Below are 55,343 nucleotides of genomic sequence, written 5' to 3'. Positions count from 1 at the left end.
ATCGACCAGGTCCAGGCCCTGCAGTCCAACGCCGACGCGCTGGCCGTGCAGGCCGTCACCGGTGACCTCAACGACATCCACGACTACACGATCGCCGCGAGCGAGGCGTCGGTGGCGATGGAGCTCACCGCCGCGCTGCGCAACAAGGCCGTCGAGGCGTTCACCGAGATCATGCGGATGCAGGCCTGATGCCGGCCCCGCTCAGCGGCCTGCTCGGCCGCGCGCAGAAGACCGTCGGTCAGTTCTCGCTGGCCCAGCGCACCCTCGCCGTGATCGGGGTCGCGATGCTCGTGCTAGGGGCCGTCGCGCTGTCGGCGTGGCTCACCAAGCCGAGCATGACCCCGCTGTTCGCGAACCTCTCCGCGACCGACGCGTCCGCGATCGTCGACGAGCTCGACTCGCAGGGGGTCAGCTACGAGCTGGCCGACGGCGGCTCGACGATCCTGGTGCCCGCGAGCCAGGTCTACCAGCTGCGCCTCCAGGTGGCCGCGTCCGGCCTGCCGACCTCGTCCGACGGCGGCGGCTACTCGCTGCTCGACAGCATGGGCATGACGTCCTCGGAGTTCCAGCAGCAGGTCACGTACCAGCGTGCGCTCGAGGGCGAGCTCGCCAAGACCATCGCCTCGCTCGACGCCGTGCAGACCGCGACCGTGCACCTCGCGCTGCCCGAGGACAGCGTGTTCGTCTCGCAGACCGCCGACCCGACCGCGTCGGTGTTCGTGCAGACCGCGCCGGGTTCGACGCTGAGCGCCGACCAGGTGCAGTCGATCGTGCACCTGGTCTCCGCCGGCATCGAGGGTATGCAGCCGAGCGACGTCGCGGTGATCGACGCCGCGGGGCACGTGCTGTCCGCCGTGGGTGGGGACGCGACCTCGGCCCTCGCGGGCAGCCAGGTCGCCGACTACGAGGGCCGGGTCACCAGCAACGTCCAGGCGATGCTCGACACCGTGCTCGGCCCGGGCAACGCCGTGGTCAGCGTGACCGCCGAGCTCGACTTCGACCAGACCGCACGGACCACCGAGACGTACTCGGCCTCCGACCCGACGCTGCCGCCGATCAACTCCGCGACCTCCGTCGAGGACTACACCGGTTCCGGCCAGACGGTCGGCGGCGTGCTCGGCGTGGACGGGACCGTGACCGACACCGGGACCGGTGACGGCACGGGCACGTACCACAAGGAGACCGCGACGGTGAACAACCCGATCAACAAGGTCACCGAGGAACTGACCACGGCGCCCGGCACGGTGCGTCGCCAGTCCGTCTCGGTGATCGTCTCGGACGCGCTGGACGGCGTGGACCTCACCCAGCTCGAGAGCTCGATCGCGGCGGCCGCCGGCGCGGACGTCACCCGCGGCGACGTGGTGTCGGTCAGCCAGATGCCGTTCGACACCACGGTCGCCACGCAGGCCCAGGAGGCGATCGCCGCCGCCGAGGAGCAGGCCAAGGCCGAGCAGACCACGTCGCTGATCAAGACCGGTGCGATCGGCATCGTCGTGCTGATCTCGGTGATCATGCTCGTGGTGCTCGGCATCCGCCGCGGCCGCAAGGACGACCGCGAGACGATTGACCTCGGCTCGCTCGAGCTGCTCGAGGCCGCCAAGGCCGAGGCGCTCGAGGCGGCCGAGCAGGCCCGCGCCCTGCCCGCCCCGGTGCCGGTGCCGGAGTCGCACCGTGACGAGGTCCTCGCGATGGCCGCCGAGCAGCCCGCCGAGGTGGCCGAGGTGCTGCGCGGCTGGCTCACCGCCGGGAGGGCCTGATGTCCGCGTTGATGACCGGCTCGCAGAAGGCCGCCCTGCTGCTCATCCAGCTCGGCAAGGACCAGGCCGCACGCGTCATGTCGCTCATGGAGGAGAGCGAGATCGAGGAGCTCACCGCCGAGATCGCACGGCTCGAGCGGATCGACGCGAAGACGGCCGGTGACGTCATCGACGAGTTCTACAACGTGTCGATGGGCCCGCGCGGGCTCGTGGGCCGCGGCGGCCTCGGCTTCGCCCAGCAGCTGCTCGAGGCCTCGATGGGCCGGGAGCGCGCCGCGGGCATGCTCGAGCGCCTCGCCACGTCGCTCCAGGGCCAGCCGTTCGAGTTCATGATGCACGCCGACGCGCGCCAGATCGTCGGCCTGCTCAGCGGCGAGCACCCGCAGACCATCGCGCTGGTCATGGCGCACCTGCGCCCCGACCAGGCGTCGCAGATCATGACCGGCCTGCCGCCCGACGTGCAGGCCGAGGTCGCGCACCGGATCGCGCTGATGGACCGGGCCTCGCCGGACGTGGTCGCCGTGGTCGCCGAGAACCTGCAGCGCAAGGCCTCCGCGGTGCTCACCCCCACCGAGACCGCTGCCGTCGGTGGCGTGCAGCCCCTCGTCGAGATCATCAACCGCGCCGACCCGACCACCGAGAAGGCGATCCTCGAGGGCCTCGAGCAGCGCGACAAGGACCTCGCGGACGAGGTCCGCAGCCGGATGTTCGTGTTCTCCGACGTCACCCTGCTCGAGGACCGGGCCATCCAGCTCGTGCTCCGCGGCGTCGAGATGTCCTCGCTGGCCACTGCGCTCAAGGGAGCGTCCGACGAGGTCCGCGACAAGATCCTGTCCAACCTGTCCGAGCGGGCCAGGGACAACCTGGTCGAGGAGATGGACCTGCTCGGCCCGGTCCGGATGTCCGTCGTCGAGGAGGCCCGCGCGGCCGTCGTCCAGGCGATCCGGCAGCTCGAGGAGACCGGCCAGATCGTGATCCGGCGCGAGGGCGAGGACGAGTATGTCGCCTGAGACCACCGAGGCCACCCCCTTCCGGCTCGCCCAGCTCGCGCCGCGGATCTCCCGCGAGGAGGACCGCGCGGCGGGCTACGCCGAGGGGTGGGCCGCCGGTGCGCGGGCCGCCGCCGAGCAGGCCGCGCAGCAGCGCGCTGCGCTCGCGGCACAGCACCAGGCCGGCGAGGCCCGCCGGGACGCTGCGCTCGCCGCTGCGGTGCAGCGACTGGAGCGGGCCGCCGCGGCTGCGGACGCCCGCACCGCACCTGCCGTGGCGGAGGTCCGCGCGGTGCTGACCACCGCCGCGCTCGAGCTGGCCCGCGCCGTCCTGGGCGCCGAGCTCTCCGACGCGGAGACGGGTGCGCGCGCTGCCCTCACGCGCGCCCTGTCCGCCCCGGCCGAGCTCGGCGTGCACACCGTGCGCCTCGCGCCGGCCGACCACGCGCTGCTGTCCGCCGCCGGTGTCGCGCCGCAGGGGGTCGCGCTGGTCGCCGACCCACGCCTGCAGCCCGGCGACGCGATCAGCGAGCACCCTGCGGGCTACCTCGACGCCCAGCTGGCGACGGCGATGGACCGTGCCCGGCGTGCGCTGCTCGGGGAGGACGCATGAGCCCGACGACGCTCGACCTCGCGGGCACCGGGCCGGTGACGCCCGGCGCGTTCGGGTCCCTCGGGTCGCTCGGCTCCGGCGCCGGGATCGACGAGACGCTGCTGCGCCGCGCCGTGGCCCAGGCCGCGCCGGAGGCGGTCGGGCGCGTGGACGCCGTGGTCGGGCTCTCCGTCGACGTCATGGGCCTGCCCGGTGCGGTCGGCGACCTCCTCGAGGTCGGCGACGAGCGGGTGCCGGTCGAGGTGGTCGCGGCGACCTCGTCGACCCGCGGGACCCTGCTGCGCTGCATGCCGCTCGGCGCGCTGACCGGGTTGCGCACGGGCATGGCGGTGCGCGGCACCGGCCGGGCCCTGACCGCTCCGGTCGGCGACGCCCTGCTCGGTCGCGTGCTCGACGGGCTGGGCCGGCCGGCCGACGGTCGCGGCCCGCTTGCCGGTGTGCAGCGGCGCCCGGTGACCGGCCGGGCCCCGTCGGCGCTCGGCCGGACCCGGGTCGACACCGTCCTGAGCCTCGGCGTCCGTTCGCTCGACACCATGACGACGGTCGGCCGCGGCCAGCGCATCGGCCTGTTCGCGGGGTCCGGGGTCGGCAAGTCGAGCCTGCTGTCCATGATCGCCCGGGGTACCGACGCCGAGGTCTCGGTCATCGCCCTGGTCGGAGAGCGCGGCCGTGAGGTGCGCGAGTTCCTCGAGGACGACCTCGGCCCCGAGGGTCTGGCGCGCTCGGTCGTCGTGGTTGCCACGTCCGACGAGCCGCCGCTGGTCCGCCTGCGCGCCGCGTTCGTCGCCACCCGGATCGCCGAGGAGTTCCGCGACCAGGGCCGGGACGTCGTGCTGATGATGGACTCGCTGACCCGCGTGGCCATGGCGCAGCGCGAGATCGGCCTGTCGGTCGGCGAGCCGCCCGCGACCCGCGGGTATCCGCCGTCGACGTTCTCGCTGCTGGCTCAGCTGCTCGAGCGAGCCGGGACCGCCGAGCGCGGCTCCGTCACCGGGGTCTACACCGTGCTGGTCGACGGCGACGACCACAACGAGCCGATCGCCGACGCCGCCAGGTCGATCCTGGACGGTCACGTGGTGCTCACCCGCGAGCTCGCGACCGCGGGGCACTTCCCGTCCGTCGACGTGCTCGGGTCGGTCTCCCGGGTCGCCTCACGCGTGACCTCGGCCGCACAGCGCGAGGCCGCGACCCGCCTGCGGCAGGTGCTCGCGGCGCGCCGCCGCGCGCAGGACCTGATCGACGTGGGCGCCTACGTGGCCGGCTCCAACCCGATGGTCGACGCCGCGGTCACGCACAGCGACGCGATCGACGCCTTCCTGCGGCAGGGCATGGACGAGCGGGCCGACCTGGCCGACTCGTGGGCCCGGCTCGGCCGCCTGGTCGCGGAGATGGGAGGCCAGTCATGAGCCGTCCGTTCCGGCTGGGCGCTCTGCTCCGCCTGCGCCAGCTCGAGGAGGAGCGTGCCGCGGCGAGCCTCGCAGCAGCCAACGTCGAGGTCCGCGAAGCCGAGGACGAGCGCGCCGAGCTCGTGTCGCTGATGTCCGGGGTGCAGTTCCCGTCCCGCGTCGACGACGCCGTGTGGCGCACCCTCGTCGTGTCCCGGGCCTCGCTGCACGGCCTGGTCAACGAGGCGTCGGCGGTCGTGGACGTCGCGACCCGACGCAGCGAGCTCGCGACCGCGGACTGGACCGCGGCGCGCACCCGGCTCGCCATGGTCGACAAGCTCGCCGATCGGCACGCCGTGACCGTGCGCGCCGAGGAGGAGAAGGCCGAGCAGCTGGTGCTCGACGAGGCGGCGTCCCGCCGCGGCACCGCAGCCGGCACGGAGGAGGAACGATGATCGCGACCTGTGGGTCGACCCCGACCCTGGTGGCGGGTCCCGCACAGTCCGGCCCCGAGCCGGCCGCGGACCCGGGCGCGTTCGACGCGGCCATGGCGAAGGCGACCGCGGCCGAGCCGCGCGACCGTGCCGTGGACCGTGCTGTCGATCGTGCGGCCGACCGGCGTGCGGACAGCTCGGCCGCCGCGGACCGGCGCGCCGCCCAGGATCGGCGTGAGGCGACGGCGCGGGACAAGGCCGCGACGGACCGTGCGGACGCAACCGCGGCGCGCGGCGCATCGACCCACGGTGCGGACCACCGCGGGTCCCGGGCGGACGGCTCGGCGGACCGTGGCCCGGTCGAGCCGGGCAGCGGCACCGGACCGGCCACCAGGGACGGTGCAGGCTCGACCCCGGCAGGCGGCACCGACGCGGCCGCGACCACCGTGCAGACGACGAACGCCGCGACCGGGCTCCTCGGCACGGCGGTCTCCGTCGCGGACCTGCTGCGGTCGGCCGCCCAGCTGCTGACCGGCACGACGAACGGGTCGTCCCCGGACGACGCGAGCACGGACGGAACCGATGAGCAGGCCGTCGACGCGACCTCGTCGGGGTCGCCCGCGGCCGGAGCCCCCGCCGACGTTCTCGCGGCGCTCGCAGCCGCGGCAGGCGACCCCGCTACGGCCGTCGCTGCCGTGCCGACCCAGCACGGGCCGGTCGACGGCACGGTGCAGACGACCACCGAGCCGCTCGGCGGCGCGACCGCTGCCCGGGGTGCCGTTCCCGGCGCTGCCGCGCCCGCGGTCCCCGGCGCCCAGGCCGCCGCCGCTGCGACCGGGACCGCGACGACGCAGGCGACGGCCGGCGACGTGCTCGCGGCGGCGACGGACGGAGCGACGACCGACGGCACCGCCCCCGACGGCGCAGGCCCCGACGGCACGATGCCGACCCAGCCCGCGGCGTCCACCGCCGCGGGGGCGGCTCCGGCACCAGCCGTGAGCGCCACGCCGCCGGCCGCTCTGCCTCCGGTCGTCCCGCAGCACGCCGTCGCCCCGGCGGCGCCGGCGGCTGCATCGGCGTCCTCGGCGCCCGTCGCCCACCCCGTCGAGGTGCCGCCGCTCGCCGATCAGCTCTCCGTGCGGCTCGGAGCCCTCCGCACGGCGCCGCTCGGCCAGCACGTGCTCACGATGCGGGTCGAGCCGGAGAGCATCGGGCCGGTCCGCGTGGTCGCGCACATCGCGACCGACGGGGTGCGGATCGAGCTGGCCGGGGCGACCGACCAGGCGCGCGACGCGCTGCGCGCCGCGCTGCCCGACCTGCGCCGCGACCTCGCCGCGACCGGGCTCACCGCCGACCTGGACCTGGCGGACTTCTCCGGCCAGGGCTTCGGCGGGCAGGACCGCGAGCCGGCGGCGACGCCGAGCCCCCGTCGGACGACCACCGCGCCCGCCGGTGCCGCCGAACGCATCGCCCCCGTGACCGTCACCCGGTCCGGCGGCCTGGACCTCGAGATCTGAGGAGTCACGATGATCGACAACGTCACGGCCACCGCAGCCACCAGCCTCTACACCACGGGTACGAGCAGCTCGGCGCCGAACCAGACGATGAACCAGGAGGTGTTCCTCAACCTGCTGGTCGCCCAGCTGCGCAACCAGGACCCGTCGTCCCCGATGGACACCAACGAGATGATGGCGCAGTCCACCCAGCTGGCCTCGATGGAACAGCTCACCTCGCTGACCGAGGTCAGCCAGGAGGCCTTCGCGCTGCAGATGCGGATCGCGGCCTCAGGGCTGGTCGGCCAGCAGGTGTCGGTGGTCGACGGCGACGGCGTCACGCACACCGGCATCGCCACGGGCGTCTCGTTCGCCGCCTCCACCCCGACCGTCACGGTCGACGGCGTCACCGTGAACCTCGACGCGGTCTCCGCCGTCGCCACGCCCACCCAGACCACCCCGGCCGCCTGACGCCCGGACCCAGAAAGGAACTGCCATGCTCCGCTCCCTGTTCGCCGGCATCAGCGGCCTGCGCGCCCACCAGACGATGCTCGACGTCACCGGCAACAACATCGCCAACGTCAACACGACGGGCTTCAAGTCCTCGCAGACCCAGTTCCAGGACACGCTGTCCCAGATGGTCTCCGCGGCCGGCGCGCCGCAGGCCGGCGTGGGCGGCACCAACCCGGCCCAGATCGGCCTTGGCGTGCGCACCGCCGGCATCACGACGAACTTCCAGCAGGGCGCGGCCCAGCTGACCAACCGGTCGACCGACATCATGATCTCCGGCGACGGCTTCTTCGTGGTCCGCAACGGCACCGAGAACCTCTACACCCGCGCCGGGGCGTTCAGCTTCGACGCGATGGGCCAGCTCGTCACGCCGGAGGGCAGCCTGGTGCAGGGCTGGGCCGCCGACGCGGCCGGCGTGGTGGACCAGAACCAGCCGCTGAGCGACCTGCGCCTGCCGATCGCGACGCTGATGGGTGCGGCCGCCACCACGTCCGCGACGTTCGAGGGCAACCTGCCCGACGACGCCGCCGTCGGCACGGTGCTCAACCGCACGATGGACACCTACGACGCCGCGGGCAACACGGTCTCGCTGCAGCTCGGCTTCACCCGCACCGCGACCGGCTGGGACGTGGCCGGCCTGCTCGGGACCGCGACCGCGACCGGCGCCATGACGTTCAACGCCGACGGCACGCTGGCCAGCGGCGGCTCGCTCACGGTGGGCGGTGTCGCGGTGGACCTCTCGGCGCTCACCGGCTACGCCGGCATCACGTCGGTCGAGGCCTCCAGCCAGGACGGTCGGGCGGCGGGCACGCTGCAGTCCTTCACGATCAACGCCGACGGCACCCTGCTCGGCTCGTTCTCCAACGGCCTCAAGCAGGCCGTGGGGCAGATCGCGCTGGCCGGGTTCACCAACCCGGGCGGTCTGGAGAAGGCCGGCGCCTCGACGTACCGCACCACCGTGAACTCGGGCGCCGCGCAGGTCGGCCAGGCGGGGACCAACGGCCGCGGCACGCTGCAGGGCGGCGCGCTCGAGATGTCCAACGTCGACCTCTCGGCCGAGTTCACCAGCCTGATCATCGCCCAGCGCGGCTTCCAGGCGAACTCGCGGGTGATCACGACCTCCGACGAGCTGCTCCAGGAGCTCGTGAACCTCAAGCGCTGACCCTCGCGTCCCCGGCGCGCGGCCCCGAAGAGTGGCGGCGCGCGCGCCGGGGCGCAGGTCTAGTCTTCGGCACGGCAGGCCGATGCGCGGGAGAGGTGGGCGTTGACGGGCGACGAGAGCACGGCGGAGCCCGAGCCCGAGCCGGAGCCGGAGCCCGAGCCCGCAGTCGAGCCGGACCCCGTACCCGCGACCGCGCCCGGTTCGGCAGGTGAGCCGGCTCCCGCGCGCCGCACCCACCTGGTCGACCTCGCGCCGCTGCGCCACTCACGGGCGTTCGCCCGGATGTGGGCCGGCAACGCGATCTCGGCGGTCGGCGCCCAGATGACCGTGGTGGCGGTCGGCCTCAACGTCTACGACCTGACCGGCTCCACGTTCGCGGTCTCCCTGGTCGGGGTCTCCGCGCTGGTGCCGACCGTGCTGGCCGGCCTGTACGGCGGGATGCTGGCCGACGCGGTGGACCGACGCCGCCTGCTCCTCGGGGCCGCGCTGGTCGCCTGGGGCTCGACGGCCACGATCGCCGCACTCGCGTGGACCGGACGGGAGAACGTCGGGACGCTGTACGCGCTCACCGCCCTCAACGCGACCGCGGCGACGGTGATCGGCGCGACCCGCAACGCGGTGGTGCCCCGGTTGCTGCCGATGCGGCTGCTGCCGGCCGCCGCCGCGCTCGAGGGCCTGGTCTTCGGGCTCGCGGTCTCGGTGGGGCCGGCGCTCGCCGGGGTCGTGGTGGCGGTGGCCGGGTTCCCCGCGGCGTACACCGTCGACGTCGTGCTCTTCGTCGGGGCCTTCCTCGGCATCGTGTCCCTGCCGCCGGTGCGGCCCGAGGGCGAGGTCACCCGGGTGGGGCTGCGGTCGGTGCTCGACGGGGTGCGCTTCCTGGGCGGTGCGCCCAACGTGCGTGCCTCGTTCGCCGCGGACATCGCCGCGATGGTGCTGGGCCAGCCACGGGTGCTGTTCCCGGCGGCCGGTGCCCTCGTCCTGGGCGGCGGAGCCGTGACCGTCGGTGTGCTCACCGCGGCCGGCGCGGTCGGAGCGACGCTGTCCGGCCTGCTGTCCGGACGGCTCACCGGACTGCGCCACCAGGGGGTCGCGATCGCCAGGGCGGTGCAGGCCTACGGTGCGGCGATCGCCGGGTTCGGCGTGGTGCTCGCCGTGACGGCGGTGGTCCGCGGCTCGGTGACGTCCGGCTCGGTGACCTCACCCGCGGGAGCCAACCTGCCCGCGATCGGGGCGGCCGCCGTGCTGCTCGCCGCGGCCGGGGCGGCGGACAACGTGTCGGTGATCTTCCGCCAGGCGGTGCTCCAGTCCGCGGTGCCCGATGCCATGCGCGGCCGGCTCCAGGGCATCTTCATGGTGGTGGTCACCGGCGGCCCGCGCCTGGGCGACGTGTGGAGCGGGGTGCTCGCCACCCTCGTCGCCCTCTGGTTCCCGCCGCTGCTCGGCGGGTTGCTGATCATCGTGGCACTGGCGGCGCTGCTGCGCGCCCAGCCCGGGTTCCGGGCCTACGACGCGGCACACCCCACGCCCTGACCGCGCCCACGCCTGGACCGCGGCTCACCCCCGATCGCCGCACCACCACCTGACCGCCGAGCGGGGGACGTTCCGGGCACAACCCCTCACACGTCCCGCAGTACGGCCGATCTTCAGGCACGAAGGGCTCATGGACGGGCCCGGATGCAGACCAGGGATGGACAAACGATGATCGTCGTCACACGACTCAACGGGCCGCGTTTTGCGGTCAACCCGGACCTGCTCCAGCGCATCGAGAGCACCCCGGACACGATCCTCACGCTCATCGACGGGACGAAGTACATCGTCGCCGAGTCGCTCGACGAGGTCACCGAGCTCGTCGTGGAGTACCGGGCACGAGTGGTCGCGACGACCATGGCGCTGACCCACGAGGACGACGCCCGCGAGGTCGCGGCGGTCACCGAGCTGCGCCCCCTGCCGAACCGCCTCACGTCCGTGCGGGACGGTGAGTGATGGACCCGGCAACCTTTGCAGGCATCGCGATCGCGTTCGGGTTCGTCATCCTCTCGATCTTCCTCGAGGGCTCGACCCCGATGTCGGTGATCCTCATCCCGCCGATGATCCTGGTGATCGGCGGCACGATCGGCGCCGGCCTCGCCTCCGGGACGATCAAGGACGTCGTGCGGACGCTGAAGAGCCTGCCGACCTGGCTGATGTACAAGTTCCCGGACGGTGACGCGACCGTGGACCAGATCGTCAAGCTCGCGGACAAGGCCCGGCGCGAGGGCCTGCTCGCGCTCGAGGAGGCCGCCAGGGACGTCGACGACGAGTTCCTCCGCGACGGCCTGCAGGCCGCGATCGACGGCACCGACCCGGACGACCTGCGCGACATGCTCGAGGCCAAGATCCAGTCCCGGAAGGGCGCGGACAAGGTCAGCGCCAAGTTCTTCTCCAACATGGGCGGCTACGCGCCGACCATCGGCATCATCGGCACGGTCGTGTCCCTCGTGCACGTGCTGGAGAACCTGTCCAACCCCGAGGAGCTCGGCGCCCTGATCGGCTCCGCGTTCGTCGCGACCCTGTGGGGCCTGCTCACCGCCAACCTCATCTGGCTGCCGATCTCGCAGCGCATCACCCGGGTCTCCGAGCTCGAGGTCGCGCACATGGAGATGGCCGTGGAGGGCCTGCTGGCGATCCAGGCCGGCGCCAACCCGCGGCTGGTCGGCCAGCGCCTGCGCAGCCTCATGCCACCCGGCACGGTCAAGGAAGCGGCATGAGTGCCGGCCACGGCCACGGGAGCCACGGGCGCAGCCGACGCAAGCACGAGGAGCACGAGGAGCCCGAGAACCACGAACGGTGGGCTGTCTCCTACGCGGACATGATGACCGTGCTCGTGGGTCTGTTCATCGTGCTGTTCGCGATGAGCCAGATCGACACCATCAAGTTCGAGCAGCTGCGCAAGTCCCTGGCGATCGGGTTCGGCCAGCAGGCGCCGTCGATGATGGCCGGCGGCGCGGGCGTGCTCTCCGGGCTGGACACCTACGAGATCTCGCCGGACTTCACCGCGAGCGTGGTCGACGCCCAGATCCAGGACCCGCCGACCCCGGACACGCACCTGAGCGACGAGCAGAAGAACTACGACCTCGCGGTGACCGAGTACGACCGGCTCGCCGCGATCGCCGACGCGGTCGCCGCGGCGCTCGCGGCCAAGGACCTCCAGGACGCGGTCACGTTCCGGATCTCCGAACGTGGCCTGATCATCGGGATGGTCGCCGACGAGGCGTTCTTCGCGCCGTCCAGCGCCGTGATGACCCCGACCGCCCTCGCCGTGGTCGACGGGGCGGGCTCGGTGCTCGCCGGGATCAGCGACCCGATCTCGGTCGAGGGCAACGCCAACACGCTGCCGCCCGGCAGCAACTACGCCACGAACTGGGAGCTCGCCGCCGACCGCGCGGTCAAGGTGACCCGGCGCCTCGTCGAGGCCGACGGGATCCCCGGCAGCCGGATCGAGGCGGTGTCCTTCGGTGACCAGCGCCCGCTCGCCGACGACGGCGGGGACCCGCTGGGCGCCAACCGGCGGGTCGACCTGGTCGTGCTGACCACGGTGTCCGACGACATCCGCGCATACCTGCCCGAGATCGCTGCAGAGAGAGGGTGACCCTGATGGCCGTCGAGGAGAGGGTCGTGTCCGACAAGAGGAAGATCGGCGCCAAGGGCGCGGCCGTGGGCGCGGAGGCCGCGGAGGAGGTCGCCCCGAAGAAGCGGAGCAAGAAGAAGCTGCTCCTGCTCGGTGCGGTGCTCGGCCTCGCGGTGGCGGCCGGGGGGTACTACTTCTTCCTCGCGCCGTCCGACGCGGCGACCGCCGACGGAGCGACGGCCGCGGCGGAGACGCCGGCCCCGAAGCCGGGTGCCGTGCTCGTGGTCGACTCGGTGAGCATCAACCTCGCCGGCGGTCACTACCTGCGCCTGGGCTTCGCGCTGCAGCTCACCTCGGACGTCACGGAGGACCCCGACACCGCCCGGGCGCTGGACCTCGCGATCGACCTGTTCTCGCAGAGGCCGGTCGACGAGGTCAACGACCTCACGAGCCGCGCCGACCTCAAGGCCGAGCTGCTCTCCGAGCTCGAGGAGGCCTACGAGGGCGAGGTGATGGACGTCTACTTCACCGACTTCGTCACGCAGTGACACTGCCGTGACGCTGCAGTAGCACCACGGACCGGCCCCGATCGGACGCCGGTCCGGTCCGAAGTCCCGGGCAGGAGGCCCGGGCCCGCCACCGGGCACGACGCCCGGGTCCGAGCACCGGGCGGCCGCCAGGCCGTCCCGGGTGAACCCGACGGGTGAAAGCGCGCCCCGCGCACATCTGCTCCCGCCGATCTCTCATGCCCCTGAGCGCCCGGCCGATGGGCAGCCCGTGACACCCGCCCCAGCCGCGACGCGCCGTCAGCGCTCGGCCGACCCGGAGCTCTACGACTTCCGGCGCCCGATGACGCTCGCGCGCGAGCACGCCCGGGTCCTCGAGGTGGCGCTGGAGACCTTCTCGCGGCAGTGGGGCACGCTGCTCACGTCCCGGACCCGCGAGGTCGCGCAGGTCGCCCTCGAACGGCTCGAGCTGCGCACCTACGACGAGTACGTCCGCCCGTTGCCCCCGACCAGCCTCATGGTGCTGTGCTCGGTGGAGCCCGTGCGGGCCACCGCCGTGCTGCAGATGCCGGTCGACGCCGCGATGGTGCTGGTCGACTACCTGCTCGGCGGTCCGGGCCAGCCGCTCGGCCTGCCCGACCGCGAGCTGACCGAGATCGAGTGGCAGCTGCTGCGTGACCTGCTGCGGCACGCGCTGCACGAGCTGTCCTACGCGTTCACGTCCGTCGCGCCGCTCGAGCTGTCGATCAAGTCGGTGCAGTACGCGCCGCAGTTCGTCCAGGCCGCACCCGCGTCGGACGCGGTGCTCGTCGCGAGCTTCAACATCGAGATCGGTGGGCACGCCGAGAAGGCGACCCTCATGCTTCCCGCCGAGTCCGTGCTGTCCGCGCTGCGGGACAGCGACGGCACCGACAGCCGCACCGCCGAGGACGTGCGGGCGCACGCCGTCGCCGTGCGCGCCCTGTCCGCCCAGGTCCGCGAGGTGCCGGTGCCGGTCTCGGTGCGGTTCGCCCCGCTGACGGTCACGCCGAACGAGATCGGCGAGCTCGCCGTCGGGGACGTCATCGGCCTGCGTCACCGGTCCGACCAGCCACTCGACGTCGTCGTCGACGACGTGGTCCTGGCGAAGGCCGCCATCGGCAGCAACGGCAAGCGTCTGGCCTGCCTCGTCGTCACCACCGCCTGAACGAGCACGAGTCCGAGGAGCATCGATGTCCGCAACGACCACCGACGTGGAGACCGCCCGCGCTGCGGCGCTCGCCTTTGCGACCACGTTGCCGTCGCCGGTGCCGCTGGAGCTGGTGGACGCCGCCGGCGCAGGCATGCCGGCGCCCGACGCCGCGTCGGTCCGGGTCGGCTTCGTCGGGGCCACGAGCGCGGACCTCGTCGCGGTGGCCGGGGAGGCCGTCGCGCAGGCGATCGCCGGGGCCGCGGGCCTGACCCTCGCCGACGCGGTGCGCCCGGCGCTCGAGGCCGCAGGGCGGACGCTCGGCACGGGCGTGCTGGACGACGCGGTCGAGGCACCGGTGGCCGACGTGCTGCTCACCGAGGACGTGCGCACGTTCGCCCTGGTCGACACGCTCGGCACGGCCGTCGCGTGGTTCGGCCTGCGGATCCGTCCGCAGGTGCCCGAGGTGCCGAAGCAGCGGCAGGGCGACGACGAGGAGGCCCCCGCGCCGACCATCGTGCGCGGCGCGGACTACGGGCTCCGCCTGCTGCACGACGTCGAGATGACGCTCACCGCGGAGATCGGGCGCACCAAGCTCCCGGTCCGGCAGGTGCTCGACCTGGTCCCGGGCACGATCCTCGAGCTGGACCGCGCCGCCGGCGCACCGGCCGACGTGGTGGTCAACGGGCGCCTGGTCGCACGCGGCGAGGTCGTCGTGATCGACGAGGACTACGGCATCCGGATCACCGAGATCGTCGCCGAGACCGCCTGACGTCCATGGACACCTCCTCCGTCGTGCTGGGCCTGCGGGTCCTGCTGTCGCTCGCCGTGGTGCTCGGCCTGCTGTGGTGGATCGCCCGCCGCACGGCCGGCTCTCGCGCGCGCACGCGTCAGGCCAGCGTGACGGTGGTCGGCCGGCAGAGCCTCGGGCGCCGCTCAGGCGTCGCCGTGGTCGAGGTCGAGGGTCGTCGCCTGCTGCTCGGGGTGACCGAGCAGGGCGTGTCCCTGCTCACCGAGCTCGCCGCCCCGGACCCGGAGCCCACGGCCGACCGCACCGAGATCGACCCGGCCGAGCTCGCCGACCTGGTCGGCCTCGACACGGACGCCCTCGCGGACGTGGCCGTCGCCGCCCCGGCCCGCGCCGCGGCGACCCGCCCCACCCCGGTCCGCTCCACAGCGGCCCGCCCCACGACTGTTCGCTCGACCCCCACCCCCCCGTCGACCCCCGCGGCACGGACGCCCGCGGTCCCCACGCCCCGCAGCCCCCTCGAGGGATCGATCCTGGACGTCGCCACGTGGCGCCAGGCGGTGGTTGCGGTGCAGGAACGGACCATTCGTCGTTGACTGCCCAGCCGGTCGCTCCGTCCGAGCGTCCTGACGCCGTGCGTCGTGGCGGCCACCGCCTGCTCGTGGTGGCTGGTCTCGTCGCGCTGCTCGGCCTCGCCTTCGCCGTCCTCGGGACGTCGGTCGCCTACGCTGCCGAGCCCGCCGAGGTCGCGACCGCGGGCGTCGTCGCGCAGGTCCCCACCGCGGCCTCGCCGGGCGACCCCACGGCCCCGACCGACCCGGCCTCGCCGACCGACCCGGGCCCGACCGTGACGCTCGACATCAACGGTGTCGACGGGACGCCGAGCAGCCCGGTCATCGTGCTGCTGACCATCACGCTGCTCTCGGTCGCGCCGTCGCTCCTGCTGATGATGACCGGGTTCACCAAGATCTTCGTGGTCCTCGCGCTGACCCGGAACGCGCTCGGGCTGCAGGGCGTGCCGCCCAACCAGGTGATCGCGGGCCTGGCGCTGTTCCTCTCCCTGTTCGTGATGGCCCCGGTGGTCAGCGACATCAACGAGACCGCCGTGCAGCCGTACCTGCACGGCGAGATGACCTTCACCGAGGCCGTCGACGTCGGCGAGGGCCCGCTGCGCGAGTTCATGCTCGGCCAGACCCGCGAGTCGGACATCGCCCTGATGACGCGGGCCGCGGACCGGCCGAACCCGGAGTCGCCGGAGACCGTGGAGATGTCCACCCTGGTGCCGGCGTTCATGCTGTCCGAGCTGCGCTCGGCCTTCCTCATCGGCTTCGTGATCTTCGTACCGTTCCTGGTCATCGACCTGGTGGTGTCGGCGTCGCTGATGAGCATGGGCATGATGATGCTGCCGCCGGTGATGGTGTCCCTGCCGTTCAAGCTGCTGCTCTTCGTGCTGGTGGACGGGTGGGGCCTGATCGTCACCGCGCTGCTCGGGAGCTTCGGCTGATGGACACCAACGCGGTTCTCGACATCGGCCTGCAGGCCCTGCTGCTCGCGGGCAAGCTGGGCGCCCCGATCCTCATCACGGCCCTCGTGGTCGGCTTCGCGGTCTCGCTGCTGCAGTCGATCACGCAGGTGCAGGAGGTCACGCTCTCGTTCGTGCCGAAGGCGATCGCGGTCGCCGTCGCGCTGCTGGTCGCCGGGCACTGGATGATCAGCGAGACGGTGTCCTTCACGACCGAGCTGTTCGGCCGGATCCCCACGCTGCTGGGGGGCTGACCGGTGCAGCTCGTGTTCCCGCTCGCCACGATCGAGGTCGTGATGCTCACCGGTGTGCGCATCGCGGCCTTCCTGATCATCGCGCCGCCGTTCGCCAACCGGGCGATCCCGGGCACGGTCAAGGCGATGCTCGCGGGCGGGCTCGGGCTCGCGGTCGCGCCGCGTGCCGCGAAGGCCAGCGCGGAGGCCGGGCTCGGCGTCGGGCAGTCCATCGCGTCGGGCACGGCGACGTTCCTCGGGGACCTGCTGCTCCAGGTGCTGGTCGGGCTGGCGCTGGGCTTCGTGGTCTACCTGGTGTTCGCCGCCGTGCAGTCCGCCGGCGCGGCGATCGACATGTTCGGCGGCTTCCAGCTCGCGTCCGCGTTCGACCCGATGTCGATGACGAATGGTGCGCAGTGGAGCCGGCTGTACCAGCTCACCGCGATCGTGCTGCTGTTCGCCTCCGACGCGTACCAGGTGGTGATCGGCGGCCTCGCCCGGTCGTTCGACGCCCTGCCGCTCGGCGCCGATCTCGACCTCGCGGCGCTCGCGCACACCCTGACCACCGGCCTGTCGCAGATGTTCGTGGCCGCGCTGCAGATCGCCGGACCGCTGATCGCCGTGCTGTTCCTCGCCGACGTCGGCCTGGGCCTGCTGACCCGGGTCGCACCCGCCCTGAACGCGTTCGCGCTCGGCTTCCCGCTGAAGATCCTGCTCACCCTCGTGCTCGGGGTGACCGCCTATCTCGCCCTGCCGAGCGTGGTCGCGGCGCTCACCGACGAGAGCGTCACCGCGATGCTGGGGGTGGCCCGATGAGCGACAGCGGCGAGCGCACCGAGAAGGCCACACCGAAGCGGATGAAGGAGCTGCGGCGCGACGGGGCGCTGCAGAAGTCGCAGGACCTCTCGGCCTGGCTCGGCGTGGGCGTCGGTGCCTTCATGCTGCCGATGGTGGCCGCGGCCGGCTCGCGCGCCGGCGCCGAGCAGCTCTCCGCGGTGCGCGCCGTCATCGCGAACCCCGACCCGGCACTCGCGGTGTCCGCCCTGGAGGACGGTCTCGGCTCGGTGCTGCGCACCCTCGCGCCGCTGCTCGGCGCCGTGGTGCTGGCCGCGATCGCCGGCAGCGCGCTGCAGGGCGGGATCCACGTGTCCGCCAAGCGGCTCAAGCCGCGCCTCGAGCAGTTCAACATCGCCAAGGGCGTCAAGCGGGTCTTCGGCATGCAGTCGCTGTGGCAGGGCGCGAAGGCCGCGCTGAAGACCGCCGCGATCGGCGTGGTGCTGTGGACCGTGGTCCAGGGCATGGTGCCGATGATGCTCGGCTCCGGCTCGCACTCGCTGTCCGCGGTCCTCGCCACGGCCGGGCAAGGGGTCTCCGGCCTGGTCCGCACCGCCGTGATCGCGGGCCTCGCGCTCGCGGCCTTCGACGTCGTCGTGGTGGTGCGCCGCAACCGCAAGAAGACGCGGATGACCAAGAAGGAGATCCGCGACGAGCACAAGCAGTCCGAGGGCGACCCGCTGGTCAAGGGCCAGATCCGGTCCCGCCAGCTCGCGATGAGCCGCAACCGGATGATCGCCGAGGTCGCCGACGCGGACGTCGTCCTGGTCAACCCGACGCACGTCGCGGTCGCGCTGCGCTACGAGCCCGGCAAGGGTGCGCCGCGCGTCGTGGCCAAGGGCGCCGGGCACGTCGCGGCCCGGATCCGCAAGGTCGCCGCGGACAAGCGCGTACCGATGGTCGAGGACGTGCCGTTGGCCCGCGCGCTGCACAAGGCGTGCGAGCTCGGTCAGGAGATCCCGGCGCACCTGTACGTCGCGGTCGCCAAGATCCTCGCCTTCGTGATGGCGCTGCGCCGCCGCGGCGCCGCGACCGGCGTGCACAAGTCGCCGCACGGACCGACCCGGATCGAGGAGGTGGCCGCATGAGACCCGAGCCGCCCGCCGCCCACCCGACCGGCCCGACCCACCCGGACGCGAACGCCCCGACCGAGGAGACCCGATGAAGACCAACCTCACCCAGCTGGCCGTCCCGGCCGGTGTGGTCGGCGTCGTCCTGCTGCTCGTCGTGCCGCTGCCCGCGGCGGTGCTCGACGTGCTCATCGTGACGAACATCGCGCTGTCCCTCGTCGTGCTGCTCACCAGCATGTACGTGAAGAAGCCGCTGGACTTCTCGGTCTTCCCGTCGCTGCTGCTCGTGCTCACCCTGTTCCGGCTCGGCCTCAACGTCGCCTCGACCCGGCTGGTGCTGCGGGACGGCTACGCGGGCAACGTGATCGACGCCTTCGGGCACTACGTGGTCGGCGGGTCCCTGGTGATCGGCCTGGTGATCTTCCTGATCCTGGTGGTCATCCAGTTCGCCGTGATCACCAACGGTGCCGGACGCGTCGCCGAGGTCGGCGCGCGGTTCACCCTCGACGCGATGCCCGGCAAGCAGATGGCGATCGACGCGGACCTGAACTCGGGCCTGATCGACGAGGACGAGGCGCGCCGTCGCCGCCGCGAGGTCGCCGCGGAGGCCGACTTCTACGGTGCGATGGACGGTGGTTCGAAGTTCGTCAAGGGCGACGCGATCGCCGGCATCATCATCACGGTCATCAACCTGCTCGGCGGGTTCGCGGTGGGCATGCTGCAGATGGGCATGTCGGCCGGCGACGCGATCAACCGCTTCAGCCTGCTCACCGTCGGCGACGGCCTGGTCTCGCAGATCCCGGCGCTGCTGATGTCGGTCAGCACCGGTCTGATCGTCACGCGGGCCACCGCCGAGGCGGACATGGGCACCGCGGCGAGCACCCAGCTCACCCAGTCGCGCACGGCGCTGCTCATCGCGGGCAGCGCGGCGATCGGCCTCGCGCTCGTGCCGGGTATGCCGAAGCTCCCGTTCATGCTGGTCGGCACCCTGCTGCTGGTGGTCGCGCAGCGGATCAAGGCGTCCCAGGCGCGCGACGAGGCCGCGGCGCAGACCGCGCAGGGCACCGAGGTCGCGGCGCCCGCGAACGCCGACACCCCGGAGGCCCTGATCGAGCAGATGCGGGTCCCGGCGCTGGAGATCCTGCTCGCGCCGGACCTGGTGGACCTGGTCGGCAGCGGTGGCGACGCCGACCTGCTCGCCCGGGTCCGCGGCCTGCGCCGCAAGATCGCCCTCGAGCTCGGCATCGTGGTGCCCCCGGTGCGCACCCGCGACTCGGTGGACCTGCCCCGCTCGACCTACGTGGTGAAGATCTCCGGGGTCGAGGTCGGTCGCGGCGAGGCACCCGCGGGTCGCCTGCTCGCCCTCGGTGACGACCTCGGCGGGCTCAGCGGTGCGGCCGTGGTCGAGCCGGTGTTCGGCCTGGCCGGCAAGTGGATCCCGGCCGAGCTGCGGCACTCCGCCGAGCTGCTCGGGGCGACCGTGGTGGACCGGGTCTCGGTGCTCATCACGCACCTCGGCGCGATCATCGACGCGAACGCCCCACGCCTGCTGTCCCGCGAGGACGTCCGGGTGCTCGTCGAGGGCGTCAAGGCGGTCAACCCCGCCGTCGTCGACGAGCTCGTGCCCGGCCTGCTGTCGCTGGGCGAGGTGCAGCGCGTGCTGCAGGGGCTGCTCGCCGAGCGGGTCGCGGTCCGCGACCTCGGCCGGATCTTCGAGGCGCTGACCCTGCGGGCCAAGACCTCCACGGACCCCGAGGGCCTGGTCGAGGCGGCGCGCGGCGGGCTCGGCCCCGCCCTGGCGGTGCCGTACGCGAACAACGGCGTCCTGCGGGTCCTCACCCTCGACCCGGCGCTCGAGCACGCCCTGGTCGAGGCGATCCGACCGGCCGAGGGCGGTGCCCAGCTGCTCCTCGAGCCGACCCGGATGGACGGCCTGCTGACGTCGCTGCGCCGCAGGGTCGCCGAGGCCGAGGCCGGGGGACACCAGGTCGTGCTGGTGTGTGCTCCCACTCTGCGGGCCCCGCTGCGCCGTACCGTGGTCCTGTCGCTTCCCGCCCTCCCTGTGCTGTCCTACAGCGAGGTGACGGGTGCGGGGCTGCAGATCGAGACGGTAGGTGTAGTGACCGATGCCCACGCGATTGCTGCTTGACGGGCAGGATCTGCGTGCCTTGATGCTGCGCGTCCGCGACGAGATGGGTCCGGACGCGAAGATCGTGCGCGCCGAGCGCGTGCGCACCGGCGGGATCGCGGGGTTCTTCGCCCGCGAGCACTACGAGCTCACCGTCGAGCTGCCGGACCGGCCCGGGCCACGCCCCGCGCGCACCCGGCCGGCGCCCGAGGGCGAGGGGCCACGGCCGGGCGGGCAGCTGTCCGAGCCGGTCGGCATCGAGGCGCTGCTCGCGGCCGCGGACGAGCTCGACCGCACGCCGCAGGTCTCGACGGACGGCGACTCGTTCGCGCAGGTGCTCGCGTCGGTCCAGCAGATCACCGCGGGCGGACCCAGCGCTGTGGCGGCGGAGGCAGGGTCGACCGCTGCGGCGTCCGACGGTGCCGAGCCGGACGTGCCCGCGACCGCGCCGGCCTGGTTCCCGGCGACCCCGCGGTCCTTCACCGCGTCCGGCGAGCCTGCCCCGGTGGCCCCGGCCGACGGTGATCCGTTCGCAGCTGCGGAGGTGGTCCCTGCCGAGCCCGCGGTCGCGCCGGCACCGGCCACGCCCCCGGTGGTCCCGGCCGAACCCGTGGCGGCCGAGCCGGAGCCCGGCTCGCCGGTCCGTCCGGCCGGACCGGACGGTGCGAGCGTCGCCGCCCTGCTCGAGCTCGGTGTGCCGATCCGGCTGCTCGCCGGGTTCGAGGACCAGGACGTCCCGTTGTCCCGCGTGGTGCGCGGCTTCGACCGGCCCGCGGACGCGCAGGTCGCCCCCGGCCGGCTGGTGGTCGTGGCCGGACCGGCCGACCTCGCCGTGCGCACCGCGGTCGCGATGGCCCACCGGGCCGGGCTCGACGGGCACGACGTCGTGCTGGCCGGCGACGTCGACGCCCTGCCCGGGCACGGGCGGCGCGTGCTGACCACGGCCGCGGCCGGGCGGGTCAGGTCCCGGGTGACCGAGGACGCCCCCACGATCGTCGCGCTCGGGGTCGGGGCCACCGCCGCGGCAGCCCTGCTGCTGCACGCCCTGGACCCGGACGAGGCCTGGGCCGCGCTCGACGCCCGCCTGCGCGGCGTGGAGCTGCGGCGCTGGCTACGTGCGGTCGGCGCTCGCCGGCCCTTCGACGCCGTCGCCGCGAACAGCACCATGGTGGCCCAGTCGCCCGGCACGGTGCTGAACCTCGGGGTCCCGGTCGGCTGGCTGGACGGCCTCCCCGTGTCGCCGGTGGTGTGGGCGGCGCTGCTCAGCGAGCGCCTGGCCGACGACGCGCGCTGGGACTGATCCGCGGACCTGCGGCGACTGCGGCGACCTGAGCGGATAGTCTCGCGTGCATGCTGGTTCTGTCGCGTCGCGTGGGCGAGCGCCTGATCATCGGTGACGACATCGTCATCACCGTGATCGACGTGCGCAGCGACGGCGTCCGGATCGGCATCGACGCGCCCAAGTCGGTCCGGGTGAACCGGGCCGAGGTCCTCGAAGCGGTGAAGAAGGCCAACGAGGAGGCCGCCGCGTCGGGCGACGACGAAGCGACCGTCGAGTCGCTGCGCGCGCTGCGCCCGCCCACCACCGAGGGCTGAGCCCGAAGGTCCAGGCCGGCGCAGGCGCCACGGGAGGAGTCGCTCCGCTCGCGCCGCGGGTGAAAATCCCGCAGATCCGCCCTGTCGACCCGGAATCACCCGGCTGACGCGCTGGGACGACCCCTCACATAGCACGACCCCCGACCGATCAGAGCAACCGAGTGACAGACACGCTGTCACCGGCTTGTCCCTGGGAGGCGGACGTGGAGGACCTGGACGAGATCGTCCACGAGTTCCTGGTGGAGAGCCACGAGAACCTCGACCAGCTCGACTCGGACCTGGTCGCGCTGGAGAGCGCGCCCGGCTCGCGCGAGCTGCTGAGCAGCGTGTTCCGGACCATCCACACGATCAAGGGCACGAGCGGCTTCCTCGCCTTCTCGAAGCTCGAGAGCCTCACGCACGTCGGCGAGAACCTGCTCGTCGAGCTGCGCGACGGCCGGCGCTCGATGGACCAGCCCACCACCGACGTGCTGCTGCGCATGGTCGACACCGTGCGTGACCTGCTCCGGCAGATCGAGCGCAGCGGCACCGAAGGGGATGCCGACGTCACCCCCGTCGTCGCGCACCTCGAGGCGGTGCTCGCCGGCGAGGTCGCCGCGGCCGCCGAGCCGGCCACCGCGCCGGAGCCGGTGGAGGAGCCTGCCGCCGAGCCCGAGCAGGCCGTCGCGGAGGACCAGGCGGACCAGCCCGTGGAGGAGCCGGCGGCCGAGGCGGCCGAGGTTCCCGCAGAGGCCGTCGCGAAGCCGGTCGCCGAGGCCGCCGCGAAGAAGACCGCCGCCCCCCGCGGCCGCAAGATCACCCCGAAGCGCGCCGCCGCTCGCACCGCTGCGAGCGAGCCGCCCGAGCCGGTCGGGTCGGCGTCCGTCGCCGTGCTCGCCGACCAGCCCGTCCCCCCGTCGCCCGAGGAGCCCGTCGTGCCTGAACGCCCTGCCGAGTCGCCCGCGGCGACCCGTGCCGCCGAGGTCCCGCACCCGCACGAGCCGAGCGAGCCCACCACGCCCCCGAGCGAGAGCGCCGAGACCACGGTGCGCAGCGCCGCGGACACCTCGATCCGGGTGGACGTCGACCTGCTCGACGCGCTGATGCGTCAGGTCAGCGAGCTCGTCCTGGCCCGCAACGCGATCGCGCGGCTGGCGAACGAGGGAGACGTCGACCTCGCGCGCGCCTCGCAGCGCCTCAGCCTGATCGCCTCGGAGCTGCAGGAGGGCGTCATGAAGACGCGCATGCAGCCCATCGAGCACGTCTGGTCGAAGGTGCCGCGGATGGTCCGCGACCTCGCCGCCGCGTGCGGGCGCCAGGTGCGCCTGGAGATGGTCGGTGGCGACACCGAGCTCGACCGCAGCCTGCTCGAGGCCATCAAGGACCCGCTGACCCACCTGATCCGCAACGCCGTCGACCACGGGATCGAGGCGCCGGCCGACCGGACCGCCGCCGGCAAGCCCGCCCAGGGCCTGCTGTCGTTGCGTGCCTACCACGCCGGTGGCCAGGTGGTCGTCGAGGTGACCGACGACGGCAGCGGCATCGACCCCGAGGTCGTCGCGGCGAAGGCCGTCGAGAAGGGTCTTCGGACCCCCGCCCAGGTCGAGGTCATGGCGCCGGCCGACCTGCTCCAGCTGCTGTTCCTGCCCGGGTTCTCGACCGCGAAGGCCGTGACCAACGTGTCCGGCCGGGGCGTGGGCATGGACGTCGTGCGCACCAAGATCGAGGCGATCGGTGGCGCGGTGGACGTCGAGTCCAACGTCGGCATCGGCACCACCTGGCGGCTGCGGATCCCGCTGACCCTGGCGATCATGCCGGCGGTCACCGTCGAGTGCGACCGCCAGACCTACGCGATCCCGCAGGTCAGCCTGCTCGAGCTGGTGGCGCTGGACGTCACCGCCGACCACGGGGGCGTGGAGTACGTGCGCTCCGCACCGGTGTACCGGCTGCGCGGCGACCTGCTCCCGCTGGTGGACCTGCGTGAGGTGTTCGGTCGCCCCGAGCGGGACGCCGCGCGCGCCACGATCGCGGTGCTGCAGACCGACACCGTTCGCTTCGGGCTGCTGGTCGACCGCGTCCTGAACACCGAGGAGATCGTGGTCAAGCCGCTGTCGGCCAGGCTGAAGTCCATCGGCCTGTACGCCGGCGCGACCCTCATGGGCGACGGCCAGGTCGCGCTGATCCTGGACATCCAGGGTCTGGCGCGCCGCAGCCTCACCTCGGAGAGCGTCGAGCAGGCACGCCGCTCGGCGGCCGAGGAGGCCGCGGCGAAGTCCGAGGTCGAGCAGGTTCTGGTCGCCGGGATCGGCGACGGGCGCCGGGTGGCGATCCCGCTGTCCGCGGTCACGCGGCTCGAGCGACTGCCGCTCACCGTGCTCGAGCACGTCGGCAGCCGTGAGGTCATGCAGTACCGCGGCTCGATCACCCCGGTGGTCCGGCTCGACCGGGTGCTCGGCTCGATGGCCGACGTCCGCGACGAGATCGTGGTCGTGGTCTACAGCCGCGGCGAGCGCGCGGTCGCGATCGTGGTCGACGAGATCGTCGACATCGTCGACGACGCCGCCGCGGCGCACAGCGAGCTCGGCGACCTCGGCCTGGTCGGCTCGACCGTCCTCAAGGACCGCGTGACCGAGCTGCTCGACGTCCGGGCCGCGGTGGCCGCGGCCGACCCCATGTTCTTCGACGACGAGGCGGCCGCCGTGCTCGACCTCGTGGAGGTGTGAGATGAGCCGACAGCTGGCGACCTTCATGCTCGGCGGCGCCCACTACGGCGTCGACGTGCTCCTGGTGCAGGAGTCGCTGCGATTCCAGACGCGCACGCCGGTCCCGCTGGCCCCCGCCGGGGTCGCCGGTCTGGTGAACCTGCGCGGCGAGGTCGTGCTGAGCGTCGACCTGCGCCACCGGCTGGGCCTGACCACCCTGACCGAGGACGACGAGCCGATGATGGTCGTCGTCCAGGTCGACGGGGAGCCGGTCTCCCTGCTGGTCGACGAGGTGGGCGACGTCGTCGACGTCGACGAGTCCCAGTTCGAGACCCCGCCGGACACCCTCGACCCCACGCTGCGCGAGTTCATCGTCGGCGCCTACAAGCTGCCCACCGGTCTGCTGCTCGCGCTCGACGTCGAGCGCGCGATCGCCCAAGCCGCCTGATCACACCTCCCCCTGCCAAACCCCCAGGAGCCCCCGATGTCCGGCACCCGCCGTCGCGTGAACCCCCTGCACGACCTGAGCGTGCGTACCCAGATCCTCACCCTGCTCGCCGTCGTCGCCCTGGCCGCCGCCGCGGTCGGCGGCACCATGGCGTGGGCGGTGCAGTCCATCACCCGCGAAGCCCATGAGCTCGCGTCCACGCAGGCGGACCTGTTCATGCCGATGCAGCTGGTGCACCAGAACCAGCTCAAGGCACGCATGATCATCGCGCAGATCGCGGGTGCCCCGACCGACGAGTCCAAGCAGTCGTGGCTCGAGTCTCAGGTCGAGAACGACGCCGAGATCGCGGGCCAGATCGCCCAGGTCGAGGCGGCCGCCGTCGGCGACCTCCGCCCGGAGGAGTGGGACACGTTCACCGCAGCGTGGACGCACTGGACCCAGGTCCGCGACGACGTGCTCGTGCCGCTCGCGCTGGCCGACGACCGCGTGGGCTTCGAGGAGGCCATGGCGGCCCAGGCGGACCCGGTCAAGGGTGAGTACGTGGACGCCCTGGACGCGTCCGAGCAGCACGTCATCGACATCTCGAACGGCCTCGCCGCCGAGGCGGACAGCGCCGGGACGACCGCGCTGTGGGTGCTCGTGACCGGCCTGGTGGCCATGCTCGCGGTGATCACCGCGATCGGCCTGCTGCTGGTCGCCGCGCTGCGCCGGGGCATGGGCCAGATGCAGGCGTCGCTCGAGTCGATGGCATCCGGCGACCTCACGGTCGAGCCGGCGTTCGAGGGACGCAACGAGCTCGGCCGGATGGCCGAGGCGCTGCGCACCGCCCAGCGTGCGCTGCGCGAGACGCTGTCCAAGGTCTCCGAGGTGAGCGTCGTGATCGCCGGGACCTCCGAGCAGATGTCGCTCGCGCAGACCGACGTCGCTGCGGGCTCCGAGCAGACCTCGGCGCAGGCCGGCGTGGTCGCGTCGGCGGCCGGCGAGGTGTCCCGCAACGTGGCCGCGGTCGCGGCCGGCGCGGAGGAGATGGGCGCATCCATCCGGGAGATCGCGCAGAACGCGAACGAGGCCGCGAAGGTCGCCGCGCAGGCCACCGGTGTCGCGGAGGAGACCACCGCGTCGGTCGCCCGACTCGGTGCCAGCTCGGTCGAGATCGGCAACGTGGTCAAGGTGATCACGCAGATCGCCGAGCAGACCAACCTGCTCGCGCTGAACGCGACGATCGAGGCCGCCCGCGCCGGCGAGGCCGGCAAGGGCTTCGCGGTGGTCGCCGGCGAGGTCAAGGAGCTCGCCCAGGAGACCGCCAAGGCCACCGAGGACATCGCCAAGCGGGTCGAGGCGATCCAGGGCGACACCACCGAGGCGGTCGCCGCGATCGAGCGGATCAGCACGATCATCGCCCAGGTCAACAACTACCAGCTGACCATCGCCTCGGCGGTGGAGGAGCAGACCGCGACCACCAACGAGATGTCCCGTGGCGTCGCCGACGCGGCCTCCGGAACGGGCGAGATCGCGAGCAACATCACCGGTGTGGCCAGCGCGGCCTCGGAGGCGAGCCAGGTGCTCGTCGACCTTCAGGCTGCGACCCAGAGCCTCGCCTCGATGTCCGCCGATCTGCAGGCACGCATCTCGGCGTTCCGGGTCTGACCCGGCGCAGGACGTACCTACCGGCGGTCCACGACCGCTCACAAGCCGGCCGTCCAGGCCGATCTGATCCATACCGGGCCGATCCCCCCCAGACCGGGTCGATCCGACACGAACCGAACGCGGTACGCCCGCGCGACGAGGAGGCTCCCGTGAGTCGCATCAAGGTGCTGGTGGTGGACGACTCCGTCGTCATCCGCCGCCTGGTCACCGATGCCCTGTCCTCGGACCGGGACATCGAGGTGGTCGGGGTCGCGGCGAACGGCCAGATCGCGCTCGGCAAGGTGGAGCAGCTCGCGCCGGACGTCGTGACGATGGACATCGAGATGCCGGTGATGACCGGGATCGAGGCGGTCCGGGCCTTGCGCCAGGCCGGCCACAAGATGCCGATCATCATGTTCTCGACGCTCACCGAGCGCGGCGCGGTCGCGACGCTCGACGCGCTCGCGGCCGGCGCCACGGACTACGTGACGAAGCCTGCGAACGTGGGCAGCGTCCAGGAGTCCATGGCCCGGGTCGCCAACGACCTGATCCCGCGGATCAAGGCGTTCGTCATGCGGTCGCGGCCGGTGCCGGCCCGCCCTCGGACGCCCGGTGCGCCGGCGTCGGCGCCTGCCCAGGCACCCGGGCCGCGGCCCGTCGTCGTGCGCAAGCGCGAGGCGAACGGCCGTCGTCCGCGGGCCGTCGTGATCGGCTCGTCGACCGGTGGCCCCGAGGCGCTGTCCAACGTGATCGCCGCCTTCAGCGGGCCGCTGCCGGTGCCGGTCCTGGTCGTCCAGCACATGCCACCGGTCTTCACCACGCAGCTCGCGGCACGGCTGGACCGGCTCGGTCCCAACAAGGTCGTCGAGGCGAGCGACGGGCAGGAGCTCGAGGCCGGCACGATCTACGTGGCGCCGGGGGACCAGCACCTCGAGGTGCGGCGGTCGGCCGCCGGTGGTCGCACCCACCTGCAGCACGAGCCGCCGGTGAACTTCTGCCGCCCGGCCGTCGACGTGCTCTTCCGCAGCGCGGTCGCGGTCTACGGCGGCGACCTGCTGGCGGTCGTCCTGACCGGCATGGGCTCCGACGGGAAGCTCGGGTCCAAGGCCGTCGTGGACGCCGGCGGCACGGTGTTCGCGCAGGACGAGGCCACCAGCGTGGTCTGGGGCATGCCGGGCGCCGTGACCGGCGCGGGTCTGGCCCACGCCGTGCTGCCCATCGCGGAGGTTGCCGGTGCCGTGCAGCGCGCCGTGACCACCGCCGATCCGATCCCCGCAGGAGGCCGTCGATGACGCTCGCGATCGACACCTTCTCCTGGGTCTCCGACCTGGTGCGCAAGCGCAGCGCGATCCAGCTGGAGGCCGGCAAGGAGTACCTGGTCGAGAGTCGGCTCCTCCCGCTGGCGCGGGCCGCCGGCGTCACGGACGTCGACGCCTACGTGCGCGGCGTCCGCCAGGCGGGTGCGCCGTCGGTGATCGAGGCCGTGGTCGAGGCGCTGACCACCAACGAGACCTCGTGGTTCCGTGACTCGCAGCCGTTCACCACGCTCAAGGACCACCTGGTCCCCGAGCTCCTGGCCGACCGGCCGATGGGGTCGGGGCTGCGGATCTGGTCGGCGGCGTGCTCCAGCGGGCAGGAGCCGTACTCGATCCTGATGGTGCTCGAGGACCTCGTGACCGCGCGCCGGCTGCAGGTGCTCGGCACCGACCTCAACCAGCAGATGGTCGACCGCGCCCGGACCGGCCGGTACAACCAGCTCGAGATCAACCGCGGGTTGCCGGCGCCGCTGCTGGTCAAGTACTTCCAGCGCTCGGGCGCCGACTGGGAGGTCGCCCCCGCCCTGCGCTCGGCGGCGACCTTCACCAAGCACAACCTGCTGGACGCCCCGCCGAGCGGTGGACCGTTCGACGTGGTGTTCCTGCGGAACGTGCTCATCTACTTCGACCTGGCGACCAAGCGGGACGTCCTGAACAGGATCCGCCAGGTGCTCCGCCCCGGGGGCTATCTCTTCCTCGGCGCGGCGGAGACCACGATCGGCATCGACGACAGGTGGGAACGGGTCAGTCACGGCAAGGGATCCGTGTATCGGCTCGCGGCCGGGAGGGCAGCATGAGAGCACTGGTGATCGACGACTCGCGCACCATGCGCAGGATCGTCGTAGCAGCGCTGAAGGCGCTCGAGTTCGACACGGTGGAGGCCGAGGACGGGCGCCAGGCGCTCGACGTCCTCGAGTCCGGCACGGAGGTCGACCTCGCGTGCATCGACTGGAACATGCCGGTGATGACGGGCTACGAGTTCGTGGTCGCGGCACGGGCCAACCCCGCGTTCCGGGACGTGACGCTGATGATGGTGACCACCGAGAGCGAGCACGGCCAGATCGTCAAGGCCCTCGCCGCGGGTGCGCACGAGTACCTCATCAAGCCGTTCACGCCGGACGCGATCAAGGACAAGCTCCAGCTGCTCGGGCTGGTCGGATACGAGGAGACGGTATGAGCGCGTCAATCGACATGGGGGTCTTCGCCGAGACCGTTTTCGCGATCGCGGACGAGGTCTTCAGCGCGATGATCGACGGCGAGCCCGGTGGGCTGATCCCGGCCTTCGAGCCGTTCGAGGTCCCCGCCGACGCGACCTACGCCTGGGTCGACGTGCACGGCGACCACCCGGGCCGGGTGCTGCTCGCGACCGAGCACGAGACGGCGATGCTGCTGACCCGCGCGCTGCTCGCGATGGACGACGACGAGCCGGTGTCGGACGCCGACTTCGTCGACGCGTTCGGCGAGATCGCGAACGTCGTCGGCGGCAACATCAAGTCGCTGGTGCCCGACCCGGGCCCGCTGACCCTGCCGCAGGTGTCCCCGCTGCCGCCGACCGACCAGGCCGAGCTGCTGCACGACGCGCAGTTCATCTGGCGCGGGCGGCCGTTGGCGATCTCGCTGTGGAGCCTGCCGTGACGACGATCTGGATCACGATGATGCGCGCGGTGGCGCGCCTGACCCGCCCGGGAGGTGCCCGATGAGGGTGGTAGTTGCCGACGACAGCCGTGTGATGCGGCAGATCGTCATCCGTACCCTGCGCCAGGCCGGCTACGACTGGGACATCACCGAGGCGTCCGACGGCGCCGAGTCCCTGCAGCTCGCCAAGGACCTGGACCCCGACCTCGTGCTGTCCGACTGGAACATGCCGGAGATGACCGGGATCGAGATGCTGCGCGCCATGCGGGCGAGCGGCATGGACATCCCGCTCGGCTTCGTCACGTCCGAGGGCTCGCCCGAGATGCGCGACCAGGCGGACGAGGCCGGCGCGCTGTTCCTGATCGCCAAGCCGTTCACCGCGGACACGTTCCGCGACACGATCGACCCGTTCCTCGCGTGAGGTTCTGATGAGCACCCCCACCATGACCGCTTCCCCCCTCCCCTCCGCCGTCGACGTCCGCGAGCTCCTCGAGGGGCTGCTCGGTCGCGAGGTCGAGGCCACACTCGGGACCGGCGCCGTCAACCCGGCCGAGGCCCCGGGTGCGGTCGTCGGCGTCTTCACCGACGACAAGGGGTCCCTGCGCGCGATCCTGATCATCGACCTGGCCCTCGCGGCGTACGCCGGTGCGGCGATCGCGCTCCTCCCGCTGCCCCAGGCCGAGAAGGCCGTGGCGAACCAGGCGCTGTCGGAGAACCTCCTGGAGAACATCTTCGAGGTGCTCAACGTCGCGGCGTCGCTGTTCAACCACGAGGGCGCGCCGCACGTGAAGCTCTTCGAGTCGTACAAGCCCGAGGAGACCTTGCCCGCGGACGTGCAGAAGTGGGTGCTGGCGTTCGTGCGGCGCCTGGACATGGAGCTGGACGTGAGCGGCTACGGCAAGGGGCGGGTCTCGGTCCTCGCGCTCTGACGGATCGGCCCTGGCGGGTTCAGCTCCGGGCGGGCCCGGCGGTGCGCCTCAGCGCTCGGCGAACGCCAGCCGGCCGGCCATGGCCGCGAAGCCGACGGCGAACGTCCGCCTGGCCCGGCGAACGACCGCGGGCCGCGAGACCACGTGGGTGCGTACCGCGCCGGCGAACAGCCCGTACAGGCCGAACACCACGAACGTGACGGCCATGAAGACCCCCGACAGCGCGAGCATCCGCAGCACCGCACCGTCGGTGCCGGTCGGGACGAACTGCGGCAGGAACGCGAAGAAGAAGATCGTGAGCTTCGGGTTGAGCAGGTTGATCGCGACCCCGTTCGCGATCACCCGCCAGGGCGCCCGGGGCTGCTGCTCGGTGCGGACCTCGAGCGTTCCGGTGTCCCGCCAGGTCTGCCACGCCAGCCACAGGAGGTAGGCGACCCCGAGGTACTTCACCACGCTGAACGCGACGCCGCTGGCGTGCAGCAGGGCCGCGAGCCCGGTGATGGCGGCGACCATGTGCGGCACGATGCCGAGCGTGCATCCGAACGCCGCCACGACGGCGGCGCGCGCGCCGCGGGACAGCCCGGTGGACAGCGTGTAGATCGCCCCCGTGCCCGGGATCGCCACCACGACGAGCGTGGTCAGCCAGAACTCGGGTGACATGGGACCTGATCCTCGCGGCGCGCCCGGGGGCGGCGCAAGGTCAGTTGGAGGGGTGGTACTCCCAGTGCCAGGGCTCGCGCGGCACGGCCTCGACGAACCCGTACTCGCCGCCGTGCTCGCGGATCCACGCCTGCGCGCTGTCGTCGAGCTTCAGGTCGAGGGCCATGCCCCAGCCGTGGTTGCTCGTGCCCGGCACGGCCGCGAGGCCACCCTGGCTGTACAGCCCCTTCCGGGCTGCCACGTCGACCTGGGCGTCGTAGCTGCGGTACGAGTCCGTGATCCCGATGGTCACGCCGTCGCGGGCGGCGGCGTCGCGCATCGCCTCGAACGAGCGGGCGGCCGGCGCCCACAGCTCGTGCGACGTCCCGGAGATCGTGGACAGCGCCGACGACGGGATCTTGCCGTTGCCGTAGCCGACCAGCTCGTAGGGCACGTTGTCGGCGTTCACGAGGGCGGCGCCGTACCCGACGTCCGCGGTCGCGTCGGCCGCCTGCACCGAGCCGAGCACCTGGCCGAAGGCGAGGGCGGACGCGGACGGCGAGGACGTCGACGTCGCGGAGGCCGCCGCCGTGAGCGTGCCGGCGCGCGACGGATCGAGCTCGGCGATCCGGGACTGGATCTGCACGATGCGCTGCTGGATCGCGGTGACGGCGTCCACTCGTCTCCTCTCGGTGGCAGCCAACCGATCGTCCGGCCGCAGCGGGATGTGAGGGGTAGGGCGGGTCGAACCGCGTTGCGCCGCCCGGGTGAACGCGGGAGACACGTGCGGGTGAAGAACGTGCGCCGTTCGGGTGGTCCGATGCCTCGGACCGGTGTGCCGTGGGCCGCGCGGCTAGCCTGAGGTGGTCAGCGAGAAAGGCAAACCCGTCGCGAGGCGGGGACGCAAAGCCACGGGACCCCAGAGGTCAGCCGGGCTACCGAACGGAGGAACGCCATGCCGGAGCAGGGTTTCACGAGGTACCAGCCCTCGTTCGAGAACGTCACCGGTTCCCTCGACGACTTCGTCGTCCCGCCCACCGTGCTGGCCCGTTGGGCCGCCATGGCCGGCCAGCTCGCCACCGCCGGGTGCGTCCCGACGCAGCCCGCGGCCTGACCTGGTTCGTCGCGCGGTCCGAGGACCGCGCCCGCCGTCCGGGTCCGGCGGCTACTGGTAGGTGATGAGCTCCGGGACGGGCTCGACCTGCAGCGTCTGCTCCTCGGTGAGCATCGGCAGGTCCTCGTCGAGGAAGTTCTTCCAGCCCCACCACACACCCGCCGGCGCGTCGCGGCGCAGCGTCGCCCAGGTGCCCGCCTTGCCGGGTTGGGTGCCCTGACCGTCCACGTGGATCACCGTGGCGAGCTCGGGGTGGGTCTCGAGGGCCTGACGGTCCTGGATCATCCGGCCGGCGAACTGGTGGAGCACGAAGACCTTCTGCGGGAGCCGGTTGTCCCGGGTCAGCGCCGCCAGCCAGTCGGCGACCGCGTTGATCTCCGAGACGTGCACCGATCCGATCTGGCGCAGGTGCACCTGGTCGGGCTCGAGCCGCCACTCCGGGTCGAGCGCGAGACCCACGCCGGGATGGCGCAGGAGCTCCTCGTACGCCTTGGCCTGGGTCAGGAAGTCCGTGCGGCCCGGTTGCAGGTCGAGGATCACGTACACGCCGTCGGCCTCGGCCTGCTCGACCCACGGGAGCAGATCGGCCACCGTGCGCTCGTCGGAGTAGTTGCCGTCCGGTCCGGCGTCGGCCGCGGCGATCGTCGCGATGATCTCGAAGCCGGGGACGAAGGTGTCCGGGCTGAGGTCGCCGTAGGTGTCGGCGAGTGCCTGCGCGCGGTCCACCGCACCGGGCAGGTCCTGCTCGCCGAGCAGGCCGAGCGCGGGGATGCCGGGCGAGCCGTACAGGGCGACGATCCGCCGTCCCGGGAAGACGACCTGTCCGCCGCCGGGCAGCTGGACGCCGGTCGCCGCGGTGCGAACGCGCCAGTCGAGCCCGCGGGCGGAGCCGTAGGTGCCGAAGGCCGGGCCGGCCGCGAGCACCGCGGTGTCCGGTCCGGTGATCGCGGACACCGCCTCGACGTCGGCCGCAGTGGCGCGGGGGTCGGCTCCGGTGACCGCGACCGCCACGCCGGCCGAGCGCGCCGTCGCCACCGCTGCGAGGGTCGACGGGTCGCCGTCGACCAGGAGCACCGTGTCGACGACGGGGTCGGGGAGCTCGAGCGGTGGCAGGTCCAGCGCCTCGGACGGGCTCGGCGACGCCGCGGGGGACGAGGTCGCGGCGCTGCTCGCCGACCCCGCGGTGCTCGTCGATCCGCTCGGGTCGGCGGATCCGCTGGGGTCGGCGGACCCGGAGGTGTCGGACGACTCGGGGGCCTCGGCCGACGAGGTCGAGCCGGTGGCGTCGTCCGGGCTCGGCGGGTCGGCCGTGGACGTCGGTGCGGCCGGCCGCAGGCCGACGGGGTCGTCGCGGTCCAGCGTGCGCACCGCGTCGAGCACGCCGTCCTCGGGGTACTCGTGGACCACGAGGCCGAGGGCGTCCGGCAGGGACTCCGCGGTCCGGGTCGTGGTCGCGAGGCCCCCGGTCGCGGCGGTGTCCAGATCGACCGCGAGCACCACCTCGGCACCCAGCCGGCGCACCTCGGTCCGCCACTCCGGCTCGGGTGCCGCTGTGGTGCTCGGCGTCGTGGTCGGGTCGGCCGAGCGGGTCGCACCGGCGGACCCGGTGCCACCCTCGGAAGCCGTCGACCCGGAAGCCGTCGACCCGGAAGCCGTCGACCCGGAAGCCGTCGACCCAGAAGCCGTCGACCCGCTGCTCGGCGACGCGGGCGCGGTCGATGCTCCGGGGTCCGCCCCCGCGGCGTCGTCGGCTGCCGGCTCCGCCGGCGGCACGAGGAGCAGCGGCGCACCGAGCGCGACCGCGGCCGACGCGGCACCCACCTGGGCGTCGGTGTCGCCGGTCGGCGCGAGGACCACCACCGGGCTGCTGACGTACAGCGCGCGGCTCGCGGCCACCGCGACGTCCGCGGCGTCACCCGTCGTGCCGAGGATCGTGGTCGGTTCCGACGGCGCACGCAGCTCGGCGACCAGCGGGTCGGGGCTCGGCGGCGGGCTCGAGACCGTCGGGGTCCCGGACGCGGACGGCGCAGGTGCCGTGCAGCCGGCGAGTGCGGTCACCAAGGCGAGCGCGATCGCGCCGGTCCTCGTCGAGCGTGCCATGGTGCCTCCGTCCGCACGACCCTACGTGACCGGACCCCTGCGCCGACGGCCGTGTGCGTCGTAGCCTTCTGGACATCTGTCGAACGGGCCGTCGAGGAGGATCCCGTGAGCGAGGCCGACGCGTTGCGCCTGGCGGCGCTCCTCGTCGGGGTCGTCCTGGGCGCCGGTGCGGTCGTGGTGGCGGTCGTCGTCCAGCAGGCGGCGGCCGGGCGCCTCGGGCCGAACAGCTGGGCCGGGATGCGAACCAAGGAGACTCTCGCCGGTCCGCGGCAGTGGCGAGAGGCGCACCGTGCCGCCCTCGGGGCCACCTGGATCGGGGCGATCGGGACGGTGGCAGCCGGCCTGCTGGCGGTCCAGATCCGGGACGCGGCACTCCTCGCGGGCGTGCTCGTCGCCGGTGCGGTGTGGGCCCTGGTGTGGGTCCTGATCGGGCTCGCCCGGGGTGAGCAGGCGGCGCGTGAGGTGAGTCGCCGGCGCTGAGCCGTCCCCGCCGATCGCGCAAAAACCCCTTCCCTCGGGTCCCCGGCGCGACGTACCGTCGCCGCACACGGGAAAGGAGGTGGTCCAGAAGTGAAGTCTTCCAGGACGCGTGAGGTGACTGTCCGCTAGTCGCCCGTAGCTTCGGACGGACCTGCTCCGATCCCGCTGAGCGACAGCGAGATCCAGGCAGTCACCGCAGCCCGTGGGGGCCGTGCCTCGTCCAGCACGGCACGCCGGTCACTCCGGCAGCCCACGGGCTGTTCCATGCCCGGGGCGACCCGGCGTGGCGCGCGACGGCCGGGCACAGCCGGGAGAATGCCTCCGTGACGATCCGAGTGATGACCGTGTGCACCGGCAACATCTGCCGCTCCCCGATGGCCGAGGTCGTGCTGCGCGACCGCTTCGAGGCGGCCGGGCTGGGCGAGCTGGTGGCCGTGGACTCCACCGGGGTCAGCGACGAGGAGAGCGGGAACCCGATCGATCCCAGGGCTCGGCGGACCCTCGCGGCGCACGGCTACCAGGTGCCGGGCCACCGTGCCCGCCGGGTGCAGGCCGACGAGCTCGCCCGGCGAGACCTGGTGCTCGCGATGACCAGCCGGCACGCCGGCGCCCTGCGGCGGATCGCGACCGACGGGACCGACATCCGGATGCTCCGCTCGTTCGACCCGGCCGCGCCGCTGGGCGGCCCGGAGCACCTGCTCGACGTCGACGACCCGTGGTACGGCCCCCAGGAGGCCTTCGAGCAGACCCTCGCCGAGATCGAGGCCGCCGCGGACGGGATCGTCGCCCACGTGCGCGCGCTGCTGGGCCGCTGACCAGCGGACCCGGTGCGCGGGGGGGACCCTTCCGCTCGTGATCGGCGCACGGAAGACTGGCGCCCGGACGCCGCCGTCCGCGTCGGCGGCCGGGAGGAGGGCCGGGAATCATCCGCAAGTGCGCCGTCCGGCGCATCAAGTCGAGCCCGACACGCGCCGACAACACCGACGAGAGCTGACCCTCGCATCGGGACGGCACGTGATCGACCCCGCCTGGCGGCCCCCCGCTGCTCGGGCCCGGACGTGACGGAGGAGTGGTGAGCGACTCGGCGGGCCTGCGACTCGTGCACCGGGTGCTCGTCGTGCTCTCGGTCGCGGCCGGGCTCGCCTACGCGGCGCACGCCGTGGTCACGTCGGGCGCGTCGGGGACCACCGACGCCCTGCTCCTCGCCGCTGCGCTCACCGTCCTCGCGCTGCTCGGTGCGGTCCGTGCGCTGCGTGCGTGGCCGAACCCCGGCGACCTGCTCTTCGCCCTCGGTCTGCTGCTGGCCGTCGCGGCGTGGCTCTACTGGGCGATCGTGCTCGCGCCGATGCCGGACCCGCCGTACCCCAGCGCCGCCGACGTGCTGTGGATCGCGCGCTTCCCGCTCACGTTCGCGTCGCTCGCCTGGCACGTCGGGCGCTCCCCGGCGGCCCGGCGGGCGTTCGTCTTCGACATCCTGATCGGCTCGGCCGGGATCACCGCGGCGGTCGCCGCCTTCGTGGTCCCTGCCGTGCAGAGCGGGGCGGCGAACCCCGACGACGTCGGCGTCAACGCGGTCTACGTCGGCGCGAACATCGCGCACCTGCTGCTGATCGTCGCGGTGATCGCGATGCGCAGGGGCAGCGTCCCGGCCGGTCTGTGGCGCCGCCTCGGGGGTGCATCGCTGCTCGTCCTGACCAACGCGTTCTTCCTGACCGAGGTCGCCGACACCGGCGTCATCCCGTCGGGCACGATCCTCAGCGCCGGCTGGATCGTCGCGTACGCGCTCTACGCCTCCAGCATCGGGACGCCGGTCCCGGTCGAGCGGCGCACGGTGTCGCGAGTGTCGGTGCTGCTCGTGCCGCTGGCCGGTGCCGCGCTCGCGCTCGTGGTGCTCCTCGACCACGACGCGCCCACGGCGCCGCGGTGGATCGCCGCCGCCGCCGTGGTCCTGGCGCTCGGCCGGATGGGGCTCGCCTTCATCGAGGCCGAGGCGCTCGCCGGCAGCCACCGGCTGGCGCACACCGACGAGCTCACCGGACTGGTCAACCGCCGAGGCTTCTACGAGGCCATCCGTCGATGTCTGGGCTCGGGCGACACGGCCAGCGTCGTGCTGCTCGACCTCAACCGGTTCAAGGAGGTCAACGACACCCTCGGCCACCACGCCGGCGACCTGCTGCTGATGCTGGTGGCGCGGCGGCTCGCCAGCGAGACGCGCAGCGGTGACCGCGGTCGGGACGTCGTGGCGCGGATCGGTGGGGACGAGTTCGCGCTGCTGCTGCGACGCTCGAGCGTGGCCGACGGCGAACGTGCTGCGGGCCGTCTGCTCGAGGCCCTCGCCGGGGTCTACGACCTCGGCGACGTCGTGGTGCGCGCCTCGGCCGCCGGGGGCCTGGTCCACCTGCCCGAGCACGGCACGGAGCCGGACGAGCTCCTGCGCCGCGCCGACGTCGCGATGTACCAGGCGAAGGCCTCGGGTGACGCGCTCAAGGTCTACGACGAGGACCTCGACACCCACACGGTCGCCGAGCTGGGCCTGCAGGACCGGGTGCAGACCGCGCTCACCTCGGGTGGGCTGGTGCTGCACTACCAGCCGAAGGTCGAGCTGCGCACCGGTTCGCTGGTCGGCGTCGAGGCGCTCGCGCGGCTGCGGCTCGACGACGGCGAGCTGATGATGCCCGGCCTGTTCCTGCCCATGCTGTCCCGGACCGGCGACCTGGGGCAGCTCACCGTGCAGGTGCTCGATCTCGCCGTGGCGCAGGCTGCCGCGTGGCGGGAGGCCGGGCACGAGCTCGCCGTCGCGGTGAACGTCCCGGCCGAGGCGCTGGTGGGCGCCGACTTCGGCGACCAGGTGCGCGACGCCCTGGGGCGCCACGACCTGCCCGGCCGGCTGCTGTACCTCGAGGTGACCGAGGAGTCGCTGCTGCAGGACCGCGACGCCGGCCGTGCGTCGCTGCTCGCCGCGCGGGCGCTCGGCGCCCGGGTGTCGATCGACGACTACGGCACCGGCTACAGCTCGCTGACGTACCTGCGCGAGCTCCCGCTCGACGAGATCAAGATCGACCGGTCGTTCGTGCACGGCATGGCCGGCGACTCGCGGGCGACCCGGATCGTGCACTCGACCGTGCTGCTCGCGCACGGCCTGGGTCTGACCGTGGTCGCGGAGGGCGTCGAGACCACGGACGATCGCAACGCCGTGCGGGTCGCGGGCTGCGACCTCGCCCAGGGCTTCCTGTTCGCGAGGCCGGTGCGGGGTGAGGAGATCACCCAGATGTTGCGCGAGGCGCGTGACCGGCCCGCGGACACCGCCTCGTGACGCCGCCCCACCGGCACTATCCTCGGTTCGTCGGCGCACCGCGCCGGCGACAACCCAACACGCCGCACGAACCGTGACGGGAGAGTCCTCGCTCCGCGAGGCGCCGAAGGAGCAACCCTCCCCGGGAATCTCTCAGGCCCCCGTACCGCCACGGCGAGGCAACTCTGGAAAGCGGCCAGCGATGGCCCACCGACGGTGCACGCGAACCGGTCCGTCCGGCTCGCCAAACTCTCAGGTCGGGGCCCGTGCCCCGGAGGACAGAGCGGGGAGGCCCCAGCACTCCGGCGCGCGCCGGACCGGACCCGGGAGCCGCCCGTGAGCCCCACCACCAGCTCGCCGAACCCCGTCGGATCGTCCGGCGACGGCTTCGTCGACCGTCACGTCGGACCCCGACCCGCCGACCTCGACCGGATGCTCGACGTGGTCGGGGCCGGGTCGTTGACCGCGCTCGTCGACCAGGCGGTGCCGGCCACGATCCGCACGCAGACCGCCACGGGTCCGGCGCGCGCGATGAGCGAGCCCGAGGTCGCCGCGCACCTGCGGGCGCTGGCCGACCGCAACCGGGTCGTCACCTCGATGATCGGCCTCGGCTACCACGGCACCCACACCCCGGCGGCGATCCGGCGCAACGTCCTGGAGAACCCGGCCTGGTACACGGCGTACACGCCCTACCAGCCCGAGATCAGCCAGGGCCGGCTCGAGGCGATGCTGGTGTTCCAGACCATGGTCGAGGACCTGACCGGACTGCCGGTGGCCGGCGCGAGCCTGCTCGACGAGGCGACCGCGGTGACCGAGGCGGTGCTGCTCATGCGCCGGGCCGTCAAGGGCCGGGACGGCGGGGTCGTCGTGGTGGACGCGCGGCTGCTGCCGCAGTCCCTCGCGGTGCTGCGCGGCCGCGCCGCGGCGATCGGGCTGACGCTGGTGGTCGCGGACCTCACCGACGGGTTGCCGACGCTCGACGGCGTCGAGCTCGTGGGCGTCGTGGTGCAGCAGCCGGGCGTCGACGGGCTGCTGCAGGACGTCGCGCCGCTGGTCGAGGCCGCGCACGCCGCCGGCGCGCTGGTGACGGTGGCCGCCGACCTGCTCTCGCTCGCCGTGGTCACCCCGCCCGGCGAGCTCGGTGCGGACATCGCGGTGGGCTCCGCCCAGCGGTTCGGCGTGCCGATGTTCTACGGCGGGCCGCACGCCGCGTTCATGGCGGTGCGTTCCGGCCTGGAGCGCCAGCTGCCGGGCCGGCTCGTCGGGGTGAGCCTGGACGCCGACGGCGCGCCCGCCTACCGGCTGAGCCTGCAGACCCGCGAGCAGCACATCCGGCGGGAGAAGGCCACGAGCAACATCTGCACGGCGCAGGCGCTGCTCGCGGTCGTCGCCGCGATGTACGCGGTGTACCACGGACCCGACGGCCTGCGCCGGATCGCCGAGCAGGTGCACGCCGCGGCGGTGCTGCTGCGCGACGGGCTGGTGGCGGTCGGCGTCGAGGTCCTGCACGACGCGTTCTTCGACACGGTCGTGGTGCGCGTGCCCGGCGCGGCGGACGCGGTGCTCGCCGCCGCGCTCGAGCGCGGCCTCAACCTGCGCCGGGTCGACGCGGACCACGTCGGCCTCACCGTCGACGAGACCACCACGGTCGACGACGTGGACCGCGCTCTCGCAGCGGTGTCCGTCGGCACGGGTCGCGGCGAGCCCCCGCTCCGAGAGCCTGCCCGGACCGGGTTCTCGGGTGCGGTGGGCGTGACCGATCCGCCCGAGCCGCCGCACGGATCGGGCCGCACCCGGATCCCCGCCCACCTGAGCCGCACGAGCCCGTACCTCACGCACCCGACGTTCCACCGCTACCGGTCCGAGACGGCACTGATGCGCTACCTGCGCGTGCTCGCCGACAAGGACCTCGCGCTGGACCGCACGATGATCCCGCTGGGCTCGTGCACCATGAAGCTCAACGCCGCGGTCGAGCTGGAGACCATCTCCTGGCCCGAGTTCGCGAACCTGCACCCGTACGCGCCGGCCGACCAGGCCGAGGGCTACCGAGAGCTCATCGCGGGCCTCGAGTCGACGCTCGCGGACCTCACCGGGTACGCCGCGGTGAGCCTGCAGCCCAACGCCGGCTCGCAGGGCGAGCTCGCCGGGTTGCTCGCCATCCGGGCGTACCACCGCTCGCGTGGCGAGGAGCAGCGCGACGTGTGCCTGATCCCGGCGTCGGCGCACGGCACCAACGCTGCGTCGGCAGTGCTCGCCGGCATGCGGGTGGTGGTCGTGGCGACCGCGCCGGACGGCACCATCGACGCGGCCGACCTGGATGCGAAGCTCACCGCGCACGCGGGGCGGGTCGCGGCGATCATGATCACCTACCCGTCGACGCACGGCGTCTTCGAGGCCGGCGTGCGCGACGTGTGCGACGCGGTGCACGCCGCCGGCGGGCAGGTGTACATCGACGGGGCGAACCTCAACGCGCTGGTCGGGCTCGCCCGGCCCGGCGAGTTCGGCGGTGACGTCTCGCACCTCAACCTGCACAAGACGTTCGCCATCCCGCACGGCGGCGGTGGTCCCGGCGTGGGCCCGGTCGCGGTCGCGAGCCACCTGGTGCCCTTCCTGCCGGGCGACCCGACCCCTGGCGGCAGCGACGACCTGGCGCCGGCCGGCCCGACGGCCGGGAGTCGGACGCCCGCCGAGCTGCGCGACGATGCCCCCGGTGTCGGCCCGGTCGCGGCCGCCCGGTACGGGAGTGCCGGCGTCCTGCCGATCTCCTACGCCTACGTGCTGCTGATGGGTGGCGCGGGCCTGCGCCGGGCGAGCGAGGTCGCGATCCTGTCCGCCAACTACCTCGCGACGCGGTTGGACGAGCACTTCCCGGTGCTCTACACCGGCCCGGGCGGCCGGGTGGCGCACGAGTGCATCCTCGACCTGCGGGAGATCACCAAGAGCTCCGGGGTCACGGCCGAGGACGTCGCGAAGCGGTTGATGGACTACGGCTTCCACGCGCCGACCTTGGCGTTCCCGGTCGCCGGGACGCTCATGGTCGAGCCCACCGAGAGCGAGGACCTGGGCGAGCTCGACCGGTTCGTCGACGCGATGGTCGCGATCCGCGGCGAGATCGCGCGGGTCGAGGCCGGTGAGTGGCCGGTCGCCGACTCCCCGCTGCGCGGCGCCCCGCACACGGCTGCGAGCGTCGTGGCCGACGGCTGGGACAAGCCGTACAGCCGCGAGACCGCAGCGTTCGGCGTCCCGGGACTCCGGTCCGGGAAGTACTGGCCACCGGTGCGCCGGATCGACCAGGCTGCCGGTGACCGGAACCTGGTGTGCACCTGCCCGCCGATCGAGGAGTACGCATGAGCGAGGACGCCGCTGCGGCCACCCGGCCCAGCCCGCTGCACGACGAGCACGTCGCCCTGGGCGCGACGCTGGTGCCGTTCGCCGGGTGGTCGATGCCGCTGCGCTACGGCTCGGACCTCGCCGAGCACACCGCGGTGCGCTCGGCCGCCGGGCTGTTCGACCTGTCCCACATGGCGGAGATCTGGGTGCTCGGCCCGGACGCGGGCGCGTTCCTGGACCGGGCGCTGGTCGGCTCGTTCGCCGGCATGGCCGTGGGCCGCGCGCGCTACACGATGATCTGCGTCGAGTCCGGTGCCGTGCTGGACGACCTGATCGTGTACCGCCTCGGCGACGAGCAGTACCTCGTGGTGGCCAACGCGGCCAACCACGACCCGGTGCTCGCCGCGCTGACCGAGCGGGTCGGCGACCTCGGCGTGTCGGTCGAGGACCGCACGGACACCACCGCACTGGTCGCGGTCCAGGGACCGCGTGCGCTGGAGATCCTCCAGGCGACGCCCGGCCTGGTGGTCGACGGCCTGCCCGACCTGCGCTACTACGCAGCGCTCGAGGCGACGTTCGAGGTCGACGGGGAACCTCTGCCGGTGCTGATCGCCCGGACCGGCTACACCGGCGAGGACGGATTCGAGCTGTTCGTCGACGCCGCGGCCACCGGCGTCCCGCTGTGGCGCGCACTGCTGGCGGCCGGCGAGGCGTTCGGGCTCGTCCCGGCCGGGCTCGCAGCGCGCGACAGCCTGCGGCTCGAGGCCGGGATGCCGCTGTACGGGCACGAGCTCGACCTCACCGTCACGCCGTACGCCGCGGGCCTGGGCCGGGTGGTCAAGCTCGACAAGACCGACGCCGACGGCGCCCCGCTGGAGTTCGTCGGCCGGACCGCGCTGTACGCGCGCGCGCACTCGGCGCCCGCGCGGGTCCTCGTGGGCCTGGTCGGGGACTCCCGGCGCGCCGCCCGGCAGGGCTACGACGTGACGACCCGCAGTGGGACTCACGTCGGCCACGTCACCTCCGGTGCACCGTCGCCCACCCTCGGGGTTCCGATCGCGATGGCCTACGTCACCCCCGAGGCCTCGGCCGAGGGCACCGAGCTCGCGGTCGACGTGCGTGGCCGGCTCGAACCGGTGCACGTCGTACCGCTTCCCTTCTACCGTCGTCCCAGCGCCTGACGGCGCCGCCCAGCCCGCGACAAGGAGCGCCTTCATGAGCGAGATCCCCACCGACCTGCAGTACACGGCCGAGCACGAGTGGGTCGCCTCCGGCGACCCGGTCACGGTCGGTATCACCGCGCACGCGGCCGACGCGCTGGGCGACGTGGTCTACCTCGAGCTGCCCGAGGTGGGCGACGCCGTCACCGCCGGCGCGGTGTGCGGCGAGATCGAGTCGACCAAGTCGGTGTCCGAGCTGTTCTCGCCGGTCGACGGCACCGTGGTCGAGGTGAACGGTGCCGCGGTCGACGACCCGGCGATGGTCAACGCGGACCCGTACGGCGCCGGCTGGCTGATCAAGGTCTCGGTGACCTCGAGCGGCCCGATGCTCAGCGCGGAGGAGTACGCCACGCTCGTCGGGGGCTGACTGGTCCGAACGGGTGACGGGACCGACTAGGCCTTTCGGGTGAGTCGGCATCTTCACCCGGGATCCCAGATCGGGCCTGTGACCTGCGGCAACGCCTCGCCTCGCCGAGCCGCTCATGGAGCCCTGCACGACGCAAGGGTCCGAATGGCGAAATCGCGGGTGAAAACCGCGTCATGTCCCGCGGCCTCCTCGCTCTCTCCAGGTGTACCCGCCGATGCGGTGTCCCCCGGCACCGCGTTACCCCTGGAGGCAGCCATGGCCGTCGAGACGATCGACATGCGAATGGTCCCGGCACAGCGCACCCTCACCCGCCGTGAGCGCGTGATCCTGTCGAACCTCGACGAGGACACCACGCTCGAAGAGATCGCGAGCCGGCTGTGGGTCAGCCGGAACACGGTCAAGTCGCAGGTGCGCAGCGTGTACCGGAAGCTCGGCGTCTCGACCCGCGCGGACGCGGTCGCCCGCGCGCGTCAGTACGGCCTTCGCTGACCTCGACCCCGGAGCGCCTCGCTCGCGGCATGCGCCGCGCGGGGTAACCCCCGCTCCGGACAACGGTCCTCCGGGACCCACCGTCGGCTCTGCCGACACCCGCCGGCCCTCGCGCCGGTCTCCCCGCACGGCACCCGTGCGGCGGGGTGCGACGTTCACCGTCCGCGCCTGCCGCTCCCGTGCTCGCCCGTACCGTGCCTCCAGGTGGTGCGGCGGTGGGGACGACCGGCACGAGGGCCGAGCTGTGCCCGCCGGGTCCGACCCCGCCCGGGCCCGCCGCCGGGTCCACCGGCCGGGCCCGCCGCCCGGTCCACCGGCCGGCCGCGGAGTCCACCGGCTCGCCGCCGGCTCTGTCCCGACCCGTTGCCGCCTCGCTGCCAGGATGGGGGCATGGTCCCGATCCTCGTCGTCGCGGCTGCGTTGGTCGACGACCTCTCCCGCCCGCGCCGCCTGCTCGCCGCGCGGCGCACGCGACCGGCCGCCGTCGCGGGCCGCTGGGAGCTGCCGGGTGGCAAGGTCGAGCCCGGCGAGACCCCGGTCGAGGCGCTGCACCGCGAGGTGCGCGAGGAGCTCGGCGTGCGGGTCGCGCTCGGGGTCGAGCTCCCGGGTCCCGCAGGCGGTTCGTGGCCGATCACCGAGCGCCACGTGATGCGGGTGTGGGCCGCCGAGCTCGTCGAGGGCGAGCCACGGCCGCTGGAGACGCACGACGAGCTTCGCTGGCTCGAGCATCCCGACTGGCACGGCGTGGCCTGGCTGGACGGGGACGTCGCCCTGATCGGGGCGTTGCTGGCCCGGGCGGAGCACCCCGCGGGCCTGCGCTGAGCCGCGCGTCGGAACGCCTGACCGAGCCACGGCCCGAGGGCTAGCGTCGGGAGCGACGAGGGAGAGGTCCATGCGGATAGGTGCGGGCGTCGCGGTGCTGGCACTGGCCCTGGCGGGCTGCACGGGGACGTCGGGCTCGGACCTGACCGGCCCGACGGACACGACGCCCGCGACGATCGACCTCGCCGAGGACGACGCGGCCGAGGAGGCCGCCGAGCACGAGCCGGCCGAGCCCACCGACTCCGGCGACGCCGGTGAGCCGGGCGAGTCGCCTGCCGACGACACTGCCGGAGCCTTCCCCGACCCGGCCACCGTCGTCGGGGCCGAGGTGGTCGTCGAGTCGCCTGCCGACGGCGGCCGGATGGTGGTCGACGGTGTGCCGCTGGCCGGCCTCGCGCAGGTGTTCGGGGCGTGCTTCGCCCCGACGGCGAGCGAGCCGTGCCCCTACTCGATGTCCGGTCTCCAACCCGGAGACGCGAGCGGAGCGCCGGTCGCGTCGTCGTCGGCGTTGCTGGTGCTGCTGCAGCTCACCGGACGGGCGGCCGACGGCACGGCGGTCTGGGTCGGGGTGGACGCCCAGGTGGTCGACCTGGGGGCGGAGGTCCTGGTCGAGTCGTGCGTGGGCGCCGAGGACGTGGCGATCGCCCCGGCGGGGATCAGTGGTTCGACCGTCCTCGCGTCGGCTGCGTGGGGCGCGAACGCCGCGCGCACTGCGATCGTCGAGGTGGACCCGTCCGGGCTCTCCTGCGAGGCGCTCGGCGACTGACCGCGCCCTCGCGCTTCGCCCGTGGCGCGTGTGCCGACCCGCAGCACTAGCGAGCCGACGGGCACCCGGCGAGGTGGTCGTCCACCAGCCCGCACGCCTGCATCGTGGCGTACGCCGTGGTCGGCCCGACGAACCGGAAGCAGGCGGTCTTGAGCGCCTTGGCGAGCGCGGCGGACTCCGGGGTGGAGGACGGTACGTCGGCGAAGGTCGCCGGGCGGGGTGACCGGACCCGCCGGGCCGGCGCGTGCGCCCAGATCAGCTCGGTGAGCGAGCCGCCGCCCGCCTGGAGCTCGACGAGCGCACCCGCGTTGGCGACCACGGCCTCGATCTTCGCCCGGTTGCGGACGATCCCTGGATCGCTCAGCAGGCGAGCGACGTCGTGCTCGTCGTAGTCGGCGACGGCCTGCGGGTCGAAGCCGGCGAACGCGGCCCGGAAGGCCTCGCGCTTGCGCAGGATCGTGATCCAGGCCAGGCCGGACTGGAACGCCTCGAGCGACAGCCGCTCGAAAAGCGCGCTGTCGCCACGCACCGGGTTGCCCCACTCGGTGTCGTGGTAGGTTTCGTAGAGCGGGTCGCCGTCGCCGAAGCACCTCACGCCGGGGACCGTAGCAAGCGGGTCCGACGCCGTGGTGCGGGTGCGTGCGAACCGGACCTGAACACGACGGCAACCGGGCCGTCACCTACCGGCACGGCGCGGGCGCCACACTGGCTCGCGTGATCCTGCGCGCGTCGACCTGGTCGGGTCGGGCCGCGCTGCTCGTGCTCGTCGCGGCCCTCGCCGGGTGCGGGCAGCTCACCGGCGACGCTCCGGGCTCGGCGCGCACGGCGATCGACCAGGCCGGCGACCGGACGGCCACGGCACCGCCCGGGGCGCGGACCGCGGACCCGACGGTCAGCCCGATCGCCAGTCCCACCGTCAGCCCCACGGCGACACGGTCCCCGACGGCGACCCCCACCGGGTCCGCGACGTTCAGCCCGAGCGCACCGAGCGGCGACGGCGAGCTCACGGTGCACCTGACCGCTCCGGTCACCCTCGACGCCTCGGTGTCGACCGACGTCGCCTGCTCCACGGGTGCGGTGCGCTACCAGGCGGAGGTGGCGTCGGCGAGCGTCGGGGAGGGCTACGCGCTCGGAGCGACGGTGACCGTGGCGGGCTACCGCGGGCCGGGCGACTACCAGGGCGCGATCGTGGTGACCCTGACCTCGCCGGAGCAGACCCTGCCCGTGCCGCTCACCGCCCCCGTGCAGGTGACCGAGGCGGGCGGTTCCGCAGCGGTCGCCGCGCCCGAAGGTCAGGTTGCCGGGACCATCGCGTGGACCTGCGGCTGACGGTGTCGGCCGGACCCGCGCCCGACGCTCGGGTCGTCCCGCCGGAAGACGAGGGGCGGTCGGTGACCGCGGGCCTGCGTCCGGCGGTCAGAAGTAGCGCAGGAGCACGTAGGGCACGCTGAGCGCGACGGTCACCGCGGTGACCAGCAGGCCGTACTTGGTGAACTCCCAGAACGAGATCGGCGCCCCGTAGCGCCGCGCGATGCCGAGCACCACGACGTTCGCGCTCGCACCGACCGCCGTCGCGTTCCCGCCGAGGTCGGCACCGATGGTCAGCGCCCACCACAGCGGCTCGGCCGCCACGCCGCCGGCCGCCACCAGGCCCGCGACCAGGGGTGCCATGGTCGCGACGTACGGGATGTTGTCGATCACGCCCGAGATCACCGCCGAGCCGACCAGCAGGCCGACCGCGGCGCCCGCGTAGTTGTCGCCGACGGCAGCCGTCGCGGCCTCGCCGATCCGGTCGATCACCCCGAGGTTGACCAGGCCGCCGACCATGACGAACAGGCCCGCGAAGAACAGCAGGGTCTCCCACTCGACATCTGCCACCACCACGCGGGCCTCGAGCCCGGTGAGCAGCGCGAGCAGCCCGGCGCCCATCAGCGCCACGACGGCCGGCTCGAGGTGCGTCACGCCCTGCAGCGCGAACCCGGCGAGCACGAGCGCGATCACGCCGACCGACATGGCCAGCAGCCGCGGGCTCTTGATCGCCTCGCGCTCGTTCAGCGCCATGACCTTGGCGACCCGCTCGGGGTCGTACGTGAGCTGCTTGCGGAACAGCAGCCAGGCCAGGCCGATGAACACCACGAGCAGCACGACCACCAGCGGCGCCATGTTGACCAGGAAGTCCACGAACGTCAGGCCCGCGCGACTGGCGACGATGATGTTCGGCGGGTCGCCGATGAGCGTCGCCGCGCCACCGATGTTGCTCGCCATCACCTGGGTGATCAGGAACGGGATCGGCGAGACCGCGAGCCGGTCGGCGATCAGCAGCGTCACCGGCGCGATCAGCAGCACCGTCGTGACGTTGTCGAGCATCGCGGACAGCACCGCGGTGATGATGATGAGCATCGTCATGACGACGAACGGGCGCCCGCGGGCCTTCTTCGCGGCCCAGATCGCGAGGAACTCGAACGCGCCGGACTGCCGGAGGATCCCGACGATCATCATCATGCCGAGCAGCAGGAAGATGACGTTCCAGTCGACGCCACTGTGCTCGGAGAAGAAGATCCCGGCCTCGTCCGTGGCGCCGAGCAGCACCATGGCGGCGCCGCCCGCGAGGGCGACCTGGGCGCGCGGCAGCTTCTCGCTGGCGATCAGCGCGTAGGCCCCGATGAAGACGACGAGGCCTGCGACGACCTGGAACGTCATGCCTCGGAAGCACCCCGCAGCCGGCGTGCGGTGAGCGCCGCGTCGAGCACGGTGGGCAGGATGATGAAGCGCGGCTCCTCGTGGTCCGGGTCGTCGATCAGCGCGATCGAGGTGTGTGCGGCGGCCATCAGGGTGGCGACCTCGACGAGGGTCGCGTCCGGCTCGACCACGAGGATGTCGAAGACGTTGACGTCGTCGTCCTCGAGCAGCTCGCCGACCGTCCGCTGGCCGGCGGCGGACCAGAGCTCGTCCGCGGCGGCGTCGTCGAGCACCGCGGCCAGGCGGACGTCCTCGCGCAGGTAGAGCGGGATGAGCAGGCCGAGAACGTCGACGGCCGGGATCACGGACCTGGGCCGACCCGTGTCGTCGGCGACGACGAGGGCGGTCAACCGGTCTCCGGCGATCCGTCGGGCGGCTTCGAGACCTGAGGTGTGCCGGGTGACCACCGGCAACGAGCATGCGAGATCGGACAGCTGCACGGTCCGCTCCCTCCGGCATGGGGAATGAGGTGCCGACCAGGCTTCCCGGCGCTCCGGGACGAGCCTAGTCGCTCCGCACGGCCGCCGGCGGGGCCCGGCGTCCCGGTCGGCGGCCTAGCCTGAGCCCCATGCACCTCATCGAGCTCGCCCTGCACGACACCCCCGAGCGGATCGCGGCCCGCCCTGCGCACCGTGAGAAGCAGCGGCTGCTGCACGAGGCGGGCGTCGTGCTGATCTCCGGCCCGCTCGCGTCCGGCGACGGTGCGTTCATCGTGGTCGACGGGGATCGTGACGCGGTCGACGCGATGCTCGCGGACGACCCGTACTACGCGCGGGACGACGTCGAGGTGCTCCGGATCCTGGAGTGGGCGCCCGCGTTCCGCTGCTGATCGCGCGGCGACCCGGCGTGCGCCCGCCGACCGGGCGGACGGCGTGCCGGCCAGGCGGACGCCTGCCTGCTCAGCGCGCGGCGGCCGCCAGCGCGGTGCGCACCCGCTTGACCGACACCGGCTGGGGTGTGCCGAGCTGCTGGGCGAAGAGCGAGACGCGCAGCTCCTCGAGCATCCAGCGCACGTCCTCGAGTGCCGCGTCCCGGGCCGGATCGGGGGTGCGGGCTCGCGCGGCGGCGACGGCGTCGTCGAGCTCCTCGGCGAGCTCGGCGACCTGCCAGGCCAGCGACTCGTCCCGGCCCACGTTCTCCGCCGCCTTGGCCAACCGGTGCTGCGCGGCCCGCAGGTAGCGCACCAGGTGCGGGAGGCGTTCGGCCCCGGCGCCGGACGCGACCCGGTCCCGGACCAGGTGCGTCGACCAGCCCCGCAGCTCGTGGACGGTGGACAGCAGCGCGAGCGAGCCGGCGGCGCGCAGGTCGGCGTCCAGCTCACGGGCCGCGGTGAGCACGGCGGCCAGGTCGGTCGCGACCCGGTGCGTGCGGTCCTCGAGCTCGTCGCGCAGCTCGCCGCGCAGGGCCTCGTAGCGGACGCGGTCGCGGACCTGGGCGCCGCCGTGCCCGTCGAGCAACGCGTCGAGCGCGCTGCGCTGCAGGTCCAGCACGAGCGCTGCGGTGCTCGGGTACGGCGACGCCGCGAGGGCGAGCGACTGCGCCGACGACCAGCGGCTCGTGACGCGCCCGGTGGAGAGCGCCAGCTCGCCGAGCAGGAGCTCGCGGACCGCGACCGCGTGCCGTGCCGGGTCGGGCCGGGCCAGGACCCGCAGGTCGGCGGTCGTCGGGCGCTCGGGAGTCGGATCGGCGACCAGGGCCGGGAATCCCTCGACCCGCACGCCGCCCACCTCGGCGCTCACCTGCTCGGGGATCTCGTCGTCGGGAGTCGGCAGCGTGGGCCAGGTGGTGAGGCCGGTCCGCTCGAGGTCGTGGCCGGGCTGCCGGCCCGGTCCGGGCCGAGCCGTGGGACCGGGGCGGCCTGGCGGACGCGCGCCGGTCGGACCGCCGTCCGCCGGACCCGACCCGGCATGGCCCGAGCCCGGCCCGCCCGTGCTCGAGGCCCGCGAGCCGGCGTCCGCGTCGGCCGGCGCCGTGCGGCCCGCCGCAGCGCCGTGCTCTGCTGTCCCGGCACCGGCCGTCGCGTCACGCTCGGCGACCGCCCGCCGGATCGCGTCGCGCATCGCGGAGCGGACGGCGCTCTCGGCCTGGGACGCGAGGCGCCGCTGGAGGGCGACGAGGTCGTGCCCCTCGTCGACCACGACCATGCCGCCGCGCCGCTCCTCGACCACCCGGAACGTGATCCGCAGGTGCGCGGGCAGCCGCGAGTCGTCGAACGCGTCGTCCGGGATCTCCACGCCGCGCAGCGCGCGCACCGCCTGGGCGAAGGTCTCGTGCCAGGAGGGAGCGGCGTCCCCCGCCCGCACGGTGTCCGCCCAGGTCGGCTGGCCGGCGAGCCAGCCGACCACCGCGGCGGCCACGTCCGGCGCGGGGACGAGCTGGACGCGCACCGGCTTGGGCAGCGCTCGGATCGTGGCGACCGCGAGCTCGGCCTGCATGCCGGGCACCAGGCGGTCGAAGCCGTCCGGGACCACGCGCTCGAGCACCTGCAGCGGGATCTCGACGCTCACGCCGTCGTGCTCGGTGCCGGGGTCGTAGGCGTAGTGCACTGCGAGGTCGAGGTCGCCCTGCGGCCAGCGCTCGGGGTACAGCGCGGGGTCCCTGGCCGCGTCGGCGTCCTCGCCGACCAGCATCGCGGGGTCGAACGTGAGCAGGTCGGGCTGCGCACGCCGGGTCTTGTTCCACCACTGGTCGAAGTGCCGCGCGGAGACCACGTCGGCCGGGACCCGCTCGTCGTAGAACGCGAACAGCGCGTCGTCGTCGACCACCAGGTCGCGCCGCCGCGCCCGGTTCTCGAGCTCCTCGGCCTGCGCGAGCAGCGCACGGTTGGTGTGGAAGAAGCGGTGGTGCGTCGTCCAGTCGCCCTCGACCAGCGCGTGCCGCAGGAAGAGCTCGCGGGCGTGCTCGGGGTCGACCTTGGCGTACAGCACCCGGCGGCCCACCACGATCGGGACGCCGTACAACGTGACCCGCTCGAGCGCGGTGGCGGCGCCCTGCTTCGCGGACCAGGTCGGTTCCGAGAACGACCGCTTGACCAGGTGCGGTGCGAGCTCCTCGGCCCACTCCGGCTCGATCCGGGCCACGTCGCGCGCCCACAGCCGGCTCGTCTCGACCAGCTCGGCGGCCATCACCCAGGCCGGGGGCTTCTTCGACAGCGCCGACCCGGGGAAGATCGCGAACCGCGCGCCGCGTGCGCCTACGTACTCGTTGCGCGGTCGCGGCTTGCCTCGGCGGTCCGCGCCGCGGTCCCGCCCGCTCCCGCCGGCCCGCACCTCGGTGGCCTCCTGCTGCCCGATCTGGGAGAGCAGCCCGGCGAGCACGCTGCGGTGGATCGCCTCGCCGTCCCAGTCGCGGCGCAGGCTCCCACGCACCGGGCCGCCCTGCTCCTCGGCCTCGGTGACCGGTGCCTCGCGGCGCGGGGGCCGGACCGTGATGCCGAGCGGCTTGGCGAGCTCGCGGAGCTGGGTGACGACGTCCTGCCACTCGCGCAGGCGCAGGAAGCTCAGGTGCTCGGCCCGGCACATCCGGCGGAACGCGCTGCCGGACAGCTCGCGCTGCTGGTCGCGCACGTGGTGCCACAGGTTGAGGTACGCGAGCAGGTCCGAGCCGGGGTCGGCGAATCGGGAGTGCATCGCGTCGGCTTGCTCGCGCTCCTCCGCGGGGCGCTCGCGCGGGTCCTGGATCGACAGGGCAGCGGCGATGATCATCACCTCGCGTGCGACGTCGCGCTTGCCCGCCTCGACGATCATCCGGGCCAGCCGGGGGTCGATCGGCAGCAGGGCGAGCGCCCGCCCCACCTCGGTCAGCCGCAGCCGCTCGGCCCGCTGCTCGAGGGCGCCGAGCTCGACCAGCAGCTGCACGCCGTCGCGCACCGCGCGGGTGTCCGGCGGCTCGACGAACGGGAAGGACGCGATCTCCTCCGGCGAGCCGACCACGCCGATGCTGATCATCTGCAGGATCACGCTCGCGAGCGACGTGCGCAGGATCTCCGGCTCGGTGAACTCGGGGCGTGAGGCGAGGTCCTGCTCGGAGTACAGCCGGATCGCGACCCCGTCCGCGACCCGGCCGCAGCGCCCGGACCGTTGCGCGGCGCTGGCCTGGCTGACCGGTTCGATCGGCAGCCGCTGGACCTTGGTGGCCTTCGACCAGCGCGAGATCCGCGCCGTGCCCGGGTCGACGACGTACCGCACGCCGGGCACGGTGAGCGACGTCTCCGCGACGTTGGTCGCGAGGACCACGCGGCGTCCCGGGTGTGACTCGAACACGCGGTGCTGCTCGGCCGCGGACAGCCGGGAGTACAGCGGCAGCAGCTCGGTGTAGCCCGGGTGGCGGTGGTCGCGCGTGCGGTCGGCGCCGAGGTGCGAGCGCAGGGCATCCTCGGCGTCGCGGATCTCCCGCTCGCCGGACAGGAACACCAGGATGTCGCCGGGCCCCTCGCCGGCGAGCTCGTCGACCGCCTCGCAGATCCCGGTCATCAGGTCGCGGGCGTCCTCGCCCCGGGGCGTCCTGGTGGTCCGCGCGGCGGGCAGTGAGTCCTCGGGGTGCTCCTCGTCCGGCTCGGGGTCCGGCGTGAGCGGGCGGTAGCGGACCTCGACCGGGTAGGTGCGGCCGCTGACCTGGACCACCGGCGCCGGCACGCCGTCCGGGTGCTCGGCGCTCGGCGGCGTCCCGAAGTGCCGCGCGAACCGCTCGGAGTCGATCGTCGCGGACGTGATGACCAGCTTGAGGTCCGGCCTGCGCTCGAGCAGGCGGCGCAGGTAGCCGAGCAGGAAGTCGATGTTGAGGCTGCGCTCGTGGGCCTCGTCGATGACGATCGTGTCGTAGCCGAGCAGCATCGGGTCGCGCTGGATCTGGGCGAGCAGGATGCCGTCGGTCATCACCTTGACCAGCGTCTGCTCGGACGACAGATCGGTGAACCGCACCTGGTAGCCGACCAGGGTGCCGAGCCCGTCGCGGCCGCCGGTGACCTCCTCGCTGATCCGCTCGGCGACGCTGCGGGCCGCGATCCGCCGCGGCTGGGTGTGCCCGATCTGCCCGTCCCGGCCGCGGCCGAGCTCGAGCAGGATCTTCGGCAGCTGGGTGGTCTTCCCCGAACCGGTCTCGCCCGCGACGATCACCACCTGGTGGTCGCGGATCGCCTCGGCGATCTCCGCGCGGCGAGCGCTGACCGGCAGCGACTCGGGGTAGGTGATCGGCGGGACGGCCACCGCCCGGCGGGCCTCGGCGCGGCGCTCGCGAGCGGCCCGGTCCTCGGCGTTGGGGCGACGGGGCCGGTCGGCGGGTGGGCGGCGGTCGCGCCGCGACGGGTCGCCCGAGCGTCCGCGTCCGCGACGGCCGCGGCGCTTGGGTGCGGCCGAGCCGTCCGACGGCGCCTTCGCGTCGCCTCCGTCCCGCCGGGCCTCGCTCACGACCGGCCATTGTCCCCGATGCGTCGCCGGGGGTCGCGTCGATTCCGCCGGGGCGGGCGGGGGACACCAGGTCCGATGACGGCGCAGCGCCGCGGGACGCCGTGTCGGAGCCGCCCGCTGGAGATGTGCGCGGCGGCGTCCGGCGAGATGCTCGGGCGAGACACCTGCGGGGCCGCCCACCCGGCGCGGCCCTGAGCCGAGAGGGGACCTTCATGAGCCGTCATCTGCTCCTGCTACCCGCGCCCGAGGCCGAGTGGGCCGAGCTGCCCGCCTCGGAGCACGAGAAGGGCATGCGTTCCCACGAGCAGTTCCACCAGGACCTGGCTGCCGGCGGGCACCGTCTGATCACCGCGGGGCCACTGACGCCGTCGGACCGGGCGGTCTCGATGCGGCCGGACGGCTCCGGCGGAGCGATCGTCACGACCGGCCCGTTCACCGGGTCCGTCGAGCAGGTGGTCGGGTTCTACCTGCTCGAGACCGACGACCGGGCCGCGCTGCTCGCGGTCTGCCAGGACTTCGCGTCCCGCGGCGAGCTCATCGAGTTCCGGGACGTCGAGGGGTGACGCAGGTCAGCTCGCGGTCTGCGCCCTGAGAACGTCGGCGAGCGACCGCGGGGGCCGGCCCAGTAGCCGCTCGACGTCGCCCGTGACCTCGGCCATCTCGCCCGAGGCGATCGCGAGGTAGGTCGACACCCAGGCCTCGACCTGCCACTCCTCGGCTCCGGTCGCCCGCCGCCAGGCGTACGCGTCGGCGACCGACTCGGGTTCGTAGCTCAGCACACGCCCGGTCACCTCGGTCCACACCCGGGTGACGTCGTCGAGCGTGAGGGCCTCGGGCCCGGTCAACCGGTACGTCCGACCGGCGTGCCGAGCCGGGTCGCGCAGCACCGTCGCCGCGACCGCGGCGACGTCGGCGCGGGCGACCCCGGCGAACCGACCCGAGCCGGCCGGGCCGCGGAGCACCCCCTGGTCGTTCGCGAAGTACGGCACGAGGTCGAGGTACAGGTTGTCCCGCAGGAAGGTCCAGCTCATCCCGGATGCCTTGAGGATCTCCTCGGTCGCGCCGTGGTCACGGGCCAGCGTGAAGGTGGCGTCGGAGCCGGCGCCCTCGAACGAGGTGTAGACGACGTGCTCGACGCCTGCCTCGGCGGCGTCCTCGATGAACGCGCGGTGCTCGGCGACCCGGTCGGGGCTCTCATGGGCGGAGACCATCAGCAGCGCACGGACGCCGCGCAGGGCGTCGGTGGCGTCGCCGCCGTAGGCGACCTGCCGGATCTCGCTGCAGTCGAGCACCGGCGCCTGGTGGGCGTCGCGCACGAGCAGCCGCTGCGAGAAGCCCTCCTCGGCGAGCTCCGCGGCCACCATGCCGCCGATGTGCCCCGTCGCACCCGTGATGCCGATCCGCATGGGATCGAGCCTGGCACACCTGGCTGTGTGCCACCTGCCCGACGGCGTACAGGTGTCCCGCTGCCCGCTGCCGGGTGGTTGGCCGTCGCGCCGGTCGCGGGCCGGCTGTCGCGCCGGGTCCGAGGACGTCGGGCCCTGGACCGCACGGCAGGACAGCGGGACGCTGGACGTGAGCGGGACCGCCGGAGCGGATCCGCCGCGGCGCGGCGCCCGCCGGGAGGTGGACATGAAACGCGTCGTGGTCGGTGTCGAGGACCTCCCGCACGGCGATGCTGCACTCGGGTGGGCCGCGATCGCGGCCGAGCAGCGGGGTGCGACGCTGCAGCTGGTGCACGCGACCGGCTTCCCGATGGCCGGCGTCGACATGCTCGCGGACGACTGGACGATGCAGGGCGCGAACGCCCTGATGGATCGCGCCGTCGCGCAGGCGCGCGACCTGGTGCCGCTGGTCACCGTGGAGCCCCTGATCGACCGCCGCCGACCCGCGGAGGTGCTGGTCGACGTCGCGCGCGGGGCCGAGCTGCTCGTGCTCGGCACGCACCGGATGACCACCACCGAGCGGGTGTTCTCCGGTTCGTTGGCCTACCAGATCGCCGCCGCCGCTCCGGTGCCCACGGTCGTGGTCCCCGGGGGCGTCGCCCTCGACGCCGCGGGCGTCGTGGTGGGCGTGGACGGCTCGGCCGACAGCATCGAGGCGGTCGCGCTCGCCGCGGCCGAGGCGGACCGGACCGGTCAGGCGCTGCACGTGGTGCGGGCGTGGATGGAGCCGTCGCTGTACGCGTCC

55 protein-coding genes and 2 riboswitches (2 of these 57 running past the window's edge) are annotated in these 55,343 nt (G+C 73.6%); of the genes, 47 read left to right on the top strand and 8 right to left on the bottom strand.

Going from position 1 to position 55,343, the window contains the following annotated elements; translation table 11 throughout:
- The 33 genes from fliE to OEB99_RS00405 form a co-directional block, all read left to right on the top strand.
- Window positions 1–189, top strand: the 3' portion of a protein-coding gene (gene fliE, locus OEB99_RS00565; protein ID WP_263507648.1) for a flagellar hook-basal body complex protein FliE. It extends 150 nt beyond the left edge of the window; only the last 189 of its 339 coding nucleotides appear in the window; the start codon falls outside the window, past its left edge; the stop codon is at window positions 187–189.
- Window positions 189–1,757, top strand: a complete 1,569-nt coding sequence (fliF, locus tag OEB99_RS00560) for a flagellar basal-body MS-ring/collar protein FliF (RefSeq protein ID WP_263507647.1) — start codon at window positions 189–191, stop codon at window positions 1,755–1,757. Before fliE ends, fliF begins: the two co-directional genes overlap by 1 nt.
- Window positions 1,757–2,767: a flagellar motor switch protein FliG gene (fliG, locus tag OEB99_RS00555; RefSeq protein WP_263507646.1), complete on the top strand. Its 1,011-nt coding sequence runs from the start codon at window positions 1,757–1,759 to the stop codon at window positions 2,765–2,767. The genes fliF and fliG overlap by 1 nt, the downstream gene beginning before the upstream one ends.
- Window positions 2,757–3,359, top strand: a complete 603-nt coding sequence (locus OEB99_RS00550; RefSeq protein ID WP_263507645.1) for a FliH/SctL family protein — start codon at window positions 2,757–2,759, stop codon at window positions 3,357–3,359. The genes fliG and OEB99_RS00550 overlap by 11 nt, the downstream gene beginning before the upstream one ends.
- Window positions 3,356–4,765, top strand: coding sequence for a FliI/YscN family ATPase (locus OEB99_RS00545; protein ID WP_263507643.1), 1,410 nt, complete (start codon window positions 3,356–3,358; stop codon window positions 4,763–4,765). The genes OEB99_RS00550 and OEB99_RS00545 overlap by 4 nt, the downstream gene beginning before the upstream one ends.
- Window positions 4,762–5,199: a flagellar export protein FliJ gene (locus OEB99_RS00540; RefSeq protein WP_263507641.1), complete on the top strand. Its 438-nt coding sequence runs from the start codon at window positions 4,762–4,764 to the stop codon at window positions 5,197–5,199. Before OEB99_RS00545 ends, OEB99_RS00540 begins: the two co-directional genes overlap by 4 nt.
- A complete protein-coding gene (locus tag OEB99_RS00535) occupies window positions 5,196–6,695 on the top strand; it encodes a flagellar hook-length control protein FliK (protein ID WP_263507639.1) in 1,500 nt (499 codons plus the stop codon). The genes OEB99_RS00540 and OEB99_RS00535 overlap by 4 nt, the downstream gene beginning before the upstream one ends.
- Window positions 6,696–6,704: 9 nt before the next feature.
- A complete protein-coding gene (locus OEB99_RS00530; protein ID WP_263507638.1) occupies window positions 6,705–7,142 on the top strand; it encodes a flagellar hook assembly protein FlgD in 438 nt (145 codons plus the stop codon).
- 25 nt (window positions 7,143–7,167) lie between these two features.
- Entirely contained in the window at window positions 7,168–8,343 is a 1,176-nt protein-coding gene (locus tag OEB99_RS00525; RefSeq protein ID WP_263507637.1) for a flagellar hook protein FlgE, read from the top strand.
- Window positions 8,344–8,445: 102 nt separating this feature from the next.
- A complete protein-coding gene (locus OEB99_RS00520) occupies window positions 8,446–9,873 on the top strand; it encodes an MFS transporter (protein ID WP_263507636.1) in 1,428 nt (475 codons plus the stop codon).
- A gap of 168 nt (window positions 9,874–10,041) precedes the next feature.
- Window positions 10,042–10,326 carry a flagellar FlbD family protein gene (locus OEB99_RS00515; RefSeq protein ID WP_263507634.1) on the top strand — a complete coding sequence of 95 codons (285 nt, stop codon included), beginning with the start codon at window positions 10,042–10,044 and terminating at the stop codon, window positions 10,324–10,326.
- Window positions 10,326–11,090 carry a motility protein A gene (locus tag OEB99_RS00510; protein WP_263507633.1) on the top strand — a complete coding sequence of 255 codons (765 nt, stop codon included), beginning with the start codon at window positions 10,326–10,328 and terminating at the stop codon, window positions 11,088–11,090. The genes OEB99_RS00515 and OEB99_RS00510 overlap by 1 nt, the downstream gene beginning before the upstream one ends.
- Window positions 11,087–11,971 (top strand): OmpA/MotB family protein, encoded by an 885-nt coding sequence (locus tag OEB99_RS00505; RefSeq protein ID WP_263507632.1) that lies wholly within the window; start codon window positions 11,087–11,089, stop codon window positions 11,969–11,971. Before OEB99_RS00510 ends, OEB99_RS00505 begins: the two co-directional genes overlap by 4 nt.
- A gap of 26 nt (window positions 11,972–11,997) precedes the next feature.
- Window positions 11,998–12,498 carry a flagellar basal body-associated FliL family protein gene (locus tag OEB99_RS00500; protein WP_263507630.1) on the top strand — a complete coding sequence of 167 codons (501 nt, stop codon included), beginning with the start codon at window positions 11,998–12,000 and terminating at the stop codon, window positions 12,496–12,498.
- A gap of 229 nt (window positions 12,499–12,727) precedes the next feature.
- Window positions 12,728–13,642 (top strand): flagellar motor switch protein FliM, encoded by a 915-nt coding sequence (locus tag OEB99_RS00495; RefSeq protein WP_263507629.1) that lies wholly within the window; start codon window positions 12,728–12,730, stop codon window positions 13,640–13,642.
- Between the two features lie 25 nt (window positions 13,643–13,667).
- Window positions 13,668–14,396, top strand: a complete 729-nt coding sequence (fliN, locus tag OEB99_RS00490) for a flagellar motor switch protein FliN (RefSeq protein WP_263507628.1) — start codon at window positions 13,668–13,670, stop codon at window positions 14,394–14,396.
- Window positions 14,397–14,401: 5 nt separating this feature from the next.
- Window positions 14,402–14,968: a flagellar biosynthetic protein FliO gene (gene fliO / locus OEB99_RS00485; protein WP_263507627.1), complete on the top strand. Its 567-nt coding sequence runs from the start codon at window positions 14,402–14,404 to the stop codon at window positions 14,966–14,968.
- Window positions 14,965–15,876: a flagellar type III secretion system pore protein FliP gene (gene fliP, locus OEB99_RS00480; RefSeq protein WP_263507626.1), complete on the top strand. Its 912-nt coding sequence runs from the start codon at window positions 14,965–14,967 to the stop codon at window positions 15,874–15,876. Before fliO ends, fliP begins: the two co-directional genes overlap by 4 nt.
- Window positions 15,876–16,148: a flagellar biosynthetic protein FliQ gene (locus OEB99_RS00475; protein WP_263507624.1), complete on the top strand. Its 273-nt coding sequence runs from the start codon at window positions 15,876–15,878 to the stop codon at window positions 16,146–16,148. Before fliP ends, OEB99_RS00475 begins: the two co-directional genes overlap by 1 nt.
- A gap of 3 nt (window positions 16,149–16,151) precedes the next feature.
- Window positions 16,152–16,943 (top strand): flagellar biosynthetic protein FliR, encoded by a 792-nt coding sequence (locus OEB99_RS00470; RefSeq protein WP_318011379.1) that lies wholly within the window; start codon window positions 16,152–16,154, stop codon window positions 16,941–16,943.
- Window positions 16,940–18,049, top strand: coding sequence for an EscU/YscU/HrcU family type III secretion system export apparatus switch protein (locus OEB99_RS00465; RefSeq protein ID WP_263507622.1), 1,110 nt, complete (start codon window positions 16,940–16,942; stop codon window positions 18,047–18,049). Before OEB99_RS00470 ends, OEB99_RS00465 begins: the two co-directional genes overlap by 4 nt.
- Window positions 18,050–18,122: 73 nt before the next feature.
- The gene (locus OEB99_RS00460; protein ID WP_263507621.1) at window positions 18,123–20,180 is read left to right on the top strand and encodes a flagellar biosynthesis protein FlhA; all 2,058 of its coding nucleotides are present in this window, start codon (window positions 18,123–18,125) and stop codon (window positions 20,178–20,180) included.
- Complete coding sequence (locus tag OEB99_RS00455) at window positions 20,158–21,459, top strand: hypothetical protein (RefSeq protein ID WP_263507620.1); 1,302 nt, start codon at window positions 20,158–20,160, stop codon at window positions 21,457–21,459. Before OEB99_RS00460 ends, OEB99_RS00455 begins: the two co-directional genes overlap by 23 nt.
- A gap of 50 nt (window positions 21,460–21,509) precedes the next feature.
- Window positions 21,510–21,755 carry a carbon storage regulator CsrA gene (gene csrA / locus OEB99_RS00450; protein WP_263507618.1) on the top strand — a complete coding sequence of 82 codons (246 nt, stop codon included), beginning with the start codon at window positions 21,510–21,512 and terminating at the stop codon, window positions 21,753–21,755.
- A 203-nt stretch (window positions 21,756–21,958) separates the two neighbouring features.
- Window positions 21,959–24,457 carry a chemotaxis protein CheA gene (locus tag OEB99_RS00445; RefSeq protein ID WP_263507617.1) on the top strand — a complete coding sequence of 833 codons (2,499 nt, stop codon included), beginning with the start codon at window positions 21,959–21,961 and terminating at the stop codon, window positions 24,455–24,457.
- Between the two features lies 1 nt (window position 24,458).
- The gene (locus OEB99_RS00440; protein ID WP_263507616.1) at window positions 24,459–24,884 is read left to right on the top strand and encodes a chemotaxis protein CheW; all 426 of its coding nucleotides are present in this window, start codon (window positions 24,459–24,461) and stop codon (window positions 24,882–24,884) included.
- 36 nt (window positions 24,885–24,920) lie between these two features.
- The gene (locus tag OEB99_RS00435) at window positions 24,921–26,531 is read left to right on the top strand and encodes a methyl-accepting chemotaxis protein (RefSeq protein WP_263507614.1); all 1,611 of its coding nucleotides are present in this window, start codon (window positions 24,921–24,923) and stop codon (window positions 26,529–26,531) included.
- A 149-nt stretch (window positions 26,532–26,680) separates the two neighbouring features.
- The gene (locus OEB99_RS00430) at window positions 26,681–27,802 is read left to right on the top strand and encodes a protein-glutamate methylesterase/protein-glutamine glutaminase (RefSeq protein WP_263507612.1); all 1,122 of its coding nucleotides are present in this window, start codon (window positions 26,681–26,683) and stop codon (window positions 27,800–27,802) included.
- The gene (locus OEB99_RS00425) at window positions 27,799–28,623 is read left to right on the top strand and encodes a CheR family methyltransferase (RefSeq protein WP_263507610.1); all 825 of its coding nucleotides are present in this window, start codon (window positions 27,799–27,801) and stop codon (window positions 28,621–28,623) included. Before OEB99_RS00430 ends, OEB99_RS00425 begins: the two co-directional genes overlap by 4 nt.
- Window positions 28,620–29,003 (top strand): response regulator, encoded by a 384-nt coding sequence (locus OEB99_RS00420; RefSeq protein WP_263507608.1) that lies wholly within the window; start codon window positions 28,620–28,622, stop codon window positions 29,001–29,003. Before OEB99_RS00425 ends, OEB99_RS00420 begins: the two co-directional genes overlap by 4 nt.
- Window positions 29,000–29,461 (top strand): chemotaxis protein CheX, encoded by a 462-nt coding sequence (locus OEB99_RS00415; protein WP_263507607.1) that lies wholly within the window; start codon window positions 29,000–29,002, stop codon window positions 29,459–29,461. The genes OEB99_RS00420 and OEB99_RS00415 overlap by 4 nt, the downstream gene beginning before the upstream one ends.
- A gap of 61 nt (window positions 29,462–29,522) precedes the next feature.
- A complete protein-coding gene (locus OEB99_RS00410) occupies window positions 29,523–29,882 on the top strand; it encodes a response regulator (RefSeq protein ID WP_263507605.1) in 360 nt (119 codons plus the stop codon).
- A 7-nt stretch (window positions 29,883–29,889) separates the two neighbouring features.
- Complete coding sequence (locus OEB99_RS00405) at window positions 29,890–30,390, top strand: hypothetical protein (RefSeq protein ID WP_263507604.1); 501 nt, start codon at window positions 29,890–29,892, stop codon at window positions 30,388–30,390.
- A 48-nt stretch (window positions 30,391–30,438) separates the two neighbouring features.
- On the opposite strand, the gene OEB99_RS00400 is transcribed toward OEB99_RS00405, so the two are convergent.
- Window positions 30,439–31,050 (bottom strand): LysE family translocator, encoded by a 612-nt coding sequence (locus OEB99_RS00400; protein ID WP_263507603.1) that lies wholly within the window; start codon window positions 31,048–31,050, stop codon window positions 30,439–30,441.
- A 40-nt stretch (window positions 31,051–31,090) separates the two neighbouring features.
- Complete coding sequence (locus OEB99_RS00395; RefSeq protein WP_263507601.1) at window positions 31,091–31,708, bottom strand: M15 family metallopeptidase; 618 nt, start codon at window positions 31,706–31,708, stop codon at window positions 31,091–31,093.
- Between the two features lie 189 nt (window positions 31,709–31,897).
- A riboswitch (cyclic di-GMP riboswitch) is annotated at window positions 31,898–31,972 on the top strand.
- A gap of 12 nt (window positions 31,973–31,984) precedes the next feature.
- Between OEB99_RS00395 and OEB99_RS00390 the strand changes: the two genes are divergently transcribed.
- On the top strand, window positions 31,985–32,143 hold the full coding sequence (locus OEB99_RS00390; RefSeq protein ID WP_263507600.1) for a hypothetical protein: 159 nt from the start codon (window positions 31,985–31,987) through the stop codon (window positions 32,141–32,143).
- A gap of 51 nt (window positions 32,144–32,194) precedes the next feature.
- Here OEB99_RS00390 and OEB99_RS00385 read toward each other — a convergent pair whose 3' ends face one another.
- On the bottom strand, window positions 32,195–34,243 hold the full coding sequence (locus OEB99_RS00385) for a hypothetical protein (RefSeq protein WP_263507599.1): 2,049 nt from the start codon (window positions 34,241–34,243) through the stop codon (window positions 32,195–32,197).
- Between the two features lie 105 nt (window positions 34,244–34,348).
- Between OEB99_RS00385 and OEB99_RS00380 the strand changes: the two genes are divergently transcribed.
- The 9 genes from OEB99_RS00380 (at window position 34,349) to OEB99_RS00340 (ending at window position 45,009) form a co-directional block, all read left to right on the top strand.
- Entirely contained in the window at window positions 34,349–34,723 is a 375-nt protein-coding gene (locus OEB99_RS00380; RefSeq protein WP_263507598.1) for an SdpI family protein, read from the top strand.
- Window positions 34,724–35,046: 323 nt separating this feature from the next.
- Window positions 35,047–35,538 (top strand): low molecular weight protein-tyrosine-phosphatase, encoded by a 492-nt coding sequence (locus tag OEB99_RS00375; RefSeq protein WP_263507597.1) that lies wholly within the window; start codon window positions 35,047–35,049, stop codon window positions 35,536–35,538.
- A 257-nt stretch (window positions 35,539–35,795) separates the two neighbouring features.
- Window positions 35,796–38,036, top strand: coding sequence for a putative bifunctional diguanylate cyclase/phosphodiesterase (locus OEB99_RS00370; protein ID WP_263507595.1), 2,241 nt, complete (start codon window positions 35,796–35,798; stop codon window positions 38,034–38,036).
- 67 nt (window positions 38,037–38,103) lie between these two features.
- A riboswitch (glycine riboswitch) is annotated at window positions 38,104–38,194 on the top strand.
- A 157-nt stretch (window positions 38,195–38,351) separates the two neighbouring features.
- A complete protein-coding gene (gene gcvP / locus OEB99_RS00365) occupies window positions 38,352–41,366 on the top strand; it encodes an aminomethyl-transferring glycine dehydrogenase (RefSeq protein WP_263507594.1) in 3,015 nt (1,004 codons plus the stop codon).
- Entirely contained in the window at window positions 41,363–42,526 is a 1,164-nt protein-coding gene (gene gcvT / locus OEB99_RS00360; RefSeq protein ID WP_263507593.1) for a glycine cleavage system aminomethyltransferase GcvT, read from the top strand. The genes gcvP and gcvT overlap by 4 nt, the downstream gene beginning before the upstream one ends.
- Window positions 42,527–42,560: 34 nt before the next feature.
- A complete protein-coding gene (gene gcvH / locus OEB99_RS00355; RefSeq protein ID WP_263507591.1) occupies window positions 42,561–42,932 on the top strand; it encodes a glycine cleavage system protein GcvH in 372 nt (123 codons plus the stop codon).
- Between the two features lie 255 nt (window positions 42,933–43,187).
- Window positions 43,188–43,421: a LuxR C-terminal-related transcriptional regulator gene (locus OEB99_RS00350; protein WP_263507590.1), complete on the top strand. Its 234-nt coding sequence runs from the start codon at window positions 43,188–43,190 to the stop codon at window positions 43,419–43,421.
- Window positions 43,422–43,811: 390 nt separating this feature from the next.
- Window positions 43,812–44,243 (top strand): NUDIX domain-containing protein, encoded by a 432-nt coding sequence (locus OEB99_RS00345; protein ID WP_263507589.1) that lies wholly within the window; start codon window positions 43,812–43,814, stop codon window positions 44,241–44,243.
- A gap of 70 nt (window positions 44,244–44,313) precedes the next feature.
- Window positions 44,314–45,009, top strand: a complete 696-nt coding sequence (locus OEB99_RS00340) for a hypothetical protein (RefSeq protein ID WP_263507588.1) — start codon at window positions 44,314–44,316, stop codon at window positions 45,007–45,009.
- Between the two features lie 46 nt (window positions 45,010–45,055).
- Here the strand turns inward: OEB99_RS00340 and OEB99_RS00335 are convergent, their stop codons facing one another.
- The gene (locus OEB99_RS00335; protein WP_263507587.1) at window positions 45,056–45,604 is read right to left on the bottom strand and encodes a DNA-3-methyladenine glycosylase I; all 549 of its coding nucleotides are present in this window, start codon (window positions 45,602–45,604) and stop codon (window positions 45,056–45,058) included.
- A 119-nt stretch (window positions 45,605–45,723) separates the two neighbouring features.
- Between OEB99_RS00335 and OEB99_RS00330 the strand changes: the two genes are divergently transcribed.
- Entirely contained in the window at window positions 45,724–46,338 is a 615-nt protein-coding gene (locus OEB99_RS00330; protein ID WP_263507586.1) for a hypothetical protein, read from the top strand.
- Between the two features lie 87 nt (window positions 46,339–46,425).
- Here the strand turns inward: OEB99_RS00330 and OEB99_RS00325 are convergent, their stop codons facing one another.
- Together OEB99_RS00325 and OEB99_RS00320 are read right to left on the bottom strand one after the other, a co-directional pair.
- Window positions 46,426–47,709 (bottom strand): ArsB/NhaD family transporter, encoded by a 1,284-nt coding sequence (locus OEB99_RS00325; RefSeq protein WP_263507585.1) that lies wholly within the window; start codon window positions 47,707–47,709, stop codon window positions 46,426–46,428.
- Window positions 47,706–48,188: a CBS domain-containing protein gene (locus OEB99_RS00320; RefSeq protein ID WP_263507584.1), complete on the bottom strand. Its 483-nt coding sequence runs from the start codon at window positions 48,186–48,188 to the stop codon at window positions 47,706–47,708. The genes OEB99_RS00325 and OEB99_RS00320 overlap by 4 nt, the downstream gene beginning before the upstream one ends.
- A 128-nt stretch (window positions 48,189–48,316) precedes the next feature.
- Here OEB99_RS00320 and OEB99_RS00315 point away from each other — a divergent pair, with 128 nt between their 5' ends.
- On the top strand, window positions 48,317–48,577 hold the full coding sequence (locus OEB99_RS00315) for a YciI family protein (protein ID WP_263507582.1): 261 nt from the start codon (window positions 48,317–48,319) through the stop codon (window positions 48,575–48,577).
- Window positions 48,578–48,647: 70 nt separating this feature from the next.
- Here OEB99_RS00315 and hrpA read toward each other — a convergent pair whose 3' ends face one another.
- On the bottom strand, window positions 48,648–53,153 hold the full coding sequence (gene hrpA / locus OEB99_RS00310) for an ATP-dependent RNA helicase HrpA (protein WP_263507581.1): 4,506 nt from the start codon (window positions 53,151–53,153) through the stop codon (window positions 48,648–48,650).
- A gap of 212 nt (window positions 53,154–53,365) precedes the next feature.
- Between hrpA and OEB99_RS00305 the strand changes: the two genes are divergently transcribed.
- A complete protein-coding gene (locus OEB99_RS00305) occupies window positions 53,366–53,716 on the top strand; it encodes a YciI family protein (protein ID WP_263507579.1) in 351 nt (116 codons plus the stop codon).
- A gap of 6 nt (window positions 53,717–53,722) precedes the next feature.
- Here the strand turns inward: OEB99_RS00305 and OEB99_RS00300 are convergent, their stop codons facing one another.
- Complete coding sequence (locus tag OEB99_RS00300) at window positions 53,723–54,559, bottom strand: SDR family oxidoreductase (RefSeq protein WP_263507577.1); 837 nt, start codon at window positions 54,557–54,559, stop codon at window positions 53,723–53,725.
- 226 nt (window positions 54,560–54,785) lie between these two features.
- Here OEB99_RS00300 and OEB99_RS00295 point away from each other — a divergent pair, with 226 nt between their 5' ends.
- Window positions 54,786–55,343: the 5' portion of a universal stress protein gene (locus OEB99_RS00295; protein WP_263507576.1), read on the top strand. 309 nt of this gene lie beyond the right edge of the window; the window shows 558 of its 867 coding nt (coding positions 1–558); the start codon lies at window positions 54,786–54,788; the stop codon falls past the right edge of the window.

Source organism: Actinotalea endophytica, assembly GCF_025717005.1.
Classification (GTDB): domain Bacteria; phylum Actinomycetota; class Actinomycetes; order Actinomycetales; family Cellulomonadaceae; genus Actinotalea.
The sequence above is the reverse complement of the archived record's forward strand: the minus strand, read 5'-3'. Positions and strand labels throughout refer to the sequence as shown.

What these genes read in the sequence shown, in the direction of transcription:
- OEB99_RS00435 (WP_263507614.1), top strand. Translation starts at nt 24,921, where the DNA reads ATGTCCGGCACCCGCCGTCGCGTGAACCCCCTGCACGACCTGAGCGTG.
- OEB99_RS00350 (WP_263507590.1), top strand. Translation starts at nt 43,188, where the DNA reads ATGGCCGTCGAGACGATCGACATGCGAATGGTCCCGGCACAGCGCACC.
- OEB99_RS00515 (WP_263507634.1), top strand. Translation starts at nt 10,042, where the DNA reads ATGATCGTCGTCACACGACTCAACGGGCCGCGTTTTGCGGTCAACCCG.
- OEB99_RS00475 (WP_263507624.1), top strand. Translation starts at nt 15,876, where the DNA reads ATGGACACCAACGCGGTTCTCGACATCGGCCTGCAGGCCCTGCTGCTC.
- OEB99_RS00400 (WP_263507603.1), bottom strand. Translation starts at nt 31,050, where the DNA reads ATGTCACCCGAGTTCTGGCTGACCACGCTCGTCGTGGTGGCGATCCCG.
- OEB99_RS00385 (WP_263507599.1), bottom strand. Translation starts at nt 34,243, where the DNA reads ATGGCACGCTCGACGAGGACCGGCGCGATCGCGCTCGCCTTGGTGACC.
- OEB99_RS00510 (WP_263507633.1), top strand. Translation starts at nt 10,326, where the DNA reads ATGGACCCGGCAACCTTTGCAGGCATCGCGATCGCGTTCGGGTTCGTC.
- OEB99_RS00315 (WP_263507582.1), top strand. Translation starts at nt 48,317, where the DNA reads ATGCACCTCATCGAGCTCGCCCTGCACGACACCCCCGAGCGGATCGCG.
- fliF (WP_263507647.1), top strand. Translation starts at nt 189, where the DNA reads ATGCCGGCCCCGCTCAGCGGCCTGCTCGGCCGCGCGCAGAAGACCGTC.
- OEB99_RS00545 (WP_263507643.1), top strand. Translation starts at nt 3,356, where the DNA reads ATGAGCCCGACGACGCTCGACCTCGCGGGCACCGGGCCGGTGACGCCC.
- OEB99_RS00325 (WP_263507585.1), bottom strand. Translation starts at nt 47,709, where the DNA reads ATGACGTTCCAGGTCGTCGCAGGCCTCGTCGTCTTCATCGGGGCCTAC.
- OEB99_RS00465 (WP_263507622.1), top strand. Translation starts at nt 16,940, where the DNA reads ATGAGCGACAGCGGCGAGCGCACCGAGAAGGCCACACCGAAGCGGATG.
- fliO (WP_263507627.1), top strand. Translation starts at nt 14,402, where the DNA reads ATGGACACCTCCTCCGTCGTGCTGGGCCTGCGGGTCCTGCTGTCGCTC.
- csrA (WP_263507618.1), top strand. Translation starts at nt 21,510, where the DNA reads ATGCTGGTTCTGTCGCGTCGCGTGGGCGAGCGCCTGATCATCGGTGAC.
- OEB99_RS00340 (WP_263507588.1), top strand. Translation starts at nt 44,314, where the DNA reads ATGCGGATAGGTGCGGGCGTCGCGGTGCTGGCACTGGCCCTGGCGGGC.
- OEB99_RS00535 (WP_263507639.1), top strand. Translation starts at nt 5,196, where the DNA reads ATGATCGCGACCTGTGGGTCGACCCCGACCCTGGTGGCGGGTCCCGCA.
- OEB99_RS00415 (WP_263507607.1), top strand. Translation starts at nt 29,000, where the DNA reads ATGAGCGCGTCAATCGACATGGGGGTCTTCGCCGAGACCGTTTTCGCG.
- OEB99_RS00540 (WP_263507641.1), top strand. Translation starts at nt 4,762, where the DNA reads ATGAGCCGTCCGTTCCGGCTGGGCGCTCTGCTCCGCCTGCGCCAGCTC.
- OEB99_RS00410 (WP_263507605.1), top strand. Translation starts at nt 29,523, where the DNA reads ATGAGGGTGGTAGTTGCCGACGACAGCCGTGTGATGCGGCAGATCGTC.
- fliG (WP_263507646.1), top strand. Translation starts at nt 1,757, where the DNA reads ATGTCCGCGTTGATGACCGGCTCGCAGAAGGCCGCCCTGCTGCTCATC.
- OEB99_RS00460 (WP_263507621.1), top strand. Translation starts at nt 18,123, where the DNA reads ATGAAGACCAACCTCACCCAGCTGGCCGTCCCGGCCGGTGTGGTCGGC.
- OEB99_RS00345 (WP_263507589.1), top strand. Translation starts at nt 43,812, where the DNA reads ATGGTCCCGATCCTCGTCGTCGCGGCTGCGTTGGTCGACGACCTCTCC.
- OEB99_RS00405 (WP_263507604.1), top strand. Translation starts at nt 29,890, where the DNA reads ATGAGCACCCCCACCATGACCGCTTCCCCCCTCCCCTCCGCCGTCGAC.
- OEB99_RS00525 (WP_263507637.1), top strand. Translation starts at nt 7,168, where the DNA reads ATGCTCCGCTCCCTGTTCGCCGGCATCAGCGGCCTGCGCGCCCACCAG.
- OEB99_RS00390 (WP_263507600.1), top strand. Translation starts at nt 31,985, where the DNA reads ATGCCGGAGCAGGGTTTCACGAGGTACCAGCCCTCGTTCGAGAACGTC.
- OEB99_RS00305 (WP_263507579.1), top strand. Translation starts at nt 53,366, where the DNA reads ATGAGCCGTCATCTGCTCCTGCTACCCGCGCCCGAGGCCGAGTGGGCC.
- fliN (WP_263507628.1), top strand. Translation starts at nt 13,668, where the DNA reads ATGTCCGCAACGACCACCGACGTGGAGACCGCCCGCGCTGCGGCGCTC.
- OEB99_RS00530 (WP_263507638.1), top strand. Translation starts at nt 6,705, where the DNA reads ATGATCGACAACGTCACGGCCACCGCAGCCACCAGCCTCTACACCACG.
- gcvH (WP_263507591.1), top strand. Translation starts at nt 42,561, where the DNA reads ATGAGCGAGATCCCCACCGACCTGCAGTACACGGCCGAGCACGAGTGG.
- OEB99_RS00455 (WP_263507620.1), top strand. Translation starts at nt 20,158, where the DNA reads ATGCCCACGCGATTGCTGCTTGACGGGCAGGATCTGCGTGCCTTGATG.
- OEB99_RS00505 (WP_263507632.1), top strand. Translation starts at nt 11,087, where the DNA reads ATGAGTGCCGGCCACGGCCACGGGAGCCACGGGCGCAGCCGACGCAAG.
- OEB99_RS00420 (WP_263507608.1), top strand. Translation starts at nt 28,620, where the DNA reads ATGAGAGCACTGGTGATCGACGACTCGCGCACCATGCGCAGGATCGTC.
- gcvT (WP_263507593.1), top strand. Translation starts at nt 41,363, where the DNA reads ATGAGCGAGGACGCCGCTGCGGCCACCCGGCCCAGCCCGCTGCACGAC.
- OEB99_RS00550 (WP_263507645.1), top strand. Translation starts at nt 2,757, where the DNA reads ATGTCGCCTGAGACCACCGAGGCCACCCCCTTCCGGCTCGCCCAGCTC.
- OEB99_RS00300 (WP_263507577.1), bottom strand. Translation starts at nt 54,559, where the DNA reads ATGCGGATCGGCATCACGGGTGCGACGGGGCACATCGGCGGCATGGTG.
- OEB99_RS00425 (WP_263507610.1), top strand. Translation starts at nt 27,799, where the DNA reads ATGACGCTCGCGATCGACACCTTCTCCTGGGTCTCCGACCTGGTGCGC.
- OEB99_RS00440 (WP_263507616.1), top strand. Translation starts at nt 24,459, where the DNA reads ATGAGCCGACAGCTGGCGACCTTCATGCTCGGCGGCGCCCACTACGGC.